Raw genomic sequence first — 57,671 nt, 5'->3', positions numbered from 1 at the left:
AGCACTTCACTGCCGCTGCGTTCCTGACCGAACTGGGCACGGCGCAACAGGGCTTTGATCCGGGCTTGCAGTTCGCGGGGGCTGAAGGGTTTGCCGAGGTAGTCGTCGGCGCCCAGTTCCAGACCGATCACCCGATCGGCCTCGTCGGAACTGGCAGTAAGCATGATGATCGGCACCTGAGCCTGACGCGGATGCTGGCGCACCCAGCGGCACAGGCTGAAGCCGTCTTCATCGGGCAGCATCACATCAAGAATCACCAGATCGCTCGGCGCCTCGTTCAGCGCCTGGCGGAAGCTGGCGCCGTCGGCCGTGGCCCGTACCTGAAAACCCGCGCGGGTCAGGTAGGTTTCCAGCAACTCGCGTATCTCCTGGTCGTCATCGACCAACAAAATCGACTTGTTGACTGAACTCACTTCGAAGGCATCCTTGTTGTTGGAATTGGGCGGATTATGCCTGATGTGCTGATGGTTCCCACGCTCGGCGTGGGAATGATCATTGACCGGATTGTTCGAGCGCGACTCCTGCACCGACGAGACCCGAGTACGGCGCCGTCACCAGCCACACCGGAATCCCCTTGAAGTAATCGCTCATGCAGCCCTTGTCGGCGAAGCTGCGGGCAAAACCGCTTTCGAGGAAGAAATCGGCAAAGCGCGGAATCACGCCGCCAACGATGTACACCCCGCCTCGGCCGCCGGTGGTCAGCACGTTGTTGCCGGCCACGCGACCGAGCCAGCAGCAGAACTGCTCCAGCACTTCCAGGGCAATCGGGTCGCCCGCAAGACCGGCGGCGGTGATCGCTTCCGGCGTGTCGAGTTTGGGTTCATGGCCATCCACCGCGCAGATCGCCCGGTACACCCGAGGCAAACCGCCGCCGCTCAACGCGGTTTCCGCACTGACGTGACCGATTTCGTTGTGGATGTGCTGCCAGAGCTGGGTTTCACGCGGGCTGCTCAGCGGCAGATCGACGTGGCCGCCCTCCCCCGGCAACGCGGCAAACCGGCCTTCGCCCAGATCGAGCAAGGTGCCGACGCCCAGGCCTGTGCCCGGGCCGATCACCACCGCCGGGCGCAATGGCTCCGGTTCACCTTCGCAGACCACGCGGAATTCGCCGGGCTGCAAACGGGTCATGCCCAGCGCCATCGCCGAGAAATCGTTGATCAGCAACAACTGCTCGACCTGCAACGCCTGACAGAACGCCTTGCGGCTCAGGCGCCAGTGGTTGTTGGTGAACTTGAATTCATCGCCGCTCACCGGCCCCGCCACCGACAGGCACACCGAACCGATGGCGCCCGGCGCCAGGCCGAGCCCGCTCAGGTAGAGGCTGATCGCCTCTTCCGGGCTGGCATGGTCGGCCGTGGCCAGCACCTGAACCGATTCGAGCTGCTGATCTTTCCACAACGCGAACCGCGCGTTGGTGCCTCCGATGTCACCGACCAAAGCCAGTTTCAATTAAGCGTCTCCAGGGCAGAAGTGAAGGCGCTGGCGCCCTGCTCTGCCGAGCTGAAGGCCAAACGCATGAAGCCAAACAGTTCGCGGCCGCTGCCGATGTTGTTGCCCAACAGGCCTTTGGCGGGTTCGCGCGCTGCAAATTCGGCGGCGTCCACCTTGAGTTCCAAGGTGCCTTTGACGCCATCGACGCGGATGATATCGCCCTCTTGCACGCGAGCCAAAGCGCCGCCGACATAAGCTTCGGGGCTGACGTGGATCGCCGCCGGGATTTTCCCCGACGCGCCGGACATGCGCCCGTCAGTCACCAGTGCAACCTTGAAGCCGCGATCCTGCAGCACGCCGAGGAACGGCGTCATCTTGTGCAGTTCCGGCATGCCGTTGGAACGCGGCCCCTGGAAGCGCATCACTGCGACGAAATCTTTTTCAAGCAAACCGGCCTTGAAGGCGTCCGCCAGATCCTGTTGATCCTGGAACACCATGGCCGGCGCTTCGACGATCTGGTTTTCCAGCGCCACGGCGGACACCTTCATCACGCCACGACCGAGGTTGCCTTCCATCACCCGCAAACCACCCTCTGCCGAGAACGCACGAGCCACCGGACGCAGGATGTTTTCGTCGAGGCTTTCGGTCGGGCCTTCGCGCCACACCAGTTTGCCGTTATCGAGGAACGGCTCCTTGGTGTACTGGCTCAAGCCGTGGCCGAGCACGGTGTTGACGTCTTCGTGCAGCAGGCCGGCTTCGAGCAGTTCGCGGATCAGGAACGACATGCCGCCCGCGGCCTGGAAGTGGTTGATGTCAGCCTTGCCGTTCGGATAGACGTGGCTCAGGGTCGGCACGACTTCGGAGAGGTCGGCCATGTCCTGCCAGGTCAGCTGGATGCCCGCCGCCATGGCGATGGCCGGCATGTGCAGGGTGTGGTTGGTCGAACCGCCGGTGGCGTGCAGCGCGACGATCGAGTTGACCAACGCCTTCTCGTCGACGATTTCGCCGATCGGCATGAAGTTGCCGTTCTGTTTGGTCAGGCGCGTGACCTGATGCGCGGCTTCGCGGGTCAGGGCATCACGCAGCGGCGTGTTCGGGTTGACGAAGGATGCGCCCGGCAAGTGCAGGCCCATGACTTCCATCAGCAACTGGTTGGTGTTGGCGGTGCCGTAGAACGTGCAGGTGCCCGGGCTGTGGTAGGACTTCATTTCCGATTCCAGCAGCTCTTCGCGGGTCGCCTTGCCTTCGGCGTACTTCTGCCGCACGTCGGCTTTTTCCTTGTTGGAAATCCCCGAGACCATCGGCCCGCCCGGTACGAAAATCGTCGGCAGGTGACCGAAACGCAGGGAGCCCATCATCAGGCCCGGCACGATCTTGTCGCAGATGCCGAGCATCAGTGCGCCGTCGAACATGTTGTGGGACAGCGCCACCGCCGTCGACATCGCGATCACTTCGCGACTCGGCAGGCTCAGCTCCATGCCCGGTTCGCCCTGGGTCACGCCGTCGCACATGGCAGGCGTGCCGCCGGCGAACTGGCCGACCGAGCCGATTTCGCGCAGGGCGTTCTTGATCTGTTCCGGGAAGACTTCGTACGGCTGGTGCGCCGAGAGCATGTCGTTATACGACGAAACAATGGCGATGTTCGCCGAGTTCATCATCCGCAGGCTGTGCTTGTCTTCGCTGCCGCATCCGGCCACGCCGTGGGCGAAGTTGGCGCATTGCAGCTTGCCGCGCATCGGCCCGTCAGTGGCAGCGCCGCGAATCAGCGCAAGGTAAGCCTGACGCGTGGCGCGGCTGCGGGCGATAAGCCGTTCGGTGACCTCAAGAACGCGGGGATGCATGTGTAGAACTCCAGGCTAACGGATGTGGCGACCTGATTGTCTATGCTGATCAAAAGCCCGTTCGCGTGGGATGACGAGCGGTTTTCTTGATCATTCGGACCAGTTGATTCAGGTCACTCGTTGTAGATAAAACAAAATATTGCCACTAAAAAGGCTTGTTTTCTATTTTTATGCGAATAATCTTGTAATTCCAACAACAAAACGACGGCGGCGCTGTTCAATGACTCTTCGAATCGCAATCAATGGTTTTGGCCGCATCGGCCGTAATGTCCTGCGCGCACTGTATACCCAAGGCTATCGTCAGGATTTGCAGATCGTCGCCATCAACGATCTGGGCGACAGCGCGATGAATGCGCACTTGCTCAAATACGATACCGTTCACGGCACGTTCGATGCTGAAGTTGCGCATGACAACGAGAGTCTGACCGTCAACGGTGACCGCATTTCGGTCAGCGCCATCCGCAACCCTGCCGAACTGCCGTGGGCTGCGGAAAAGATTGATGTGGTATTCGAATGCACCGGTCTGTTCACCGACCGGGCCAAAGCCGCCGCGCATATTACTGCCGGTGCGCGCAAAGTCATCATCTCGGCCCCGGCCAAAGGCGCCGATGCCACCGTTGTTTATGGTGTGAACCACGACATCCTGCGCCAGTCGCACCAGATCATTTCCAACGCATCGTGCACCACCAACTGCCTGGCCCCGGTGGCCCAGGTGCTGCACCGCGAACTGGGCATCGAAAGCGGTCTGATGACCACGATTCACGCCTACACCAACGACCAGAACCTCACCGACGTCTATCACACCGACCCGTACCGCGCCCGTTCCGCCACCCAGAACATGATCCCGAGCAAGACCGGTGCTGCCGAAGCTGTGGGCCTGGTGTTGCCGGAACTGGCAGGCAAGCTGACCGGCATGGCCGTGCGCGTGCCGGTGATCAATGTGTCGCTGGTTGACCTGACCGTACAATTGAAGCGCGAAGCCTCGGCCGATGAAGTGAACGCACTGATGAAAGCCGCGAGCCAGCATTCGAAAATCCTCGGCTACAACACCCTGCCGCTGGTATCGAGCGACTTCAACCACAACCCGCTGTCGTCGATCTTCGACGCCAACCACACCAAATCCAGCGGCAAACTGCTGAAAGTGCTGGCCTGGTACGACAACGAGTGGGGCTTCTCCAACCGCATGCTCGATAACTGCCTGGCGCTGTGCAACGCGGAATAAAACCGCTGCCGCCGATTTGAGAGCGGGTAATAGCTTTACCAACCTTTGACAAATCAACACTTGACCACTCGGGCGGATGATAAGCATTATCATTCGCTCGAAATGGATCAGGTCCTCCCGTGAGTCAGTCGCAGTTCAATCACGTTTTCCTCGCCCAGCGCACTTCACTGCTGCGAACGCTGGAACGAATGGTCAACAACCACAGCACCGCCGAAGACCTGTTGCAGGAAACCTACCTGCGCGTCACCCGGGCGCTGAGCGAACGGGCCATCGATCACCTTGAACCCTTTGTCTTCCAGACCGCGCGCAACCTGGCGCTGGACCATTTGCGTGCGCGCAAGATTCATTCACGCACCATGGTCGACGACGTACCGCAGGACGTGGTGCACAGCGTCGCCGCCCCCGCCAGCAGCGCCGAAGACGCCGCCCACGCCGAACAATTGCTGGAGCGCCTGAACGTGAGCCTCGGTGAACTCAGCCCCCGTCAGCAGCAAATCTTCATCCTCAGCCGCTTGCACGGGCACAGCTATCAGGAGATCGCCGAAGAACTCAGCGTGTCCCTCAGCACGGTGCAGAAAGAACTCAAACTGATCATGACCATTTGCATCGGTGTCGCCGAGCGCCTGAACGGCGACTGACCAGGCCTTGTCCGTATTCGACAGGATCGACTGCACTGATCATCGGGCTTTGTTACCCTTGCCCGACTTTTACGCTTCACTAAAAAAACAGCCGTGCACAGACACTGCCGAGGAAACACCGTGACGGACACCCACCGCCCTCCTTCGCCCGATAAGGCGCAGGACGCCGCCAACGCAATGGACCAGGCTCTGGACTGGCTCATCGTGCTCGGCAGTCCGGACGAGGAGCAGACCCGGCAGTTTCATGCCTGGCTGGCGGCCGATCCGTTGAACGGCCAGGCGTTCGCCAAGGCCCAGGCGATCTGGGACGGCCCGCAGATCGCCCAGTGCGCGCAGAACCTCGCGGCCAAACCGAAGAAAGTCACCGTCCTCACACGTCTGCGTCCGCACTGGAAACCGCTGGCCACCGCCGCCGTGCTGGTGCTCGGTCTGTTCAGTTTCAGCAACCTGCCGATGCGTTTGCAGGCCGATCACCTGACCGTGGTCGGCGAGCGTCAACGCCTGCAGCTTGAGGACGGTTCGAAAGTCCTGCTCAACACCAATTCCGCCTTCTCCAGCACGATCAACGATCGGCAGCGGGTGGCGCGCCTGTATCAAGGCGAAGCGTTTTTCGAGGTCCCGGCCAACCGTGGTCAGCCGCTGGAAATCGACGCGGGGCCGGTGAAGGCCAGCGTGCGCGACACCGCGTTCGCCGTGCGTTATCTGGACGGCGTGGCACAGGTGCGGGTGCAGCGCGGCGATGTCGATCTGCGTGCCACCCGTGACGATGCCCGGGTGCGGCTGTCCGCCGGGGAAAGCATCCGCATCGGCCCGAATGGTTTCGACCGCCCGGCCAAGGTCGATGCCGCCACCGATCTGGCGTGGGTGCAGGGTCGGCTGATCTTCGAGAACTGCCCGCTGAACCAGGTGCTGGCGGAACTGCGCCGCTACTACCCGGGCTTCATCATCAACACCAACGAGCAGTTGGCCGACGTCGCCGTCACCGGCAATTACCGTCTCGACCAACCGCTGGACGTAGTGCGTTCGCTCGCTCACATCACCTCGGCCAAGCTTCAGGAATTCCCGGCGCTGGTGATTTTGAACTAAATGAGAATTATTTTTACTCGATAGTCAAAGCTCGTTCGTCTCGTTATAGCCAATGCAATTGATTCGCATCTCGCGATACCAATCAGCACCTATAAAGATTCGTGCGACACGGAGCGCTATCGATGTCCTCACGCCTTACCCGCCAGACTTCTTCCCCTTCCCGCGTACTGTCGCTGCTGACCGCTGCCATCCTGATGGCCGGCACCGCGCCGCTGATGGCTGCCACCGAGCAACCGGCACGCAACATGGGCGATTACTCGTTCGCCATCGGCCAGCAACCGCTGGTGTCGGCGCTCAACGCGTTCACCGCCGTCACGGGCTGGCAGGTCGGCTTGCCGGCGGAACTGGGTCAAGGCGTGTCGTCGCCGGGCGTGCGCGGTTCGCTGCCACCGGAAAAAGCCCTGGAGCGCCTGTTGGTGGGGACCAACCTGAGCTTCCGCAAACTGAGCAACAACAACGTCGTGCTGGAAAAGCGCAACAACAGCGGCGCACTCAACCTCGATCAGGTGACCATCAGCGCCACCCGTCAGGAACAGTCGGTGAGCAGCGTGCCGGCCACCGTCACCGTGCAGACCCGTCAGGACCTGGACCGCAACAACGTCAACACCATCAAGGATCTGGTGCGCTACGAGCCGGGCGTCTCCGTCGGCGGCGCCGGCCAGCGCGGCGGGATCAGCGGTTACAACATTCGCGGCATCGACGGTGACCGCATCCTGACTCAGGTCGACGGTGTCGAAGTACCCGACGGCTTCTTCAACGGCCCGTACGCCAAGACCCAGCGCAACTACGTCGACCCGGAAATCGTCAAACGCGTCGAAATCCTCCGCGGCCCGGCTTCGGTGCTCTACGGCAGCAACGCCATCGGCGGCGCCGTCAGCTACTACACCCTCGACCCGGACGACATCATCAAGCCCGGCAAAGACGTCGGCGCCCGCCTGAAAACCGGCTACAGCTCCGCCGACGACAGCTGGCTGAAATCCGCCACCGTCGCCGGTCGCGCCGACCAGTTCGACGGCTTGCTGCACTACAGTCAGCGCGACGGTCATGAAACCGATTCCTACGGCAGCAACAACGGCACCGGTCTTGAGCGCACTGCCGCCAACCCGGAGGACGTGAAAGCCACCAACGTACTGGCCAAGATCGGCTGGAACTACAGCGAAGGTTCACGCCTGGGCCTGACCTACGAAAAGTACAAGGATGATCGCGACACCGATCAGAAAAGTGCCTACGGCGGCCCGTTCTTCAATGGTGCTCCGACGATCCCCAACAGCATGCTGCCCGGCGGCATGTACCAGTGGCGTACCGGCAACGACACCGTCACCCGCGAGCGTTTCGGCCTGGAGCACAGCTTCGCCCTCGACAGCCTGCTGGCCGATAACGTGAAGTGGAGCCTCAACCACCAGGTCGCCAAGACCGACCAGAGCACCGAAGAGTTCTACTACCCGATGACCCGTAAGGTGCTGCGTACCCGCGACACGATCTACGAGGAAAAACAATGGGTGTTCGATGCGCAACTGGACAAGGCATTCGCCATCGGTGACACCGATCACGTGCTGACCTACGGCACCACGATCAAACAGCAGAAAGTCACCGGTTCGCGCAGCGGCGACGGCAAGTGCCTGGCAGTCGGTCGCGGCTGCACCGCCATCGGCGCCACCAGTGCGGCCGACGTGCTGAAGAAGTCCAGCGACTTCCCGGATCCGACCATCAACACCTACAGCCTGTTCGCCCAGGATCAGATCAGCTGGAACAACTGGACCTTCCTGCCAGGCCTGCGCTACGACTACACCCAGCTCAAGCCGCACATCACCCAGGAATTCCTCAACACCGTGGCTGCCGACGGCAAAGGCACGGTCAGCGACGAGAACAAGACCTGGCATAAAGTCTCGCCGAAATTCGGCCTGACCTACGCCCTGACCGAAAACTACACCTGGTACGGTCAGTACGCCGAAGGCTTCCGCACCCCGACCGCGAAAGCGCTGTACGGCCGCTTCGAGAACAGCACCACCGGCTACAACGTGGCACCGAACCCGAACCTGGAACCGGAAAAAAGCAAAAGCTATGAAACCGGTCTGCGCGGCAACTTCGAGCAAGGCTCGTTCGACGTGGCGGTGTTCTATAACAAGTACCGCGACTTCATCAACGAAGACGCCGTCACCCCGGGCTACAGCGAGCTGACCTTCCAGTCCAGCAACATCAAGCACGCCACCATCAAGGGTGCCGAAGTCAAAGGTCGTCTGAACCTGGATTCCTTCGGCGCGCCGCAAGGCCTGTATACCCAGGGTTCGATCTCCTACGCCTACGGACGCAACAACGACAACGGCGAGCCGTTGAACAGCGTCAATCCGCTGACCGGCGTATTCGGTCTGGGTTATGACCAGGACAACTACGGCGGCCTGCTGAGCTGGACCGTGGTGAAGAAAAAGGATCGCGTCGACGACAGCAACTTCAAGTCGCCGGACGGTGTCAGCAGCCAGTTCAAGTCGCCGGGCTTCGGCATTCTCGATCTGGCCGGTTATTACAAGGTCACCGACGACGTCACCGTCAGCGGCGGCATCTACAACCTGACCGACAAGAAGTACTGGTTGTGGGATGACGTGCGCGGTTACGACAGCGTCGGCGAAGCTTCGGTGACACAACCGGCCAACCTTGATCGCCTGACCCAGCCGGGTCGCAACTTCGCGATCAACCTGGTCTGGGATATCTGATCCGGCCAATCTCACGGCGCGTGTGCATTGCCGCGCCGTGAGGTTTTTTTACTGTCCGGCGCTTGCCCGTACGTCTCGTTATCAAGCGCCTCTTCTTTTCAAGGACATCTCATGAGCACCCCGGAAAAAGCCCTGCGTTCGCAACGCCTGAACCAGATCACCCACGAGCCGCACAGCAAGCTCGATGCGCTGGTCAAGGCGCACGCGCCGTTCGAGACCCGTGCCAATTTCGCCCGCTTCGTGGTTGCGCAGTACCTGTTCCAGTCGGAACTGGTCTCGCTGTACAACGATGCCGAACTGACCGCCATCGTCCCTGACCTGCCGGCCCGCTGCCGCGCCGAAGCGGCCAAGGCCGACCTCGCCGATCTCGACACCGAAGTGCCTGCCCCGGTGGCCGGCGCGGTGAAGAACCCGAGCAAGGCCCGCGCCCTGGGCTGGATCTTCGTGTCCGAAGGTTCCAAGCTCGGCGCTGCGTTCCTGATCAAACGCGCCGTTGCGCTGGAGCTGAGCGAAACCTTCGGCGCCCGTCACCTGGGCGAGCCTGAAGGCGGTCGCGCCGAAGGCTGGAAGAGCTTCGTGCGCACCCTCGACGCGCTGCAATTCAGTGCCGAAGAAGAAGCCGAAGTGGAGCAAGGCGCGATCGACGCGTTCAACCGCTTCACCGTGCTGCTGGAACAGGCTTACGCCACAGAAGCCGAGCTGGCCTGATCCCAAGCCCGACACAAAACCCTGGGGGAGCTGGCCAACCAGCTTCCACATGGGAATGGCGCCAGCCTGTAGAATCCCCGTTTCGCCTCACGCACCTCGAGCCCATGCCCCAACCCGCCTCCTCCCGACTCGCCCGCCTGCTGTTCGGCCTGCTCGCCTATGTCAGCCTCGGCATCGGTCTGATCGCCATCGTCGTGCCCGGCCTGCCGACCACCGAGTTCATCTTGCTCGCCGCCTGGGCTGCCACCCGCAGTTCGCCGCGCCTGAGCGCCTGGCTGGAAAACCATCGGCTGTTCGGCCCGATCCTGAGCAACTGGCGCAACGGCAAGATCATCGCCCGCAAGGCCAAGGTCAGCGCCACCGTCAGCATGCTGTTGTGCGCGACCCTGATGTTGGTGATGCTCGATCACGGCTGGCCGGTGTATCTGGCGATTGCCGGCATGACCATGGGCAATCTGTGGATCTGGTCTCGACCGGAAGCGTTGCCGAAGATTTCCTGATTTTTCCCTTCTTTTCAGGGCATTTGCCCGCGCAAACGTTTAGCCGTGACCGTTCGTCGGCTTGCACCTCATGCACCCTCGCCCCGCGCCGATGAGCATTGAATGGCGCTGAATGGATTTGGCGAACCGGGCAACTCCGTGCCCCGTAGCCAACCGTTCATTCATTCGCGAGAACATCCCATGTTCGACTCTCTGTCCATTCGCCTGAAAATCGTCCTGCTGTCCGGCCTGTGCCTGCTCGGCGTGGTTGCGCTGATCGTCGGCATCAACCTCTACCAGACCAACCAGAACGACGAACTGGTCAGCGAGTCGAGCAGCAAGATGCTCACCGCCAGCGTGCAGAACCTGTTGCAGGCCAAGGCTGCCGAACAGGCAGTACAAGTGCAGAAAACCTTCGGTGAGAGTCTGCTGGTGATTACAGCACTGGCCGACCAGATCAAGGACATGCGCGTCATGGCTGCCAAGCGTTCGCTGGACGCCGGGGCGTTGCGCGAAGAGTTGAACCTGAGCCTGAAAACCGCGTTCGAGCGCAACAGCAAGGTGCTCGGCATCTGGCTGGCCTTCGAACCCAACGGCCTGGACGGCAAGGACAGCGAGTTCGTCAACGACGCGGCGCGCCAGTCCAACGAAGCCGGGCGCTTCGCCACCTACTGGAGCCGTGCCGCCGGTTCTGCGCTGAACACGATCATGGTCGAAGAAGACATGACCAAGACCACCCTCAGCGTCAGCGGCACGCCCTACAACAGTTGGTACACCTGCCCTCGCGACAATAAGCGCACCTGCCTGCTCGACCCGTACGCCGACACCGTGGGCGGCAAGGAAATGCTCATGACCACCATTTCAGTGCCGCTGCTGGTGGACGGCAAGGCCATTGGCGTGGTCGGCATCGACATCGCCCTCGACGCCCTGCAAGCAGCGTCCGTGGGTTCCCAGCGCGAACTGTTCAACGGTGCCGGGCACATGCTGATCGTCTCCGGCAGCGGCGTGCTCGGCGCCTACAGCACCGACGCCACCAAGGTCGGCAAAGGCATCGCCGAAACCCTTGGCGCCGAAGGCAAGGACATCCTGCAACTGCTGAGCGCCGGCACACCGAAGATTCTCGAACAGGGCGACCTGATCCGCGCCGTGTACCCGGTCGATCCGATCGGCAATTCCCGGGCCTGGGGCGTGGTCATCGACCTGCCGAAACAAGTGCTCCTGGCCGACTCGGTCAAGCTGCAAGCGGTGCTCGACGACGCTCAGCAAACCGGCATGATTACCGCGCTGTCGGTGGCCGTGATCGCAGGTCTGATCGGTCTGCTGCTGATCTGGCTCACCGCCTCCGGTGTGACCCGTCCGATCAACAGCGTCGCCGAAATGCTGAAGAACATCGCCAGCGGTGAAGGCGACCTGACCCAGCGTTTGAACTACACCAAGAAAGATGAACTGGGCGAACTGGTGAACTGGTTCAACCGCTTCCTCGACAAGCTGCAACCGACCATCGCCCAGATCAAACAGAGCATCACCGAAGCCCGTGGCACCGCCGATCAATCGTCGGAAATCGCCCGCCAGACCAGCGAAGGCATGCAGGTGCAGTTCCGCGAGATCGATCAGGTGGCCACCGCCTCCAACGAAATGAGCGCCACCGCCCATGACGTGGCCAACAGCGCCTCGAACGCTGCCAATGCCGCCAAGGGCGCCGATCAGTCGGCCAAGGACGGGATGTCGATCATCGAACGCAGCACCCGCGACATCAATCAACTGGCCGACGAAGTCAGTAAAGCAGTGACCGAAGTCGAGGAGCTGGCGGTCAACAGTGAGCAGATCGGCTCTGTGCTGGAAGTGATCCGCAGCATCGCCGAACAGACCAACCTGCTGGCGCTGAACGCTGCGATCGAAGCGGCCCGTGCCGGTGAAAGCGGCCGTGGATTCGCGGTGGTTGCCGACGAAGTGCGCAACCTGGCCAAGCGCACTCAGGACTCGGTGGAAGAAATCCGCGTGGTGATCGAACGCATCCAGACCGGCACCCGTGGCGTGGTCGCGACCATGCATTCGAGCCAGACCCAGGCCCACAACAACGCCGGGCAGATCCGCCAGGCCGTGGACGCCCTCGGCAAGATCAGCGATGCGGTGACCGTGATCAGCGACATGAACCTGCAAATCGCCAGCGCCGCCGAACAGCAAAGCGCCGTGGCCGAAGAGGTCAACCGCAACGTGTCGGCGATCCGCACTGTCACCGAGACCCTGACCGAACAGGCCACCGAATCGGCGGCGATCAGCAGCCAGTTGAATGCCCTGGCCAGTCAGCAGATGAAATTGATGGATCAGTTCCGCGTCTGACCTCCCTTCCCTGATCGTTCCCACGCTCCGCGTGGGAATGCAGCCCAGGACGCTCCGCGTCCCGCTCCTGAATTGGAACGCAGAGCATGGGAACGATCTCGTCATCTGTTCTATGATCAGGCCCTCTTCCGGAGGGCCTTCGATGACTGATCTGCTCACGTCCATTCAAGCCGCGCTTGGCTTGTCCCGCACGCCGATTCCGTTCACCGCGGAGGGCGCCCTGCCCTCCGCGTTTGCCGTCACTGACCTTGCCTGCGCAAGCATTGCCGCTGCCGGGCAGGCAGTCGCGGAACTGCTCCAGCAGCAAACCGGCGACTTGCCCGGTATTGAAGTCGATCGACGCCTCGCCTCGTTCTGGTTTGCCACTTCGCTACGGCCGATCGGCTGGGAAGTGCCGCCGCTGTGGGATCCGGTCGCCGGCGACTACGCAACGAAGGACGGCTGGATCCGCCTGCACACCAACGCCCCGCATCACCGCGCCGCCGCCGAAAGCGTGCTGGGTGCCTGCGCCGACCGCACGGCGATGGCGGCGAAAGTCGCGCAATGGGCCAGTGCCGATCTGGAGCAAGCGGTGGTCGATGCCAAGGGCTGCGCCGCCGAAATGCGCAGTTGGGCGCAGTGGCAGAAGCATCCGCAAGGGCTGGCGGTGAATGCCGAGCCGCTGGTGCATTTCAGTGATGGGAAAGACGAAAGCCATCAACCCTGGCAAGGCTCGGTGGCGCAGCCATTGGCCGGGCTCAAGGTGCTCGATCTGACTCGCGTACTGGCCGGCCCCACCGCCAGCCGCTTTCTCGCAGGGCTCGGCGCCAATGTCCTGCGCATCGACCCGCCGACCTGGAACGAGCCCGGCGTAGTGCCGGAAGTGACCCTCGGTAAACGCTGTGCGCGTCTGGATCTGCATGAGCCGGCAGATCGCGCGGTGTTTGAAAGCCTGCTCAAGGACGCTGACATTCTGCTGCACGGCTATCGCGCCGATGCGCTTGAGCATCTCGGTTTTGGCGCCGAACGTCGCCGGCAACTGGCGCCGGGGCTGATCGACGTCTGCCTCAATGCCTACGGCTGGAGCGGCCCGTGGCAGAACCGCCGGGGCTTCGACAGTCTGGTGCAGATGAGCAGCGGCATCGCAGAGGCCGGACAGCGCTGGAAGCAGGCTGACAAACCGACACCGCTGCCGGTGCAGGCACTGGATCATGCGACGGGGTATCTGATGGCGGCGAGTGCGATCCGGTTACTGGCTGAAAGGCTGCGCAGTGGTCGAGGTGGATCGGCGCGATTGTCGCTGGCGCGCACGGCGAAACTGTTGATTGAACATGGGCCGGGGACGGACGAAGCGCTGCGTCCGGAAGATGAGCAGGATCAGCGCTTGCGGGTGGAACAGACGCCGTGGGGCCCCGCGCATCGGCTTGAAGCCCCGCTGAAGATCAGCGGGACGCCTCTGCAGTGGGCTTTGCCGGCCACTGAGTTGGGATCGCATCAACCGCAGTGGCTCTGAGATTCGTGCATGGTTTGAGATCGCTGCCCTCACCCCAGCCCTCTCCCGGGGGGAGAGGGAGCCGACCGAGTTGTCTGGCGCCATGCATCGACCTGAGAGATCGAGTCGATTTTGGATTCGATGCAGAACGTTCAAGTCGGTGTACTTCTCAAATATCCCCCAATCGGCTCCCTCTCCCTCCGGGAGAGGGCTGGGGTGAGGGCAGCGATCTCAAGCCGTACACCAAAACCTCAGTCGAATCGGCTCAAAGACGCCCACAAAACCTGCGCCGCATACCCCCGAAACGGCCGCCAGGCCTCTGCCCGAACAGACAACTCCCGCGCCGTCATCCGTTCCCCTTCCAGCACCTCCAACGCCCGCAGCAACCCCACATCGCCGGTCGGAAACCCGTCCATGTCCCGCAACTGCCGCAGGGCAATGTACTGCGCCGTCCAGTCGCCAATCCCGTGCAGCGCCAGCAACCGCGCGGTCCCGGAGGCAAACAGCAACGGATCATCCAGCAACGCCTGCGCGACCCCGGACAAAGTGCGTCCGCGACTTTTCGGCATACCCAGCGTCGCCAGATCCGCGTTCGCCAAGACCGCTGCGTCGGGAAACACATGGGTCAGCCCCGACACCGAAGAACGCAACGGCTCGCCATACTGCGCCACCATTTTCCCCGCCAGCCGGATCGCCCCGACCACCGTAATCTGCTGCCCCAGCACTGCCCTAAACGCCAGCTCCAGTCCGTCCCACGCGCCCGGCACCCGCAACCCCGGGCGTTCGGCAATCAATGGCGCCAGCAGCGGATCCGCCGCCAGATGGCGCTGCATCGTCGGCAGATCCGCGTCCAGATCGAACAGCCGACGCAAGCGCGTGATGATCTCGGGCACCGCCGTCGCATCCGGAAAATCCAGCTCGACCTCCAGTGCATCGCCGTCACCGGGCCAGACCGAAACCGTGCCATGCACACCGTTCAAACCGATGCTGCGCGAATACACGCCATCGACCACGGTCTCCATCCCGACCACCGCCCGCGCCGCGAGAAACCCGAGCATCGCCGGCCAGTCGTAGGGCGCCAGGTATTCGAGCCGCAGCCTCACAACGACAGCACACCGCTGTACAACCCGTAGGCCGCAAGCCCGGCACCGGCGATGACACAGGTGAAAATCCCCTTCTCGATCGTGGTGAACAGCGGCTCGCCCTGCTCATGCTTGGCCTTGGCGAACAGAATCACCCCCGGCGCATACAACAGCGCTGACAGCAGCAAATATTTCACCCCGCCGGCGTACAGCAACCACACCGCGTAGCACAGGGCGATGCCGCCGATCAGCAGATCCTTGGTGCGTTCGGCCGAGGCATGTTCATAGGTTTCTCCCCGCCCGCTCAACAGCACCGCATAGGCCGCCGACCACAGGTACGGCACCAGAATCATCGACGACGCGAGGTAGATCAGACTGGTGTAGGTGCCGGCGGAAAACAGCGTGATCAGCAGGAAAATCTGGATCATCACGTTGGTCAGCCACAGCGCGTTGACCGGCACATGGTTGGCGTTTTCCTTTTTCAGGAACGCCGGCATGGTCTTGTCCTTGGCGGTGGCGAAGAGGATTTCGGCGCACAACAGCGCCCAGGACAACAACGCACCGAGCAATGAAATCGCCAGGCCGATGCTGATCGCCAGCGCGCCCCACGGCCCGACGATGTGTTCCAGCACCGCCGCCAGCGAAGGGTTCTGCAGGGTCGCCAGTTCCGGCTGGCTCATGATCCCCAGCGACAGCACGTTGACCAGCACCAGCAGCGCCAGCACGCCAATGAAACCGATCACCGTGGCCCGACCGACGTCCGCGCGTTTCTCGGCCCGCGCCGAATACACGCTGGCGCCTTCGATGCCGATGAACACGAACACCGTCACCAGCATCATGTTGCGCACCTGATCCATCACCCCGCCGAAGTTCGGGTTGCTGTGGCCCCAGATGTCACGGGTAAAGATATCGGCCTTGAACGCCACGGCAGCGATGACGATGAACATGATCAGCGGCACGATCTTGGCCACGGTCGTCAGCTGGTTGATGAACGCCGCCTCCTTGATCCCGCGCATCACCAGAAAATGCACGGCCCACAGCAACACCGAAGCGCAACCAATTGCGATCGGCGTGTTGCCCTGACCGAACACCGGAAAGAAGTAGCCGAGGGTGCTGAACAGCAACACGAAATACCCGACGTTGCCCAGCCAGGCGCTGATCCAGTAGCCCCACGCCGACGAGAACCCCATGTAGTCGCCAAACCCGGCCTTGGCGTAGGCGTAGACGCCGGAGTCCAGTTCCGGTTTGCGGTTGGCCAGGGTCTGGAACACGAACGCCAGGGTGAGCATGCCGATGGCCGTGATCCCCCAGCCGATCAGGATTGCCCCGGCGTCGGCGCGAGCCGCCATGTTCTGCGGCAAAGAGAAAATCCCCCCGCCAATCATCGACCCCACCACCAGGGCGATCAGCGCGCCAAGGCGCAGCTTTTGCGTCGGTTGCGACATTCAAATCTCCTTGAAAGATGGGTGAGGTTTTTATTTGTAACAACTATTAACTAAACGGATAAAACTGACTGACGTTTATCAGGTAATGCCGATAAACGTCCGGTTATATATAGCCGATGACGCTAACGCCTAGCACGTTAAGACAGTTTTGTGCGCTGATCCTAATAAATCAATTCTGTACTGAAAACAGATGTGAAAAATTTGCCAAAAGTGGAAAAGCAACTAGCGTGATAACTCGAAAGTAATAGGATCCATTCCCAACCACATCGACCAAAGGCCTCTGGGACGGGCCTTCCAGACAATAGCTTTATGCCTGCAGTGGTTTCATAAGTCATTCATTAACAATGGAATGTGAGCATGCACTGATCTAAGTCAGCTGTTTGAAAAGCCAACAGAACTACGCTGTGAACTCTTCTCTCCTGCAATGGAGTCATGCAATGTCTGAAGCTCCCGGAAAACTACGGCTAGGTGCACTGGTTGCCCTGGTAGTCGGATCAATGATCGGTGGCGGGATATTCTCTTTGCCACAAAACATGGCAGCCAGCGCCGACGTCGGTGCCGTGCTGATCGGTTGGGCCATCACCGCTGTCGGTATGCTCACTCTCGCTTTTGTCTTCCAGACCCTCGCCAATCGCAAACCTGACCTGGACGGCGGTGTCTACGCCTACGCCAAGGCCGGTTTCGGCGACTACATGGGTTTTTCTTCGGCCTGGGGCTACTGGATCAGTGCCTGGCTGGGCAACGTCGGTTACTTCGTTCTGCTGTTCAGCACCCTCGGTTACTTCTTTCCGATTTTCGGTGAAGGCAACACCGTTGCTGCGGTGATCGGTGCGTCGGTTTTGCTGTGGGCGGTGCACTTCCTGGTGCTGCGCGGGATCAAGGAAGCGGCGTTCATCAACCTGGTGACCACCGTCGCCAAGGTCGTGCCGTTGCTGCTGTTCGTCCTGATCGCGATCTTCGCCTTCAAACTGGACATCTTCACCGCCGACATCTGGGGCGTGAAAAACCCGGATCTGGGCAGCGTGATGAACCAGGTGCGCAACATGATGCTGGTCACCGTGTGGGTGTTCATCGGCATCGAGGGCGCGAGCATCTTCTCGGCCCGGGCGGAAAAACGTTCGGACGTCGGCAAGGCCACCGTGATCGGTTTCATCACCGTGCTGCTGTTCCTGGTGCTGGTGAACGTGCTGTCGCTGGGCATCATGACCCAGCCGGAACTGGCCAAACTGCAGAACCCGTCGATGGCCGCCGTGCTGGAGCACGTGGTCGGTCACTGGGGCGCGGTGCTGATCAGCGTCGGCCTGATCATCTCGCTGCTGGGGGCGCTGCTGTCGTGGGTGTTGCTGTGCGCGGAGATCATGTTCGCCGCCGCCAAGGACCACACCATGCCGGAGTTCCTGCGCAAGGAGAACGCCAACCACGTGCCGGTCAACGCCCTGTGGCTGACCAACGCGATGGTGCAGCTGTTCCTGATCATCACCCTGTTCTCGGCCAGCACTTACCTGTCGCTGATCTACCTCGCCACTTCGATGATTCTGGTGCCGTACCTGTGGTCGGCGGCCTACGCCCTGCTGCTGGCGGTGCGCGGTGAAAGCTACGAAGGCTTCGCGGCCGAACGCCGCAAGGACCTGATCATCGGCGCCATCGCCCTGATCTATGCGGTCTGGCTGCTCTACGCCGGTGGCGTGAAGTACCTGCTGCTGTCAGCCCTGCTCTATGCGCCCGGCGCGATCCTGTTCGCCAAGGCCAAGCTGGAACTCAAACAACCGGTTTTCACCAACGTCGAGAAGCTGATTTTCGCCGCGGTGGTCGTGGGTGCCCTGGTGGCAGCCTACGGTCTCTACGACGGCTTCCTGACTCTGTAACCCCTGACTGATTTGTTATCTGGAGGATCACTGAAATGACCACGGAAAAAGTTAAGTACGGCGTCCATTCCGAAGCCGGCAAACTGCGCAAAGTCATGGTTTGCTCCCCAGGTCTGGCCCATCAGCGGCTGACCCCGAACAACTGCGATGAACTGCTGTTCGACGACGTCATCTGGGTCAACCAGGCCAAGCGCGACCACTTCGACTTCGTGACCAAGATGCGCGAACGCGGGATCGAAGTGCTGGAAATGCACAACCTGCTGACCGACATCGTTTCCAACCCCGAAGCGCTGAAATGGATTCTGGACCGCAAGATCACCCCCGACACCGTCGGCGTCGGCCTGACCAACGAAGTGCGCAGCTGGCTCGAAGGCCTGGAGCCACGCAAGCTCGCCGAGTTCCTGATTGGCGGCGTGGCCGGTGAAGACCTGCCGGAAAGCGAAGGCTCCAGCGTGATCAAGATGTACCGCGATTACCTGGGCCACTCCAGCTTCCTGCTGCCACCGCTGCCCAACACCCAGTTCACCCGCGACACCACTTGCTGGATCTACGGCGGTGTGACGCTCAACCCGATGTACTGGCCGGCCCGTCGTCAGGAAACCCTGCTGACCACCGCCATCTACAAATTCCACCCCGAGTTCACCAACGCCGACTTCGAAGTCTGGTACGGCGACCCGGACAAGGATCACGGCCAGGCCACCCTTGAGGGCGGTGACGTCATGCCGATCGGCAATGGCGTGGTGTTGATCGGCATGGGCGAGCGCACTTCGCGTCAGGCCATCGGCCAACTGGCGCAATCGTTGTTCGCCAAAGGCGCCGTGGAAAAAGTCGTGGTCGCCGGCCTGCCGAAATCCCGCGCGGCGATGCACCTGGACACCGTGTTCAGCTTCTGCGACCGCGACCTGGTCACGGTCTTCCCGGAAGTGGTCAAGGAAATCGTGCCGTTCATCATCCGCCCCGACAGCAGCAAGCCTTATGGGCTGGACGTGCGCCGAGAGAACAAGTCGTTCATCCAGGTGGTGGCCGACGTATTGGGCCTCAAGGAACTGCGCGTCGTCGAAACCGGCGGCAACAGCTTCGCCGCCGAACGCGAGCAATGGGATGACGGCAACAACGTGGTGGCCGTGGAACCGGGCGTGGTCATCGGCTACGACCGCAACACCTACACCAACACCCTGCTGCGCAAGGCCGGGGTCGAGGTCATCACTATCAGCGCCGGCGAACTGGGCCGTGGCCGTGGCGGCGGCCACTGCATGACTTGCCCGATCGTCCGCGACCCAATCGACTACTAACTTTTTGACTTAAAACGACCCGGCGCTGTGAAAGCGTAGCGAGCGAAGGAAAGACAAGGCAAAAACAGGCGAGGAAGCGGAGTTTACTGGCTGTAAATGAGCATTCCGAGCCTGTTTTTAACGCAGTATTTCCGAGCGCAGTAGCTTTCACAGTGTCGGGCAAGGAGATCAATCATGGCTTTCAACATCCACAACCGTAACCTGCTCAGCCTGGAACACCACACCCCACGTGAGCTGCGTTACCTGCTCGACCTGTCCCGCGACCTCAAGCGCGCCAAGTACACCGGCACCGAGCAACAACACCTGAAGGGCAACAACATCGCCCTGATCTTCGAAAAAACCTCGACCCGCACCCGTTGCGCGTTCGAAGTCGCCGCGTATGACCAGGGCGCCAACGTCACCTACATCGACCCGAATTCCTCGCAGATCGGCCACAAGGAAAGCATGAAGGACACAGCCCGCGTGCTGGGTCGCATGTACGACGCCATCGAGTACCGTGGCTTCAAGCAGGAAATCGTCGAAGAGCTGGCCAAGTTCGCCGGCGTGCCGGTGTTCAACGGCCTGACCGATGAATATCACCCAACGCAAATGATCGCCGACGTGCTGACCATGCGTGAGCACGCCGACAAGCCGATCCATGAAATCAGCTACGCCTACCTGGGCGACGCCCGCAACAACATGGGCAACTCGCTGCTGCTGGTCGGCGCCAAACTGGGCATGGACGTGCGCATCTGCGCGCCGAAAGCCCTGTGGCCCCACGACGATCTGGTCGATCGCTGCAAGAAATACGCAGAGGAAAGCGGTGCCCGCATCACCCTGACTGACGACCCGAAAGCCGCCGTCAAAGGCGTGGACTTCATCCACACCGACGTCTGGGTATCGATGGGCGAACCGGTTGAAGCCTGGGCCGAGCGTATCCAGCAACTGCTGCCATATCAGGTCAACAAAGAGCTGATGAAAGCCACCGGCAACCCACGCACCAAGTTCATGCATTGCCTGCCGGCGTTCCACAACAGCGATACCAAGGTCGGCAAACAGATCGCCGAGCAGTATCCGCACCTGGCCAACGGCATCGAAGTGACCGACGACGTGTTCGAGTCGCCTGCCTGCATCGCCTTCGAGCAAGCGGAAAACCGCATGCACACCATCAAGGCGATTCTGGTGTCGACCCTGGCTGATCTGTAAGCGTTGACCTTTGACCTGCGGGCGCCGCCGAAGGCTGCACCCGCAGGCTCACCGAATTCTGAAAGGACTGCATTATGCGTATCGTCGTAGCTCTGGGCGGTAACGCCCTGCTCCGCCGTGGTGAGCCGATGACCGCTGACAACCAGCGCGCCAACATCCGCATCGCCACCGAGCAAATCGCCAAGATTCATCCCGGCAACCAACTGGTCATCGCCCACGGCAATGGCCCGCAAGTCGGCCTGCTGTCGTTGCAGGCAGCCGCCTACACCTCCGTCACCCCTTACCCGCTGGACGTGCTCGGTGCCGAAACCGAAGGCATGATCGGCTACATCATCGAACAGGAACTGGGCAACCTGCTGGACTTCGAAGTCCCGTTCGCCACCCTGCTCACCCAGGTCGAAGTCGACGCCAACGACCCGGCCTTCAAGAACCCGACCAAACCGATCGGCCCGGTCTACGACAAGGCTGAAGCAGAAAAACTCGCCGCCGAAAAAGGCTGGGCGATTGCCCCGGACGGCGACAAGTTCCGTCGTGTGGTGGCCAGCCCGCGGCCGAAACGCATCTTCGAAATCCGCCCGATCAAGTGGCTGCTGGACAAGGGCAGCATCGTGATCTGCGCCGGCGGCGGCGGCATCCCGACCATGTATGACGAGAAGCGCAACCTCAAAGGTATTGAGGCGGTGATCGACAAAGACCTGTGCTCGTCGCTGCTCGCCGAACAACTGGAAGCCGACTTGCTGGTGATCGCCACCGACGTCAACGCGGCGTACATCGACTTCAAAAAACCGACCGAGAAAGCCATCGCCCAGGCTCACCCGGACGAACTCGAACGCCTGGGCTTCGCTGCCGGCTCCATGGGGCCGAAGGTGCAGGCAGCCTGTGAATTTGCGCGCCATACTGGCAAGGTTGCGGTGATCGGTTCGCTGGCGGACATCGAAGCCATCGTCCAGGGCACCGCCGGTACGCGGGTCAGCACCGCCGCGCCAGGCATCACCTACCGATAACCAGAAATACCGGGGGCAGACCCAGGGTCTGCCCTTCTCCCATGCCTTGAAAGGAGAGAACACCATGGCCCAGTTCGAACCCGGTCACTTGCACATCGAACGGCACGCGTTGACCCAGGATGACGTCAACTACAACATCCGCCTCGAATACGAGGTGTCGCAGGATCCGCAAAAAGGCAAAGGGATACAGTTCCGGCTGGTTGGAACCATCCAGGGCAAAGAGGTCAACGAACCGTTCTTCCTGCCCAAGGAAGAGGCCTACAACTTCGCTCGCAACGTGACGCAGATTGCCGAAAAGTACGGCATCCCCAAGAGCCACAGCCAGATCGGCTCGGTTCACAAGCATTACGATTTGATGTTTGAAGACATCCGTGTGCAGTTGAATATGAAATCCGGGGATCCGGTCAATCCCGAGCATTTCGAGTAACCCCGCACACCACAGATCCATTGTGGGAGCGAACTCGCTCCCACAGGAGATGCATACCTGCCGCAAGTTCACGTCGGATTTCACCTGAAGCCCCGCCCCAAGGCATACTTGCCCCCCTCCGTACTCCAGAACACTGAACCACCCCATGCGTATCCACGTCAGCTTCATCGACCGCGTCGGCATCACCCAGGAAGTCCTGGCGATACTCGGTGGGCGCAACCTCAATCTGGATGCGGTGGAAATGGTCCCGCCGAACGTCTACATCGACGCCCCGACCCTCAGCCCGCAAGTGCTCGAAGAACTCAAGGATGCGTTGTTCCGGGTGCGCGGCGTGGAGGCCGTGGTGGTGGTCGACATCCTCCCCGGTCAGCGTCGGCACTTGCAGCTCGACGCGTTGCTCGCGGCGATGACCGACCCGGTGCTGGCGCTGGACAGCGCCGGCAAAGTGCTGCTGGCCAACCCGGCGCTGATCGCCTTGTACGGTCGCGAGCCGGCCGGTGAAAGCGTCTCGGAACTGTTCAACGATCCCGGCCTGCTCGAAACCTTGCTGGAACAAGGCTTCCGCTTGCCACTGCGGGAAATCACCGTCAACGGCCAGACCCTGTTGCTGGACGCCACGCCGATCACCGACGCCGGCGCCCTGCTGACCCTGTATCAACCGAACCGCATCGGCGAACAACTCTCGGCGCTGCACCATGACCATGCCGAAGGTTTCGATGCGCTGCTCGGCGAATCCCCGGCGATCCGCACGCTCAAGGCCCGCGCGCAACGGGTGGCAGCCCTCGATGCGCCACTGCTGATTCAGGGCGAAACCGGCACCGGCAAGGAATTGGTAGCCCGCGCCTGCCACGCCATCAGCACCCGCCATAGCGCGCCATTTCTGGCGCTGAACTGCGCGGCCCTGCCGGAGAACCTCGCCGAGAGCGAACTGTTCGGCTACGCCCCCGGCGCCTTCACCGGCGCACAACGGGGCGGCAAACCGGGGCTGATGGAACTGGCCAACCAGGGCACGGTGTTTCTCGACGAGATCGGCGAAATGTCGCCGTACTTGCAGGCCAAGCTGCTGCGCTTTCTCAACGATGGCAGCTTCCGCCGGGTGGGCGGTGATCGCGAAGTGAAGGTCAACGTGCGCATCCTCAGCGCGACCCACCGCGACCTGGAAAAAATGGTCAGCGAAGGCCTGTTCCGCGAAGACCTGTTCTATCGCCTCAACGTGCTCAACGTCGAAGTGCCGCCGTTGCGCGAACGCGGTCAGGACATTCTGCTGTTGGCGCGTTACTTCATGCAGCAGGCCTGCGCGCAGATCCAGCGCCCGGTCTGCCGCCTCGCCCCGGGAACTTACCCGGCACTGCTCGGCAACCGCTGGCCGGGCAACGTGCGGCAATTGCAGAACGTGATCTTCCGCGCCGCCGCCATCTGCGAAAGCAGTCTGGTGGACATCGGCGACCTCGACATCGCCGGCACCTCGGTGGCACGCCAGACCGATACCGACGTCGACAGCCTGGAAGAAGCCGTGGAGGCGTTCGAGAAATCGCTGCTGGAAAAACTCTACGTCAGCTACCCCTCGACCCGCCAACTGGCCAGCCGCCTGCAGACCTCACACACGGCGATTGCCCATCGGCTGCGCAAATACGGGATTCCGGGAAAAGCCTGAATCCCGCCAAAAGCGACCTCCATCTGTACTGAAAGCGCTACAGCGGAACGATATCGCTACACCCTCCTTCGGCCACCGCCGTGCAAGGCTTTGATCCGCTTCAGCTTTTTTCTTCGCTCCAAGCTGTAGCGATTTCGCTACAGCGTGCTCGATCACAACCGCCAACAAATCAATCAACTAATTGATTTATAACGATATTTTTACGTTGGCCGCGTTCTTGCTAAGTAACCGCTCATAAAATCAGGGCATTGCCGCCCGAGTATTCCACCGCGTCCACCAGACGAGTCTGGCCCTTAGGAGATTCCATGAGCGAGTTGCGTTTTACTGAAGATCACGAATGGCTGCGCGCCGAAGCCGATGGCTCTGTCACCGTTGGCATCACCGCTTTCGCGCAGAACGCTTTGGGCGACGTGGTGTTCGTGCAACTGCCTGAACTGCAGGCGTACGAGAAAGGCGCCGAAGCCGCCACCGTGGAATCGGTAAAAGCCGCCAGCGGCGTTTACATGCCACTGGACGGTGAAGTCCTGGCCACCAACCCGGCCCTGGAAGACAGCCCTGAGCTGGTCAACGAAGATCCGCTGGGCGAAGGCTGGTTCTTCCGCTTCAAGCCAGCCGACGCTTCGGCCGTCGCCAAGTTGCTGGATCAGGACGCCTACGACCGTCTGATCAAAGCCCAAGCCGAAGCCTGAGGAACCTGACATGACCCAAGTAAATCTCGGCACCGCCAATGAATTCATCGCCCGTCACATCGGCCCGCGCGCCGGTGACGAGCAGGCCATGCTCAACAGCCTCGGCTTCGACTCGCTGGAAGCCCTGAGCGCCAGCGTCATCCCGGAAAGCATCAAGGGCACCAGCGTGCTCGGCCTCGATGACGGCCTGAGCGAAGCCGATGCCCTGGCGATGATCAAAGGCATCGCCGGCAAGAACCAACTGTTCAAGACCTACATCGGCCAGGGCTACTACAACTGCCACACACCGTCGCCGATCCTGCGCAACCTGCTGGAAAACCCGGCCTGGTACACCGCTTACACCCCGTACCAGCCAGAAATTTCCCAGGGCCGTCTCGAAGCGCTGCTGAACTTCCAGACCCTGATCAGCGACCTCACCGGCCTGCCGATCGCCAACGCCTCGCTGCTCGATGAAGCCACCGCCGCTGCCGAAGCCATGACCTTCTGCAAACGCCTGAGCAAGAACAAGGGCAGCCATCAGTTCTTCGCCTCGATCCACAGCCACCCGCAAACCCTCGACGTACTGCGCACCCGTGCCGAGCCTCTGGGCATTGAAGTGGTGGTCGGCGACGAGCGTGAACTGACCGACGTGACGCCGTTCTTCGGCGCACTGCTGCAATACCCGGCGAGCAACGGTGATGTGTTCGACTACCGCGAACTGACCGAACGCTTCCACGCCGCCAACGCACTGGTCGCCGTGGCCGCTGACCTGCTGGCCCTGACCCTGCTGACCCCGCCGGGCGAGTTCGGCGCCGACGTGGCCATCGGCAGCGCCCAACGTTTCGGCGTACCGCTGGGCTTCGGTGGCCCGCACGCGGCTTACTTCTCCACCAAAGATGCGTTCAAGCGCGACATGCCGGGCCGTCTGGTCGGTGTGTCGGTTGACCGCTTCGGCAAACCGGCCCTGCGTCTGGCGATGCAGACCCGCGAGCAACACATCCGCCGCGAGAAAGCCACGTCGAACATCTGCACCGCGCAAGTGCTGCTGGCCAACATCGCCAGCATGTACGCCGTGTACCACGGCCCGAAAGGCCTGACCCAGATCGCCAACCGCGTGCATCACCTGACCGCGATCCTGGCCAAGGGCCTGAGCGCACTGGGCGTGACCGTCGAGCAAAGCAGCTTCTTCGACACCCTGACCCTGGCCACCGGCGCGCAAACTGCCGCGCTGCACGACAAGGCTCGTGCCCAACAGATCAACCTGCGGGTGATCGACGCCCAGCGTCTGGGCCTGTCGGTCGACGAAACCACCACCCAGGCCGACATCGAAACCCTGTGGGGCCTGTTCGCCGACGGCAAGACCCTGCCGGATTTCGCTGCTCTCGCCGCTTCGGCTGCAAGCACTATTCCAGCCGCACTGGTTCGCCAGTCGCCGATCCTCAGCCACCCGGTGTTCAACCGTTATCACTCGGAAACCGAGCTGATGCGCTACCTGCGCAAACTGGCGGACAAGGACCTGGCACTGGATCGCACCATGATCCCGCTGGGCTCATGCACCATGAAACTCAACGCCGCCAGCGAAATGATCCCGGTGACCTGGGCCGAATTCGGCGCCCTGCACCCGTTCGCCCCGGCCGAGCAAAGCGCCGGTTACCAGCAACTGACTGACGAACTGGAAGCGATGCTCTGCGCCGCCACCGGTTACGACTCGATCTCCCTGCAACCGAACGCCGGTTCCCAGGGTGAATACGCCGGTCTGCTGGCAATCCGTGCCTATCACCAGAGCCGTGGCGAAGACCGTCGCGACATCTGCCTGATCCCGTCGTCCGCCCACGGCACCAACCCGGCGACCGCCAACATGGCCGGCATGCGCGTGGTCGTGACCGCCTGCGACGCCCGTGGCAACGTGGACATCGAAGACCTGCGCGCCAAGGCCATCGAGCACCGCGAACACCTCGCGGCGCTGATGATCACTTACCCGTCGACCCACGGCGTGTTCGAAGAAGGCATCCGCGAAATCTGCGGCATCATTCATGACAACGGCGGCCAGGTGTACATCGACGGCGCCAACATGAACGCGATGGTCGGCCTCTGCGCACCGGGCAAATTCGGCGGCGACGTCTCGCACCTGAACCTGCACAAGACCTTCTGCATCCCCCACGGCGGTGGCGGCCCGGGCGTCGGCCCTATCGGCGTGAAATCGCACCTGACCCCGTTCCTGCCGGGCCATGGCCACATGGAACGCAAGGAAGGCGCGGTCTGCGCAGCACCGTTCGGCAGCGCGAGCATTCTGCCGATCACCTGGATGTACATTCGTATGATGGGTGGCGCAGGTCTGAAGCGCGCTTCGCAACTGGCGATCCTCAATGCCAACTACATTTCCCGTCGCCTGGAAGAGCACTATCCAGTGCTGTACACCGGCAGCAACGGTCTGGTGGCGCACGAGTGCATCCTCGACCTGCGTCCGCTGAAAGACAGCAGCGGCATCAGCGTCGATGACGTGGCCAAGCGTCTGATCGACTTCGGCTTCCACGCCCCGACCATGTCGTTCCCGGTGGCCGGCACGCTGATGATCGAGCCGACCGAAAGTGAATCCAAGGAAGAGCTGGACCGCTTCTGCGACGCCATGATCCGCATCCGCGAAGAAATCCGCGCAGTGGAAAACGGCACGCTGGACAAGGACGACAACCCGCTGAAGAACGCACCGCACACCGCTGCAGAGCTGGTTGGCGAGTGGACTCACCCGTACAGCCGCGAGCAAGCGGTGTACCCGGTGGCGTCATTGATCGAAGGCAAGTACTGGCCGCCGGTCGGTCGCGTCGACAACGTGTTCGGCGACCGCAACCTGGTCTGCGCCTGCCCGTCGATCGAAAGCTACGCTTGACCTGTGAGGGGGCGGGTTCGCCCGCCCCTTTCATGCGTGCCTGATGTGCCTATAACAAGAAACCGGAGAACAACCATGTCGTTAAGCGTGTTCGACCTGTTCAAGATTGGCATCGGCCCCTCCAGCTCCCACACCGTCGGCCCGATGCGCGCAGCCGCGCGCTTCGTCGAAGGCCTGCGCCGGGAAAACCTGTTGTCGGCCACCACCAGCGTCAGGGTCGAGTTGTACGGATCCCTCGGCGCCACCGGCAAGGGTCACGGCAGCGACAAGGCTGTGTTGCTGGGCCTGGAAGGTGAACACCCGGATACCGTGGATACCGAAACCGTCGCCGCACGTCTCGCACAGATTCGCGGCAGCGGGCGTTTGAACCTGCTCGGTGAACACAGCATCGCGTTCAACGAAAAAGAACATCTGGCAATGATCCGCAAGCCGTTGGCCTATCACCCCAACGGCATGATCTTCCGTGCCTTCGATGCGGCGGGATTGCAGATCCGCAGCCGCGAGTACTACTCGGTCGGCGGTGGTTTTGTGGTCGACGAAGATGCGGCCGGAGCCGACCGTATCGTCGAAGACGCCACACCGCTGACCTTCCCGTTCAAAAGTGCCAAGGACTTGCTCGGTCACTGCGCCACCTACGGTCTGTCGATCAGTCAGGTGATGCTGACCAACGAAAGCGCCTGGCGCCCGGAAGCGGAAACCCGCGCCGGCCTGCTGAAAATCTGGCAAGTGATGCAGGACTGCGTGGCCGCCGGCTGTCGCAACGAAGGCATTCTGCCGGGTGGCCTGAAGGTCAAGCGGCGGGCGGCGGCGTTGCACCGGCAACTGTGCAAGAACCCGGAATCGTCGCTGCGCGACCCGTTGTCGGTGCTGGACTGGGTCAACCTCTACGCCCTCGCCGTCAACGAAGAAAACGCCAATGGCGGGCGCGTGGTTACGGCGCCGACCAACGGCGCGGCAGGGATTATTCCCGCCGTATTGCATTACTACATGCGCTTCATTCCCGGCGCCAACGATGACGGCGTGGTGCGTTTCCTGCTGACCGCGGCGGCCATCGGCATTCTGTACAAGGAGAACGCCTCGATTTCCGGCGCCGAAGTCGGCTGTCAGGGCGAGGTCGGCGTGGCCTGCTCGATGGCGGCCGGCGCGTTGTGCGAAGTCCTCGGCGGCAGCGTGCAGCAAGTGGAAAACGCCGCTGAAATCGGCATGGAACACAACCTCGGCCTGACCTGCGACCCGATTGGCGGGCTGGTGCAGGTGCCGTGTATCGAGCGCAACGCCATGGGCTCGGTCAAGGCGATCAACGCCGTGCGCATGGCCATGCGCGGAGACGGGCAGCACTTCGTCTCCCTCGACAAGGTCATCCGCACCATGCGCCAGACCGGCGCCGACATGAAAAGCAAATACAAGGAGACCGCCCGCGGCGGTCTGGCGGTCAACATTATCGAGTGTTAATTAGCCCCCTCTCCCTCCGGGAGAGGGTTGGTGTGAATCAAGGAGTCCCGCATGTCCACCGAACAACTGTCGAAAACCCCGCTGCACGCTCTGCACATCGAACTCGGCGCCCGCATGGTGCCGTTCGCCGGCTACGACATGCCGGTGCAATACCCGCTGGGCGTGATGAAAGAACACCAGCACACCCGTGAGCAGGCCGGGCTGTTCGATGTCTCGCACATGGGTCAGATCCGCCTGACCGGCGCCAATGCCACCAAAGCCCTGGAAACCCTGGTGCCGGTGGACATCATCGACCTGCCGGTGGGCATGCAGCGCTATGCGATGTTCACCAACGAAACCGGTGGCATCCTTGATGACCTGATGGTCGCCAACCTGGGCAACGACGAACTGTTCCTGGTGGTCAACGCCGCGTGCAAGGACCAGGACCTGGCCCATCTGCAGAAGCACATCGGCGATCAATGCAAGATCGAGCCATTGTTCGAAGAACGCGCCCTGCTCGCCCTGCAAGGCCCGGCCGCCGTGACCGTGCTGGCGCGCCTGGCACCGGAAGTGGCGAAGATGACCTTCATGCAGTTCGCCCGCGTGAAACTGCTGGGCGTCGATTGCTTCGTCAGCCGTTCGGGCTACACCGGTGAAGACGGTTTCGAAATCTCCGTACCGGCAGCCGAAGCGGAAAAACTCGCCCGCGCCCTGCTCGCCGAACCGGAAGTGGCCGCCATCGGCCTCGGTGCCCGTGACTCGCTGCGTCTGGAAGCCGGCCTGTGCCTGTACGGCCACGACATGAACACCGACACCACGCCGATCGAAGCGAGCCTGCTGTGGGCCATCTCCAAGCCACGCCGCGCTGATGGCGCACGTGCCGGTGGTTTCCCGGGTGCAGAACAGGTTTTCAGCCAGCAACAGAACGGTGTCGCGCGCAAACGCGTCGGCCTGTTGCCGCAGGAGCGCACGCCGGTCCGTGAAGGGGCAGAAATCGTCAACGAAGCCGGCGAGATCATCGGCAGCGTGTGCAGCGGCGGTTTCGGTCCGACTCTGGGTGGGCCATTGGCGATGGGTTACCTCGACAGCGCCTATGTCGCACTCGACACGCCAGTCTGGGCCATCGTTCGTGGGAAAAAGGTGCAAATGCTTGTAAGCAAAATGCCATTCGTTCCACAACGCTACTATCGTGGTTGATTGACTGTTTCTATAAGTAACGCGATTGCGTTATGCGTGCACTAATGTGTAACGCAATCGCCATAAAACAGTGCACTTTCTTTACATTCGATTCGAATATGAACTTGGCTTATAACGTTCGAAAACAATTGAACAAGCTAATCGTATAAGCCCGACTAATGGACTGACTAACTGCCAGCAAGCACAGGAAAACCGGGGCCCTCACGGGGCTTGTTTTTCCTCCTGTAGTTGGCGTAGAGTTTGTCCACTGTGTTTGCATGGGTCAGCTTGGAATCGTGACCTGGGCAGTAGCCTACAAGTTAGCTACATCCCGTTCGACGTCTTCTTACTCTCCTGCAACCAGCCCCAGTACTCTTTCATGAGGAAGAGACTGTCATCAATTTTTGCGTCAAAGGAAATAAGAAATGTCCCAACGTCAGAGCGGTACCGTCAAGTGGTTTAACGACGAGAAAGGTTTTGGTTTTATCACTCCAGAAAGCGGTCCGGATCTGTTCGTGCATTTCCGCGCTATTCAGGGCAACGGCTTCAAGAGCCTGAAAGAAGGCCAGAAAGTGACTTTCGTGGCTGTGCAGGGCCAGAAAGGCATGCAGGCTGACGAAGTACAAGCCGAAGGCTGATCTTCTGTTACGAAAAAGCCCCTGATATTGATATCAGGGGCTTTTTTGTGCGCGCGAATCCGTAAAATGGCGCTTCACTTTCCGTCCAGAGGCTGCCATGTCGAAACACCTGCTCATCCCCCAGGGCGATTTTCCCGCCGTTGGCCTGGGTCGTCGTCTGGCAGCGATGTTCTATGACTTCTTGCTGTGTACCGCCCTGCTGATCGTCACCGGCGGAATCTACAAGATGATCCAGGCCGCGATCATCGGTGAGGAGCGCCTGCGGGTACTGACCGACGCCGGCAAGCTGGACGGCGACCCGCTCTACTCCACCGTGTTGCTGCTGGTGCTGTTTGGCTTCTTCGCCAAGTTCTGGACTCACGCTGGCCAGACACTGGGCATGCAGGTGTGGGGCATCCGCGTACAGAATGCCGATGGCACCGCGATCAGCCTGTGGCAGGCGCTGCTGCGGTTCATGGTATCGATTGCGTCGTGGCTGTGCCTGGGCGTGGGATTCTTCTGGTCGCTGTTCGACAAACGCAAGCGTGCCTGGCATGACATCTATTCGGACACGCAACTGGTGCGGATCCCGAAGAAAGCCAAATAATCCTGCAGATGCAAAAACGCCCCGATCAAATCGGGGCGTTTTGGTTTGTGGCTCAAGGTCAGGCGTTGCCGGCCAGCTTCAACCGCGCAGCCTGAGTGAAATCGAGCATGCGCTTGAGTGGGCGAATCGCCTGGGGAATCAGCGCCGGGTCGACGAAGATCTCGTTCGAGCCCTCCTTCAGGCACTTCAGCGTGCGCTCAAGGGTGTTCATGGCCATCCACGGGCAATGTGCGCAACTGCGGCATGCCGCGCCGTTACCGGCCGTTGGCGCCTCGATGAAGACCTTGTCCGGGCACAGCTGCTGCATCTTGTAGAAGATGCCGCGGTCGGTAGCGACGATCAGGGTCTTGTTCGGCAGCGTTTGTGCGGCAGCGATCAACTGGCTGGTGGAACCGACGGCGTCCGCCAGTTCGATCACCGACGTCGGCGACTCCGGGTGCACCAGAATGGCCGCGTCCGGGTACAACGCTTTCATGTCTTCCAGCTGCTTGGATTTGAACTCTTCATGGACGATGCACGCACCGTCCCAGAGCAGCATGTCGGCGCCGGTCTGACGCTGAATGTAGGTGCCCAGGTGCTTGTCCGGGCCCCAGATGATGGTCTCGCCGTTGTCCATCAGGCTTTCGACGATCTCCAGCGCGCAGCTCGATGTCACCACCCAGTCGGCCCTGGCTTTGACCGCCGCCGACGTGTTGGCATACACCACGACCGTGCGCTCGGGATGCTGATCGCAGAACGCCGAGAACTCATCCACCGGGCAACCCAGGTCCAGCGAGCAGGTCGCCTCCAGGGTGGGCATCAGTACACGTTTTTCCGGGTTGAGAATCTTCGCGGTTTCGCCCATGAACTTCACGCCGGCGACCACCACGGTCTTGGCCGGGTGGGCGTTGCCGAAGCGGGCCATTTCCAGCGAGTCGGAAACGCAACCGCCGGTTTCTTCGGCGAGGGCCTGGATGATCGGATCGCAATAAAAGTGGGCAACCAGCACCGCGTCCTGAGCCTTGAGCTCGGCGGCGATGGCGGAACGGTAATAAGCCTCTTCCTCGGCCGTCAGCGGCTTCGGCTGCTTGGCATCGAGGTGGGCTTGTACCAGAAGGCGTTCGGAAATCTGCGTCATGTTCGCAAGACCTGCAGGCGCATTCGCGCGAAAGTCGAGTATACACCCGGCTCCGGACCGCTTGAGGGTACCGCCGGGAGAGTGAGTTTTATCAGGCACGGACAGCGTTGAAGCTGCGCAAGGCTACAGAATATCCCGGTGATGCAAAAGATGATTCTGACCTGTGTCAGCGCAGCGGCGCCGAAAGGAGACATGCCCGAATCGCAGGCAAAAAAAAACCCGGAAATCCTCACTTTCGTGGGCCTTCCGGATTTTCTAAACCGCCAAATATGGTGGGTCGTGTGGGATTCGAACCTACGACCAATTGGTTAAAAGCCAACTGCTCTACCAACTGAGCTAACGACCCGCTGTGTGGTGGCGCGTATAATACTGATTTTTAAGGACTATTCAACACCTAATTTGAAAATAATCAAAAATAAGGTGTCGGATCGCTGATTCCGGCCGCTGCGAAGCCTTCTGCACGCAGTCGGCAGCTGTCGCATTTGCCGCAGGCACGGCCATTATCGTCCGCCTGATAGCAGGAAACAGTCAGCCCGTAGTCAACACCAAGCTTCACGCCGGCCTCGACGATCTGCGCCTTGCTCAGGTTCTGCAACGGGGCCTGGATGCGGAAACCATTGCCTTCTACACCGGCCTTGGTCGCCAGGTTGGCCATGCGCTCGAACGACTCGATGAACTCGGGACGGCAATCCGGGTAGCCGGAGTAGTCCACTGCGTTGACACCAATAAAGATGTCACGAGCGCCCAATACTTCAGCCCAACCCAACGCTAGAGAAAGGAACACCGTGTTGCGCGCCGGCACATAAGTCACCGGAATGCCTTCACCCAGTTCCTCCGGGATATCGATGCTGCTGTCGGTCAGGGCCGAACCGCCCATGCCGTTCAGGTTCAGACCGATCACCTTGTGCTCGACCACGCCCAGATCGCGAGCGACGCGTGCGGCGGCGTGCAGTTCGGCGTGTGAACGCTGGCCGTAATCGAAGCTCATGGTGTAGCAGCGATAGCCTTCGGCGCGGGCCATCGCCACGACCGTGGCCGAGTCCAGGCCGCCGGACAGCAAAATGACCGCACGCTTTTCAGTAGTGTTCAGTTGTTCAGTCATCTCAGCGCCCCGGCTCGTCATTCCACAGATATTTGTGCAGTTGCAATTGCAGGCGTACCGGCAAATTGTCCGCCACCACCCAATCCGCCAGATCCCGAGCATTCAGGTCATGATGGCTCGGGGAAAACAGCACTTCGCCGGCACGCCGCTCAAGACCGTACTGGATCAGCTTGGATACCGCCCAGTCATAGTCTTCCCGCGAGCAGATGACAAACTTCACCTGATCGTTGGGCGTCAGCAACTCGATGTTCTCGTAACGATTGCGATGGGCTTCTTTGGAATCGGGGGTCTTCAGGTCGACAACCCGACTGACCCGCGGATCGACCGCGGAAATATCGAGGGCGCCGCTGGTTTCCAGCGAGACTTCGTAGCCGGCATCACACAACTGCTTGAGCAAAGGAATGGCATTGGGCTGTGCCAGCGGCTCACCGCCGGTGACACAGACGTAGCGCGGGCGAAACCCGGCTACCTGCTCGAGGATGTCGTCGAGTGTACGAATGGTGCCGCCGCTGAACGCGTAGGCACTGTCGCAGTATTGGCAACGCAATGGGCAACCGGTCAGGCGCACAAAAACAGTGGGCAGCCCGGCAGTCCGCGTTTCCCCCTGCAACGAGTAGAAAACTTCGGTGATTCTCAATGTGTCTTGCATAGTCGCCACGGGCGTAACAGCTAAACAGGCTGTCCGCCTCCGTCAGGCACTTCAGGCAACCCCGCCATCGCGTAGATCACCAGAAGCGTGTTTCATAAAAGGGCGTGAATTCTAACGAAAAAACCCGCGACAAGCGCGGGTTTCTTCTAAACGGGTCAAACAGTATTACATGCGCTGCAGATCGCGCTGGGCCAACTGAGCAGCGGAGGTACCCGGATACTGGGACACCACCTGTTGCAGAATGCCTTTGACCTTGTCGGTGTGACCGAGGCGGCGCTCTACGTCAGCCAGCTTGTACAGCGAATCCGGCACTTTGGCATGCTTGGGATAGAGCTGCGAAACCTTGGCAAAAGCCTGACCTGCACCTTGCAGATCGCCTTTGGCCAGGTTCACTTCACCCAACCAGTACTGGGCATTGCCCGCGTATTGGCTGTTCGGGTATTTACGCAGGAAGGCGGCGAAAGCCTGGCTGGCCTTGTCGAAATCCTTGGCCTTGATCAGGTCGAAGGCTGCATCGTAATACAGCTTTTCCTTGGCCGGATCAGCCGGTTCGCCACCCGCGGCAGGTGCCTGGGCGGCCGCAGCGGCCCCGGCTCCAGCGGCGGCACCGGCAGCAGCACTTGCATCGCCACCGGCAGAAGAATTCTCAGGAGTCGCGGCAGGTGCAGCACCGGATCCTATGCGCCGATCAAGATCCTGGTATCGCTCCAGGGATTCTTGCTTCATGCGCGCAACCTGATTCTGCAGTTCTTCGATCACGCCTTGCTGGCGCGATATCTGATCCTGCATTTGTTGCAGTTGGTTGAACAGCATGCCTTGTGCCGAGGCAGGGGCCGAAGCCGCTCCCCCGGCATAGGCGCCGTTCGTACCGTAACCTGCAGGCGGATAACTGCTCCCGCTATTGTTATAACCGGAGTTGTCATCGACCACAGGAACCGCAGCCCACGCCGCAAGCGGCGCGAGGCTGAGAGCCAGAACAGTTACAGCACGACGGCACGTTCGCATATCGAATTACTTACGCAGTTCGACGCGACGGTTTTGAGCCCAGGACTGCTCGTCGTTGCCGGTAGCAACTGGACGCTCTTCGCCGTAGGAAACCAGTTCCAGCTGAGCTGGGGAAACACCTTGCAGTACCAGGTAGCGCTGAACGGCTTTCGCACGACGCTCGCCCAGTGCCATGTTGTACTCACGAGTACCACGTTCGTCGGTGTTGCCTTCCAGAACAACGCGAGCGCCGTTTGCTTTCAGGTCTTTGGCGTGAACGTCCAGAGCGCGCATGGCTTCTGGCTTCAGGTCCGAGCTGTCGTATTCGAAGTAGAAGGTGGTGATTGCGCGCAGAGCAGCTTCTTCGCTCAGGGAACCGTCAACGGCACCAGTGTTTGCGCCGTAACCAGCGTTTGGATCAACAGCGCCTTCACCGGCGTTGTCGCCGCCTTTGGACGAGCAACCTACAGCTACAGCCATGGCCAGAGCCAGCGCAGCAAATTTACCAAACTTCAGCATTTCCATCGTGAAACTCCTAATGAACCCCAGTGTGTTAAGTAAAACGTGTAGCGCCCGCTCACTTCAGGTAAGGGGACCAGGACGGTTCTCTGACTTCGCCTTGAGCGGTAGGAAGCGGGAGCCTAACGCGTCCATTAATGGACACGAGCATCAAGACTCCCCGGCCCTGTTGGCGGGTGGCGTAGATTACCATGGTGCCGTTGGGCGCAACAGTAGGCGACTCGTCCAGAGTGCTATCAGTGAGGATTTTTACACTTCCCCGCTGCAAATCCTGGGCTGCCACCTTGAAATTGGTGAAACCGTCCTGGCGATGGATCATTACCAGGGTCTTTTCATCAGCCGAAAGCTTCGGGTTGGCGTTGTAGTTACCGATAAAGGTCACTCGCTCCGCACCGCCGCCACTTGCACTGGTTTTGTAGATCTGTGGTTTGCCGCCACGGTCCGAGGTGAAGTAGATGGTCGAACCATCCTTGCCCCAGTACGGTTCGGTGTTGATGCCAGGACCTGCGGTCACGCGAGTGATCTGACGCGAAGCCAGGTTCATCACGTAGATGTCCGGGTTGCCGTCTTTCGACAATACGAACGCCAGGCGATCACCATTCGGCGACCAGGCAGGAGCACCGTTCAGGCCTTCGAAGTTGGTGATCTGCTCACGGCGACCGGTGTCGATGTTCTGCATGAAGATGCGTGGACGCTTCTGCTCGAACGACACGTAGGCAATACGCTTGCCGTCCGGTGCGAAACGCGGCGACAGGATTGGCTCGCGCGATTGCAGCAGGGTTACGGCGCGGGCACCGTCATAGTCCGAACGTTGCAGCGTGTAACGGGTGTTCTTCTCGGAGAAGCGTTCAGCCGTCACGTACAGCAGGCGAGTCGAGAACGCACCGTCGATACCGGTGAGTTTCTGGAACGACTGGTCAGAGATGAAGTGCGCCATGTCGCGCAGTTGCTCGGTCGTGCCGGAAACACTGCCGTCCGCCACTTTCTGCTCGGTAGCGACGTTGAACAGAGCCCACTGCACTTGCAAGCGGCCACCGGCCGGCACGATGTTGCCGACCATGATGAACTGAGCACCTACCGCCTTCCAGTCACGGAAGATGATTTCGCTCGGCTGGCTTGGCTGACTGATCATGTTCTGCTTTGGAATCGGAGCGTAGTAGCCCGAGTTGCGCAGATCGTTACCAACGATTTCAGCAATGTCGTCCGGCAGGACGGCACCGCCCTGGAAGCCGAACGGCACGACGGCAATTGGCGTTGCCTGGGAGCTGCCACTGCTGACCAGGATATTTTTTTCATCTGCCGAAGCCAGTCCTGCAAAGCAGAACATGACTACAAGCAGTCCTCGAAGAAGGTTTCTCACAAGGCTAGATCCTCAGGTGTGAATGTCATCTTGAATGAACGATAGGGTGCGAAATCCGCTGGTTTCAGACCCTGCATTTCGGTCAATCGACCAATATTTTTTACAGCCGCGACGGCAGAGCTGTCGAACGGCGCGTCACCGCTGGAATGAGCAACCGAAACACCGGAGATCGTTCCGTCAGGGAGCATGTTGATTTGCAGTACCACCTTCATGCCTTTACGGGCCGACGGAGGCTGCGCCCAACCTTCAGATGCTCGCGAACGAATCAGATCATCGAAGTTGCCGGCGGTTTCATCACCCACTTCATCTGCCAAAGCCTGCTGACGCTCGGTCTTGTCGGACAGCAGGTCGGCCAGAGCCTGAGCCTTCTTGTCCTCGACCGATTTGCGTGCCGCGTCCTGCGCTTTCTTCTTCGCAGCATCGGCAGCAGCTTTCTTCTTGGCGTCTTCGGCGACTTTCTTCTTCGCCTCTTCAGCTTCGGATTTCTTCTTGGCGTCTTCGGCGGCTTTCTTCTTCGCGTCTTCGACGATTTTCTTCTTGGCTTCTTCAGCGGCCTCTTTCTTGGCCTCTTCTTCAGCAGCCTTCTTGGCCTCTTCTTCGGCTTTCTTCTTGGCTATATCAGCCAATTGTTTCTCTTCTGCCTTCTTGGCGTCGGCGGCTTTCTTCGCGTCTTCGGTTTTCTTGGCTTCGTCAGCCTTCTTCGCCTGTTCCGCTTTCTTCGCCTCGTCGGCCTTCTTGGCTTCCTCGGCCTTTTGAGCCGCTTCTTCTTTCTTTTGTTCCGCAGCCTTCACCGCTTCCTGCTCGACCTTTTTCTGCTCCATCTGCTCGACTTCGGTCTGACGCGCGGCGGATTTCTTCGCCTCACCCGCAATCTTCTGATTGGTCTGGGTGGTCGCCTGACTTTTCGATTTCAGCTGGTACAGGGTCGCCTGGACAATCGGCTTGGCCACCGGCAGCTCAGGCGTCAGGGCAAAACTGACGAACAGCATGCCGAACACCAGCACGTGCAAGCCAATCGCCCAGACACTAGGCCAGAAGTAGCTTTCCGAGGCGGACGGCTCTCGCTGTTGCTGCATCAGGGGGCCTCGGTAATCAAGCCAACATTACCGACCCCGGCTTTCTGCAACCCGCCCATGGCGCCCATGACGGAGCCATAATCGACGGACTTGTCGCCACGGATGAAGACCTGGGTACGCTTGCCGCCTTCAGTGCCGGCGCGAATGATCTTGGTCACCGCATCGGTCATCTGCGGCAGGGTCATGGCCCTGTCCTGTTGCTTTTCAGTATCGACTTCGCTGCCAAGGTTCCAGTAGTAGGTCTTGTCAGCCTTGATCGAAATGGTCAGCACCTGGGTGTTGTTGTCCTGCGGCAAGGCTTCGCTGGAAACCTTGGGCAGATCCACTTTCACGCCCTGATTGAGCATCGGCGCAGTCACCATGAAGATGACCAGCAGCACCAGCATCACGTCGATGTAAGGCACTACGTTCATCTCGGCGACCGGCTTGCGCTTGTGTCGGGCTCGAGTGATTAAAGCCATCGGGAAATACCTGCTTATTCTTCGCTGGTGTGCACTTTGCGGTGCAGGATCGCCTGGAATTCATCGGCGAAGGTGTAGTAGCGGCTCAGCAAGGTTTCGCTGCGGGCAGAGAAACGGTTGTAAGCGATAACGGCCGGGATCGCGGCGAACAGGCCGATCGCGGTGGCGATCAGGGCTTCGGCGATGCCTGGAGCCACAGTGGCCAGAGTGGCCTGTTGTGCGCTGGCCAGGCCGCGGAAGGAGTTCATGATCCCCCAGACGGTACCGAACAGACCGATGTACGGGCTGACCGAACCTACGGTGGCGAGGAATGGCAGGCTCTGCTCGAGTTTTTCTTCCTCGCGGGAGATGGCAACACGCATGGCACGGGCCACGCCTTCCATCACCGCTTCAGGATCGACACCCGGCTGCTGGCGCAGGCGCGAGAACTCTTTGAAGCCGGCACGGAAGATCTGCTCGACGCCCGAATCCGGATCCGGGTTGCTGCCGGCCTGACGATAGAGCTTGGACAGGTCGATACCCGACCAGAAGCGCTCCTCGAAGCTCTCCAGGGCACGTCGACCGGCGCGTATCAGATTGCTGCGCTGAAAGATCATGATCCATGAGGTCACCGATGCGGCCACCAGAGTCAACATTACCAACTGCACCACGATGCTGGCATTGCTGACCAGGCTCCACATGGAGGAATGGTCGACGACGTTAGCTTCCACGCTTTATCTCCTGCTTTAAGTGTGTACCCGTGCCGACCGCGTCGGCGAAAGCCGCACGCAAGTCTTCGGGAAGGGCCCGGGGTTTCAAACTGTTAGTGCGCACACAGGCCACCAGAAACTGCCCCTCACAGAGCAGCACATTATCCGTTGCCCGCCTGACCTGCTGTCTGAAGCGCAGGCTGGCACGGTTCAATTCGATTACATCAGCGCTTACCAGCAACTCGTCGTCCAGTCGCGCCGGCGCGTGGTAACGCGCTTCGCTGGAGTGCACGACGAACAACAGGTCCTCCCCTGCCAGCGCCGACTGGGCAAAGCCCAGCTCCCGGAGCCGCTCGGTTCGAGCCCGTTCCATAAACTTGAGGTAATTAACGTAATACACGATGCCGCCCGCATCGGTGTCCTCGTAATAAACGCGACAACGATGTGCGAACGACTCAAGCCCGTTTTGCGCGCGCATACTCTAGTGCTTACTCCTCGGGTTGCCAATCCAGCCAGGCAACTGTTTTTCATTGTTCGAAGGCTTTACCGCAAAAGTACCGTCCTGAGACAGTACAAACGCTGAATAAATCGACAATAAATGTGTATTAATCGTCCACGGCATCGAGAAACTCGTCTACCACAGGCATCTCGCCCATTCGTGACGGAATGTTTAAACCAAAATGCAGGTATGCGTGCCGGGTCACCACCCTGCCCCGCGGCGTACGCATGATGTAGCCCTGCTGAATCAGATACGGCTCCAGCACATCTTCGATGGTGTGGCGTTCTTCGCTGATCGCCGCCGCCAGGCTGTCGATACCGACCGGGCCGCCATCGAACTTCTCGATCATGGTCAACAGCAAACGCCGGTCCTGATGATCGAAGCCGTGCTCGTCGACATCCAGCAGGTTCAGCGCCAGGTCGGCGACGGACTTGGTGATGTGACCCTTGGCCCGAACTTCGGCGAAATCCCGCACCCGGCGCAACAACCGGTTAGCGATCCGCGGCGTACCCCGAGCACGACGGGCAATCTCGAAGGCACCTTCCGGGTCCAGCGGCAGACCGAGGATGTTCGCCGAACGGCTGACGATCGTCGCCAGGTCGGCGGTGCTGTAGAACTCAAGACGCTGGACGATACCGAAACGGTCACGCAACGGGTTGGTCAGCATCCCCGCCCGCGTCGTCGCGCCAACGAGGGTGAACGGCGGCAGATCAAGCTTGATCGAACGCGCCGCCGGTCCCTCACCGATCATGATGTCGAGCTGGAAATCTTCCATCGCCGGATACAGCACTTCTTCGACGATTGGCGACAGACGATGAATTTCATCGATGAACAGCACGTCGTGCGGCTCAAGATTGGTCAGCAGCGCCGCCAGATCTCCCGGCCGTTCGAGCACCGGGCCCGAAGTACTTTTGATCGACACGCCCATTTCCTGGGCAATGATGTTCGCCAGCGTGGTCTTGCCCAAACCCGGCGGGCCGAAGATCAGGGTGTGGTCGAGGGATTCGCTACGGCCACGGGCGGCCTGGATAAACAGTTCCATCTGCTCGCGAACGGTCGGCTGGCCGATGTATTCGGCCAGGCTGACGGGACGTATCGCCCGATCCTGGACTTCTTCGCGCTCACGCGGACTGTGCGTGGCGGCGATCAGACGATCAGCTTCAATCACTTAAATCATTCCCTTCAGGGCGCGTCGGATCATGTCTTCGCTGCTCAAGCCTTTCTCTTTGATCGCGGAAATCGCCTTGCTTGCTTCCTGCGGCTTATAGCCCAGGGAAATCAGCGCGCTGACCGCGTCGTTCTCGGCGGTGTTGACCGGCGCCGGGCCGTCCGGCTGGTTCGGCACCAGCGCAAACATGGCCGGCGAGGTTTCCCACGCCTTGAAGCGATCCTTGAGCTCCACCAGCAGACGCTCGGCGGTTTTCTTGCCCACACCCGGCACCTTGGTCAGCGCCGAGGTGTCCTGGGACTGCACGCAACGGATCAGTTCATCAACTTCCAGGCTCGACATCAAGGCCAGGGCCAGTTTCGGCCCCACACCATTGAGACGGATCAACTCGCGAAAAAAGTCTCGCTCACGCTTGCCGGCAAAACCATAGAGTAACTGCGCGTCTTCGCGCACGACCAGATGGGTGTGCAGGGTCAGCGGTTCACCGACCGACGGCAGGCGATACAAGGTGGTCATGGGCACTTCCAGCTCATACCCGAGGCCGTTTACATCCAGAATCAGGTGCGGCGGCTGTTTTTCAGCGAGGGTGCCGCGCAAGCGTCCAATCACGTTTCAGATCCTTGAGCGTTGGCCAGCCGTGGGCTGGCGACAATCAGAACGAAGGACTCCGGCCGACAGCACAGGCGCGCAAGTCCACATTCCGTAAATTTGATGCTGATGCTATCAGAGACGCAGGCGCCCGCCACGACTGCGTGCGGTTCCCAGACCGTGCGGCAGCAGACTGGAGCGAGTGTGCGCATGGCAAATGGCAATCGCCAGGGCGTCCGAGGCGTCGATCTGCGGCTTGCTGGTCAGTTTGAGCATGTGCATGACCATCATCTGCACCTGCTCTTTATTGGCGGCGCCGGTGCCGACCACGGCCTGCTTGACCTGGGTGGCCGTGTACTCGGCGATCTCCAGGCTCTCTTCGGCGCCTGCAACGATAGCGGCCCCACGGGCCTGCCCAAGCTTCAGCGCCGAATCGGCGTTTTTCGCCATGAACACTTTTTCGATGCCCATGGTCACCGGGCCATAGGTCTGGATAATCTCGCGTACGCCGCGATAGACGATTTGCAGGCGCTCGTGCAGCTCACCGGCGCCAGTTCGGATGCAGCCCGAGGCGACATAGATGCAACCGCCGCGTCCGGTATCACGAACAATGCCGTAACCGGTAATGCGCGAACCGGGGTCGATACCAAGAATTAAAGTCATAAGCCTGCAGATTCGAAAAAACACAAAAACAAATGTGGGAGCTGGCTTGCCCGCGATCACACAGGCAAGTCCGCTCCCACATTGAATCCTAGTCGCTCTTAACCGAGCTGAGCAGCCACGTCTTCCGGAATGTCCGCGTTGGAATAGACGTTTTGCACGTCGTCCAGGTCTTCCAGCATGTCGATCAACTTGAGCACCTTCTCCGCCCCTTCCAGATCCAGTTCGGCGCTGGTGGTCGGTTGCATGACGATTTCCGCGTCGTCACCCTTGAAACCGGCCGCTTCCAGCGCGTTTCGCACGGCGTAGAAGCTGGTGAACGAGGTGAACACGTCAATCGAGCCGTCTTCATGAGTGACCACGTCATCGGCGTCGGCTTCCAGCGCCGCTTCCGTCAGCGCGTCTTCGTCGACACCCGGCGCAAAGCTGATCTGGCCCTTGCGCTCGAACAGATACGCCACCGAGCCGTCAGTACCGAGGTTGCCGCCACACTTGCTGAACGCATGACGCACGGCCGCAGCGGTACGGTTGCGGTTGTCGGTCATGCACTCGACCATCACCGCCACGCCACCCGGGCCGTAACCTTCGTAGGTCAGTTCTTCAACGTTGTCCGCCTCGGTCGCACCGGCGCCACGGGCCACCGCACGATCGATGATGTCGCGGCTCATGTTGGCGCCCAGCGCCTTGTCCAGGGCCAGACGCAGACGCGGGTTGGAACCCGGATCGCCACCGCCCTGACGGGCCGCAACGGTCAGTTCACGGATCCACTTGGTGAAGATCTTGCCTCGTTTGGCATCCTGACGTTCTTTGCGGTGCTTGATGTTCGCCCACTTGGAATGACCTGCCATATCTCGCTCCGAATTCTCTTTGAAACGTTGCCCGCCATGCTCGCGCATCGGCCGGCAAACACAAAATTGCGACCTGCTTTCATGGGGTACAGAAAGAAAAAAGGCGCATCCGAAGATGCGCCTTCAGGCCCGTCTTACTCAGCCTTTGGCGTTTCGCGCAAACGAATGTGCAATTCGCGCAATGCCTTGGCATCCACAACACCCGGCGCCTGCGTCATCACGTCGGCAGCACTCTGGGTTTTCGGGAAGGCGATCACTTCACGGATCGACTGGGCGCCGGTCATCAGCATCACCAGACGGTCCAGACCGAAAGCCAGACCACCGTGCGGCGGCGCACCGTATTTCAGGGCGTCGAGCAGGAAGCCGAACTTCTCTTCCTGTTCCACTTCGTTGATGCCCAACAGGCGGAATACCGCTTGCTGCATCTCTTTACGGTGGATACGGATCGAACCGCCACCCAGCTCGGTGCCGTTCAGCACCATGTCGTAGGCACGGGACAGAGCGCCCGCCGGGTTGGCTTCGAGCTCTTCCGGGGTGCACTTCGGCGCGGTGAACGGGTGGTGCAGAGCAGAGAAGCTGCCGTCATCGTTCTCTTCGAACATCGGGAAGTCGACGACCCACATCGGCGCCCACTTGCAGGTCAGCAGGTTCAGGTCGTGACCGAGCTTGATACGCAGCGCGCCCAGGGCTTCGCTGACGATCTTGGCCTTGTCGGCGCCGAAGAACACGATATCGCCATCAACTGCACCGACGCGATCGAGGATCACGTTCAGGTTGGCTTCCGGGATGTTTTTCACGATCGGCGATTGCAGACCTTCAACACCGGCAGCACGCTCGTTGACCTTGATGTACGCCAGGCCCTTGGCACCGTAGATGCCGACGAACTTGGTGTAGTCGTCGATCTGCTTGCGCGGCATGCTCGCGCCGCCTGGAACGCGCAGTGCGGCGATACGGCATTTCGGGTCGTTGGCCGGGCCGCTGAACACCTTGAAATCGACTTCTTTCAGTTGATCGGCAACGTCGACCAGTTCCAGCGGGATACGCAGGTCTGGCTTGTCGGAACCGTAACGGCGCATGGCTTCTTCGAAAGTCATGTGCGGGAACTCGCCGAATTCCAGATCCAGCACTTCCTTGAACAGGTTGCGGATCATTTGCTCGGTCAGGCCCATGATCTCTTTTTCATCGAGGAAGCTGGTCTCGATGTCGATCTGGGTGAATTCCGGCTGACGGTCGGCGCGCAGGTCTTCGTCACGGAAGCACTTGGCGATCTGGTAGTAACGGTCGAAGCCGGCGACCATCAGCAGTTGCTTGAACAGCTGTGGCGATTGCGGCAGCGCGAAGAACGAACCGGCGTGAGTACGGCTCGGTACCAGGTAGTCGCGCGCGCCTTCCGGCGTTGCACGGGTCAGGATCGGCGTTTCAACGTCGAGGAAGCCGTTTTCGTCCAGGAAGCGACGGATGCTGGTGGTCATGCGCGAACGCAGACGCAGCTTCTCGGCCATTTCCGGACGACGCAGGTCGAGGAAGCGATAGCGCAGACGGGTTTCTTCGCCAACGTCGGAGAACTCGTTCAGCGGGAACGGCGGGGTTTCCGACTCGTTCAGCACTTCCAGTTCGTAGCCCAGGACTTCGATCATGCCCGACGCCATGTTGGCGTTGGTGGCACCGGCCGGACGCAGACGCACCTTGCCGGTGATCTTCACGACGTATTCGCTGCGCACGCGGTCGGCGGCGGCGAAGCTCTCGGCGCGATCCGGGTCGAACACCACCTGGGCCAGACCATCACGATCACGGATATCGAGGAAAATCACCCCGCCGTGGTCGCGGCGACGGTGAACCCATCCGCAAAGGGTAATTTCCTGGCCTTCCAGGCTTTCGTTCAGTTGGCCGCAATAATGGCTGCGCATCATGGTAGTGGTTTCGCTTCTCGTAATTCGAAATTCGGTGGAGATCCATCGCACTCAAGCTATGTGCGACCGGTGGATACTCGCGCGTGTCGTTCGACCTGGGTCTGAACCCTAGTCAGATTTGTCGCCACCGGCCAGATTCTTCTTCGCGCCGGTCTTGAAATCGGTTTCGTACCAACCGCTGCCGCTGAGGCGAAAGCCTGGCATGGACAGCTGTTTCTTGAGCTCTGGTGCCTGACAGGCAGGGCAATCGATCAGCGGTGCATCACTGATCTTTTGAATGGCTTCCAACTGATGACCACAGGAAGCACATTGGTAATCGTACATCGGCATGGCGTTGTCTCGGCGATCAGATTGCCAGCTCCCGCAGGGCGGTGTGGCGAAAGAGCGGGATTATATCCATTAAATGCGGCCTGTGCAGCCGGAAGACTGCACAGGCCGCCCAGTCATTGACAACCCCCGGTGGTCACCGGGGCATCGCGCAAGCCATGTACGACACACACCACCCGTACCAGACCGCTGAAGTTCTTCACGCCACCATGACGCAAGTGCACTTCGCGGTCGACACGGGATAACAACGTGCCGACCGAACAGCAATTCTCCTCGGCCATGCGACCCAGAATATTCCAGTAGACCTGTTCCAGCCGCATGCAGGTCGCAAACCCGTTCAAACGCACCGACCGGGCCAATGGCCGGATCAATGCCATGTCGAATTCGTCAAGAAACGGCGCCGCGGCTCGGTCCTGCTGTGAGCCGATGGCGATTTCACTTCGCCTGTCTCCACCTTCCATATCGTTGACACTCCTTTGCCATCGCTGCTTGTTTTCAAGGCAACATCCTGTGACCTCATTAAAAGCGCAGGGGCAAAGGTATATCCAGACGACTTTTTGACCGTCGACGTAGGATAAGCCAACACAACAGGGAGGATCACGGACCAGCGAAGTGCTTACTTCGCTTCCTACAATAGCGAACGCTTTTTCCCGGCCAAAACGGGCGCACGACCCACAAACGGTGTCCGTGCGCCTCGGGCGATCAGGCTTCGAGCAGTGCCCTGAGCATCCACGCGGTTTTCTCGTGGACTTGCATGCGTTGGGTCAGAAGATCAGCCGTCGGCTCGTCACTGACTTTATCCAGCAGCGGGAAAATCCCCCGCGCAGTGCGAGTGACCGCTTCCTGGCCTTCGACCAGTTGTTTGATCATGTCCTCGGCACTCGGCACGCCCACTTCTTCTTTAATAGAGGAAAGACGCGCGTAAGTCGCATAGGCGCCCGGTGCAGGGAAACCCAGGGCGCGGATGCGCTCGGCGATCGAGTCCACGGCCAGGGCCAGTTCGTTGTATTGCTCTTCGAACATCAGGTGCAGGGTCCGGAACATCGGCCCGGTGACATTCCAGTGGAAGTTGTGGGTTTTCAGATACAGCACATAGGTGTCCGACAGCAGACGCGAAAGCCCTTCGACGATGGATTTGCGGTCTTCTTCACTGATACCGATATCGATTGCCATGCTTACCCCCTAACGGCGATTGAATTCATCCAGCAGGTGTCGGTTCACTGTAGCAAGGCCTCCCCCCCATGGCAGCCCCCGTATCGACCCGATAGAGGCGACAAATCGCCCCACGCCCTGCCGCTGGCCGGCGTTATTTGAGTAGCTGCAGGCTTTACTGTTAAATAGGCAGTGTGTCGCTACGCCCTGTTTTCCGGGTGTTGCGCATAGGCTGATGCCGGGCACGTGTCCAACGCCTCTTATTGTTCCGAAGCGAACCGTGCGCCTTCAGCTCTTCCTTGTGAGCCGTCATAACGTGAGTCATTAAAAATGTTGAAAATCGTCCACCTGCTAATGGGCGCAGCAGCCTTGCTGCTGTCCTTCATACCTAGCTTGAGATCCGAAGCCGTACCTTACCTGCAACAACCCGATGCACTTTACCTGGCCTTTTTCGGCCTGCTGAACCTGGTTCTCGCTCCAGTGATCCCGTACTGGAACAAAGGCCCGCGCCAGCATCTGCAAAATCTGGTCAGCGCATTGCTGGTACTGACCGTCGTCCTGCAAACCCTGACCCTGATCGCGCCGATGCCTGTCATCGCCGGCCAGCCAGCTGTGCTGTTCAGCCTGGTCATTGCTCTGGTTGCCGTGGCCGTGCACCTGGCCGTCAGCTTCTATAAATCCTCACCGGCCGCCGCCGCGCAAAGCTACGACATGAGCAACCGCGATACCGGCACCGTCAAGTGGTTCAACACCTCCAAGGGCTTCGGCTTTATCTCCCGGGATTCCGGCGATGATATTTTCGTGCACTTTCGCGCCATCCGTGGCGAAGGCCACCGCGTTCTGGTCGAAGGCCAGCGCGTGGAGTTCTCGGTGATGAACCGTGACAAAGGCCTGCAAGCTGAAGACGTGATCGCCGCCCTGCCGCGTCGCTGATCTGAAACGAAAAAACCGCGAACAGCCTGGCTGTTCGCGGTTTTCTTTTTTTACAGGATCATGCCCACACAAAATGCAGAAGCTCAGTAGTGCGGCGGCGGCGCGTCTTCTTCGAAGGACCCGAACTGGCCGACCATTTCTTCCTGCCGCTTCAGCAGCGCGGCCATCTGTAACTGCAGACGCTCCACCACCCTCTGTTGCGCCACCAGCACGTCGTTCAACGCCTGAATGGTGTCGTCCTGAAACGCCAGACGGCTTTCCAGATCGTTGACGCGTTCTTCCAGGCTCATGATCAAACCTCCAGAAACTTGAAATCGTCGTCCAGCACCAGGCGCAGGCGCTCGCGGATCGCGGCTACCTGATCGGCGCTGTAAGGTTTGGCGGGGTGCTTGCCCCAGACCGGCGCCGGCCATGCGGCATCATCACGTTTGCGCACGATCACATGCATGTGCAGCTGGCTGACAACGTTACCCAAGGTGGCAACGTTCATCTTGTCGGCATCGAACGAGTCCTTGAGCACCTCCGCCAGGGCTGTGGTTTCCTGCCACAGACGCTGCTGGTCGGCGACATCCAATTGAAACAACTCGCTGATATCGTCGCGACGAGGTACCAGGATGAACCAGGGGTAGTTGGCGTCGTTGGACAGCAGCAGCCGGCAGAGCGGGAAGTCGCCGATGATCAGCGTGTCCTGTTGAAGTCGTGAATCTAAAGCAAACACTGGGTGTACTCCCGGCTGATCGACAATATTCAGCTTAGTGGGCCAGCCCGGTGGAGGGCGCACTAAACGACAGGACGGCAGCATACCTTCGAATGCCCTGCCCTTCACGATGAAGCGGCGCCCCGACATGGAACATTTCTGGCGATCGCGCACCAGCACGAGACCCACCGAGCCAGGCAACACGCCGGAATGACCGCGACTCACTACCGCGTTCAGGGTCATGACAGGGTGCAAGTGTTTGAATTCAGTACAGCCAGAAAAAATATTTGCACCAAAACCGTACAGTGCGTCTACGCTCAATGGCTCGGGCATCCGCCAAATACTCACTGACAGGGTGAACCGGTAACGTTTTTGGTTGTCATGCGCAAAAACGCGCGAGGCAATACCAAGCGAGCAAGCGCGTCAACCCTCATCAAAAAGGGGCGCGCGGGCCCGTATTTACAAGGTTTTTACAGCAGCGAGCGGGGCCATGGAAAAATAACCGCATCAATTTTGCGGTTTGTGCACGCTTGTTGCATTCGTACTCATATGGGCTATGAGCACGCCACGGGAAGTGGTTGCTCAAAGCCCGAAAAAAACAGTGGCAGGGTTGCCCGATGGAGATTCAAGTGTTTTGCCAGGGACTCTTTTTTACCGATGCAAAAAGGCCCAGAAACAGCGATAAAGTTGTCAGTCCGGCTGCATTGGTACTGTGAATTTGCGACATCAACCAAGCCATTTGCGACAGCGTCGTAAAGAACATGAAAGGTTGTATGCGCAAGTATCGCCAACATTGTCGGCGTGATATAAGTTTGCGCCGACACAAAAAGAAAGAGCCGCCCAGATAATAAAACAGGTGGGACGGCAGTACTCTTCTAAAACCAAAGGAGCAAATCACGATGCGCGTGATGAAGTGGAGCATGATCGCACTGGCCGTTACAGCAGCCAGTACTCAGTTGGCTACGGCCGCACCGTTTGTTAGTGACCAGTCTGAAGCCAAAGGCTTTGTTGAAGACGCCAAACTGACCGAAACGTTGAAGAACTACTACTTCAACCGTGACAACAAGAACGGCAGCCACGACCAGAAAGACTGGACCCAGGGTTTCCTCGGCAACTTCACTTCCGGTTACACCCAAGGCACCGTAGGCGTCGGTATCGATGCATTCGGTTACCTGGCGGTCAAACTGGACGGCGGTGACGGTACTTCCGGTACCGGTAACATGAGCCGCAGCAATACTGTCAAAGCCAACGGTTATGCCCATGACGTTGATGAGAGCCAAGGCAAAGCCGGCGCAGCCATCAAATTCCGCATCTCCAAAACCGAGCTGAAAATCGGCGACCAGCAGCCAAGCACTGCTCCAGTGTTCGCTGTCGGTGGTTCCCGCGTTCTGCCGCAAACTGCCAGTGGCTTCCAGCTGCAGAGCAGTGAAATCAAAGACCTCGATCTCGAAGCCGGTCACTTCTACTCGGCTACCAGCCAGGACAAAAACGCTCGTGAAGGCGGCCTTTACGCCACCTACGCAGGCGTAGAAGCCAAAAACATCGACTACTTCGGTGGTAAATACGGCATCACTGACAACCTGACTGCATCCCTGTACGGCGCCAAGCTGGAAGACATCTGGAACCAGTACTACGCGAACGTGAACCTCACCACTCCATTCGGTGGTGACACTTCGTTGAACACTGACTTCAACATCTACCGCACCACCGACACCGGTAGCGCCAAAGCGGGCGAAATCAGCAACACCGCCTTCTCGCTGGCAACCGCGCTGTCGTTCCTGAAAGCGCACACCTTCACCCTGGCCTTCCAGAAGGTCAACGGCGACACCCCGTTCGACTACATCGGCGTGGGCAAGAACAACCGTGGTGGCGACTCGATCTTCCTCGCCAACTCCATCCAGTACTCCGACTTTAACGGTGCAGGCGAGAAATCCCTGCAAGCCCGTTACGACCTGAAAATGGCCGAGTATGGCGTTCCTGGTCTGAGCTTCATGGTTCGTTACGTTAAAGGCTGGGATATCGACGGTACCCACACTCCAGCGGGTAGCTCTTACGCCGGTCTCTACGGTGAAGATGGCAAGCACCACGAAACCAACTTTGAAGCCAAATATGTGGTTCAAAGCGGTCCAGCAAAAGACCTGTCCTTCCGTATTCGCCAGGCTTGGCACGTTGCCAACTCTGACGAGAAAGAAGGCGACGTGAAAGAGTTCCGTCTGATCACCGAGTACCCACTGAACATCTTGTAATCGTCAGTGGTTAGTTTGGTAGCATAAAAAAAGGCCCATCTTCGGATGGGCCTTTTTTGTTATCTGTCACTTGTAATAAATGCCTGACCAACAAGTCAGGCAATTAATTAGCAACCTATCATTACACCGCCGATTCCTGAACCACACGAATCACACGCTGTGGAAACGGAATATCGATGCCGGCAGTCTTTAAACGATCACGGGATTGTTCGTTAAACATGAACATCACATCCCAATAATCTGCAGTTTTAACCCAGACCCGCAGGGAAACAGTGATCGAACTATCGCCCAAGGTAGAAATGACAGCCTGCGGCGCCGGATCCTGCAGAACGCGATCATCCTTGGCCAGATCCAGCAGCACCTGACGGGCCTTTTGCAGATCGGCTTCGTAATTGACACCCACATCAAACACAACCTTGCGGGTTGGCTGACGGTTGGTGTTGGTAATGATGCCATTCGACAGATTGCCGTTCGGCACGATGATGGTCTTGTTGTCGCCGGTACGCAGCACGGTGTGGAAAATCTGGATGCTGTCGACAGTACCCGCCACGCCTTGCGCTTCGATCCAGTCACCGATACGGAACGGACGGAACAGCAGAATCAGCACGCCACCGGCAAAGTTCGCCAGGCTGCCCTGCAATGCCAGGCCGATGGCCAGGCCGGCCGCACCGATCGCCGCCACAAACGAAGTGGTCTCGACGCCGATCATCGAGGCCACGCTGACGATCAACAGCACCTTGAGAATGATGTTGGCCAGGCTGCTGATGAAACCTTGCAAAGCCAGGTCGGCATTGCGCAGAGCCAGCAGGCCACCGAGTTTTTGCGTGACCTTGTTGATCAGCCACCAGCCGATCGCCAGGGTAATCACCGCCAACAGCACACGACTGCCGTATTCCATGATCATCGGAATCCACGCCTGGGACGCCTTGACCAGGTTGTCTACCTCAGCATTCAAATCCATCTTTTATCTCCTGATTGCCGGCTTCCCGGGCTGAAAAAATCAGCGGCAGAACGACCGGCCCTGTGGGGGCTCAATCGTTTCTGCCGCTGCTTGGGCCTCGGACGCTGAAAACGCCGAGAGGTTCCCGACTCGGATGGCTCAGTCGCGGAAGTTGTTGAATTGCAGTGGCATGCCGAATTCCTTGGCGCGCAAGGCAGCGATGGCTTCCTGCAGGTCGTCACGCTTCTTGCCGGTCACACGCACCTGCTCGCCCTGAATGGCGGCCTGCACCTTGAGCTTGGCTTCCTTGATGTGGCCGACGATCTTCTTCGCCAGTTCCTTGTCGATGCCTTCCTTCAGCACGGCGTCCTGCTTCATCAGTTTGCCCGATGCGAAGGAGTCTTTGACTTCGAGGCACTGTACGTCAATCTTGCGTTTGACCAGGGCCAGCTTGAGGATCTCGATCATCGCTTCCAGCTGGAAATCGGCTTCAGCGGTCAGGTGGACGGTCAGGTCCTTTTCCTTGAATTCGAAGCTGCCCTTGCCTTTCAGGTCATAACGACGATCGAGTTCCTTCACGGCGTTCTCGACCGCGTTGGTGAGTTCGTGTTTGTCCAGTTCGGATACCACGTCGAACGACGGCATGTAATCTCTCCAATAAAAAGGCGCGCTCGTTCAGGACGCGGCGCGCTTGGCTTGCGGTTAAAATCGGGCTCATTATAACGGGTCTTTTCCCACCGACACGGCGAGCCTTGCATGCCTGTACCTTACCGAGTGAAAAACTGATGTCCACCCCCTGGCATATCCTCGGCGCCGGAAGTCTCGGCACACTCTGGGCCACGCGTCTGGCCCGGGCCGGATTGCCAGTCCGGTTGATCCTGCGCGATATCGATCGTTTGCATGACTATGCGACGGCGGGCGGCCTGACCCTCGTGGAACAAGGCGTGGCCAGCAGCTACGCCATCCCTGGTGAAACACCGGACAGTCCCGAACCGATCCGCCGCCTGCTGGTAGCGTGCAAGGCCTACGACGCCGAAAGCGCCGTGGCCGGCGTCGCTCATCGCCTGGCGCCGGATGCAGAACTGATTCTTTTGCAGAACGGCCTCGGCAGTCAGGAAGCGGTCGCCGCGCAAGTCCCGCAGGCCCGCTGCATCAGCGCCTCCAGCACCGAAGGCGCGTTTCGCGATGGCGACTGGCGCGTGGTCTTTGCCGGCCACGGTTACACCTGGCTCGGCGATGCCGGTCATCCCGTGGCACCGTTCTGGCTGGATGATCTTGAAGCGGCAAAGATTCCTCATGAATGGAGCGCGGACATCCTCACCCGACTGTGGCGAAAACTGGCGCTCAACTGCGCGATCAATCCGCTGACGGTGTTGCACGACTGCCGCAACGGTGGATTGCAGGAGCATCACTGCGAAGTCGCCACGCTGTGCGCCGAACTGACCGAATTGCTGGAGCGTTGCGGCCAGCCAGCAGCGGCGGACAACCTGCAACAGGAAGTCGAACGGGTGATTTCGGCCACCGCAGCCAATTTCTCGTCCATGTATCAGGACGTGGCCAGCAAACGCCGCACCGAGATCAGCTACCTGCTGGGTCATGCCTGCAAGGTTGCGCAGAGGCACCAGCTCAACCTGCCGCATTTGAAGCAATTGCAGCAGCGCCTGACCGTGCATCTGCACAGTCTCGGATTGCCCGTCGACTGAGCAGCGGCTACGCTGCCCACTTGTTCCTTTGCTGCGATAAACCTGATGCCATTGCGCCAGCGCCTCGAAAACCTGCCGGTCGGCCAGAAACTGCTGGCCGCCCTGCTGGTGCTGTTGACCACCGTGTTACTGGTCGCCAACCTGACCTTCATCAGCGCGGCCTATTACATCTCCCAGGAAAGCATGGCGCCCCAGGCGTTGCAGACCATTGGCCGACTGGTATCGAACCCGAGCCTGGTCGCCGAAGCGTTGCAGTCACCGCAAAGCGCCGAGCGCCTGCTCAAGGAACTCGACAGTTACTCGCCGCTGCGCGCTGCCGCCCTGTATGACGGCAAGGGCGACCGCATTGCGCAAGTACAACGCGGCGACAAGCTCAACCTGCCGGAGCGCTTCCGGCATATCGAAGCCTGGCAACTCACCGAGTTTCGCAGCAACCAGCTGATCACCCTGCCCCGCCCCGGCACTGCGCCGGGTCATCTGTTGCTGGTGGCCAGCAGCGAACTGCCGATGGCGTTCTACACCGGCACCCTGACGGCGAGCCTGGGGATCCTGATCTTCAGCGTACTGCTGTGGCTGGTGATTGCCCGGCAGATCAAACGCCTGATCACCCGGCCGATCCATCAACTCGAAGAACTGTCCCGCCAGGTCACCCGCGAGGAGAACTACGCCCTGCGCGCCTCACGCGGCAACCACGACGAAATCGGCAGTCTGGCCGAGGCCTTCAACACCATGCTTTCACGCATCGAGGCCCGGGAGCAGCAGCTCAAGCGCGCCCGCGATGACTCGCAAGCCGCCTACGATCAGGCGCAGGGGCTGGCCGAAGAAACCCGCCACACCAACCGCAAACTGGAGCTGGAAGTCCAGGTGCGGAGCAAGATCGAGAAGAAGCTCACGGGTTTTCAGAACTACCTCAACAGCATCATCGACTCCATGCCCTCGGCGCTGATCGCCCTCGACGAGCAGCTCTATGTCACGCAATGGAACCAGGAGGCCAGCGCCCTCTCCGGCACCCGGCTGGACGAAGCGCTGAATCAGCCGATCTTCCTCGCGTTCGAACCGCTCAAGCCGTTCCTGCCGCAGCTCAAGCAGACCGTCGAACAACACACCGTAGCGAAAATCGAGCGGGTGACCTGGTTCAAGGACGACGAGCCCAAGCATTACGCCCTGACGTTTTATCCACTGATGGGCGGTGCCGGACGCGGCGTGGTGATCCGTATCGACGACATCACCCAGCGCCTCTCGCTGGAGGACATGATGGTGCAGTCGGAAAAAATGCTCTCGGTCGGCGGCCTCGCCGCCGGCATGGCCCACGAGATCAACAATCCGCTGGGTGCGATCCTGCACAACGTGCAGAACATTCGCCGGCGTCTGTCGCCCGACCTGCCGAAAAACCTCGAGCAGGCCGAACAACTGGGCATCGAACTGGATACCGTGAACCGCTACCTGCAAGGCCGGGAAGTCCCGCAATTGCTCGACGGCATTCAGCAGGCCGGTGCCAGGGCGGCAAAAATCGTCACCCACATGCTCAGTTTCAGCCGCCGCAGCACCCGGCAGATGGCCCCTTGCGACCTGCCGGCGCTGATCGATCAAGCGGTGGATATTGCCGGCAACGACTTCGACCTAGCGATCGGCTTCGACTTCAAGGGGCAGGCGATCATCCGTCAGTTCGACCCGGCGCTGGGTCCGGTCCCGGGTACCGCCAACGAGCTTGAACAGGTGCTGCTCAACCTGCTGAAAAACGCTGCACAGGCAATTCACCTGCGCGAAGACGACAGTGAGCCGGGGCGGATCATCCTGCGCACCAAACTCAATCCGCCGTGGGCCGAGATACAGGTCGAGGACAACGGCATCGGCATGAGCGAGAACGTGCGCAAACGTACCTTCGAGCCGTTCTTCACCACCAAGGAAATCGGCCAGGGCACGGGGCTCGGGCTGTCGGTGTCGTATTTCATCATCACCAACAACCACAAAGGGCAGATGGAAGTGCAGTCGGCACCGGGACAAGGCACCTGCTTCACCCTGCGCCTGCCGCTCACGCAACCTGCACCCATCGCCGCAGAAACCAATCAACTACCGAGGTAAACCATGGGCTTTCGCTTGTCGAAGATCTACACCCGCACCGGCGACAAAGGCGAAACCGGCCTCGGCGATGGTCGCCGCGTACCCAAGGATCACCCGCGCATCGAAGCCATTGGCGAGGTCGACACGCTGAACAGTCAGGTCGGCGTGCTGCTGGCCGGGTTGATCGCCGAACGCGAAACCTGTCCAGGGCTGAATGAATTGATCGACGTGTTGGCGCCCTGTCAGCACCGCTTGTTCGACCTCGGTGGCGAGCTGGCGATGCCGGAATATCAGGCGCTGAACACGGCAGAAATCGAACGGCTGGAAGCGGCCATCGATGTCTGGAACGAGGAATTGGGACCGCTGGAAAACTTCATTCTGCCCGGCGGTTCGATGCTGATTGCCCAGGCGCATGTCTGCCGCAGCCTGGCGCGCAGTGCGGAGCGGCGTTGCCAGCATTTGAATGCGATCGAACCGTTGGCCGGGGTGGGCCTGGCTTACATCAATCGCTTGTCGGATCTGTTGTTTGTGGCGGCGAGGCTGATTGCCCGGCGCCAGGGCATTGCTGAAATTCTGTGGCAACCCGCCGCAAAACCCGAAAACTGATCACTCCCACGCCTGGCGCGGGAGTGTTCAGATGTCCAGTCAGGCCTCAGGCCAGAAGGCCCGAATCCCCGCCACACCCTGAGCCCCGGCATTCCACGCTTTCTCGCGCTCGGCCGGGCCGACTCCACCCAACAGGAATACCGGCTTGCTGAAGCCTTCGATCAGCGTCGAAGCCTGCTCCCAGCCCAGCGGCTGCGCATCCGGATGAGTCAGGGTCGGCTGCACTGGCGAAAGAGTGACGAAATCCACGCCCATCTGCTCGGCCAGCGCCAGTTCTTCAGCATTGTGGCAGGACGCTGCCAACCAGCGCTCAGCCGGTAGCGGACGCCCCGCTGCCGCGTACTTGCGCAGTTGCGCCGAGGTAATGTGCCAACCTGCGGACGGGAAATCACCCAGCCACTCGAACGGGCCCTTGATCATCAACTGCGCCTTGCCGGCACACAGGCCGACCGCGTCCACCGCCAGATCGCGGTACTTCGGGTCATAACCATTGGGCGCACGCAGCTGGATCAGCTTGATGCCCCTGGCAATAGCCTTCTGGATACCGCGCAGCAAGGCCGGGGTTTCCAGATCTTCCGGGGTGATCAGGTATTCAGCGGGCAGACGCGCCGCCGCCACGATCGGCTGGTTGGCTGCCGGGAATTCGTAATTTGCCAGTTCCTTGGCCGACACCCAGGCCAATGGCTGACCTTCGGCGCCGTGGGGTTCGCCAGTGAAGCTTGAGACTTCCCAGACATCCAGCAACACCTGCTTGTCGGGGTAATCGTGGCGAACCTTGATCAGCGGGCGAGCAGCGCCGACGACAATGCCCAACTCTTCGTGCAGTTCACGGGCCAGCGCAGTTTCAACCGACTCATCGGCCTCAACCTTGCCACCGGGAAATTCCCACAGACCGCCCTGGTGCTGGGTATCGGCCCGGCGGGCGATGAGGATTTTGCCGCTGTCGTCACGGATGACGGCAGCAGCGACGTGTACGCGTTTCACGACTGCAACTCCTCCAGTCCTGCCTTTTGCCAGGCCTTGAAGGCTGGCCATTGGTAAACGGTTTCAACATAGGCCTGATCCACGGCCGGCAACTGCACCTGATAGGTGCGCAGACGCACGGCAATCGGCGCGAAGAACGCATCCGCCAACGACACGCGACCAAACAGGAACGGCCCCGGCTCGGTAGCCACGGCACGGCATTCAGCCCACAGCGCGAGCATGCGCTCGACATCGACCTTCACTTCCGGCGGTACCGGGTTGAGCGGCGCGTCGTGGCTCAGGTTGAACGGCATATGATTGCGCATGGCGAAGAAACCGCTGTGCATCTGCGCGCAGGCAGAACGCGCCTGAGCGCGGGCCGCGATATCAGTCGGCCAGAGCTGTTCGGAAGGAAACTGTTCGGCCAGGTATTCGGCAATCGCCAGAGAGTCGGCGATGGTGCCCCGTGCGGTGGTCAGCAGCGGCACCTTGCCGGTGGGCGAATGCTTGAGCAGGCGCTCGCGGGTGTCGGGCCTGCCGAGTTTGATCAGCTCTTCGGTGTAGGGCGCGCCGGTCAGTTCAAGCGCCAGTGCCGCGCGCAGGGACCAGGAGGAAAGCAGTTTGTCGCCGATGATCAGGTGAAGGCTCATGTTCGGGTCCTTTCATGGGACAGAAGAAAAGGAGGCCCGCAGACCTCCCTCTTCGGCAGGGATCAGGTGCGGTATTCGGCGTTGATCTTCACGTACTCGTGGGACAGGTCGGTGGTCCAGATGGTTTCGCTGCAATCGCCGCGACCCAGTTCGATACGGATGGTGATCTCTTCCTGCTGCATCACCGCCGAGCCCTGGGCTTCAGTGTAGGTCGCCGCACGGGCGCCACGGCTGGCGATGCACACTTCACCGAGGAACACGTCGATCTTGCTCACGTCCAGATCCGGCACGCCGGCACGGCCGACAGCGGCGAGGATGCGGCCCCAGTTCGGGTCGGAAGCGAACAGTGCAGTCTTGATCAGCGGCGAGTGGGCCACGGTGTAGCCGATGTCCAGGCATTCCTGGTGATTGCCGCCGCCGTTGACTTCAACGGTCACGAACTTGGTCGCGCCTTCGCCGTCACGCACGATGGCCTGAGCCACGTCCATGCACACTTCGAACA

The 57,671-nt window shown here is 60.4% G+C and carries 55 protein-coding genes, 1 tRNA gene and 1 pseudogene (2 of these 57 running past the window's edge); 26 read left to right on the top strand and 31 right to left on the bottom strand.

All coding sequences use genetic code 11. The features are described 5' to 3' along the window. The 3 genes from AC07N4_RS22990 to edd all read right to left on the bottom strand — a co-directional run. A protein-coding gene (locus tag AC07N4_RS22990) for a response regulator (protein WP_025112821.1) crosses the window boundary here: on the bottom strand, nt 1-413 show its 5' portion. The gene continues 319 nt to the left of window position 1, outside the view; the window shows 413 of its 732 coding nt (coding positions 1-413); it begins with the start codon at nt 411-413; its stop codon lies off the left edge, out of view. A 79-nt stretch (nt 414-492) separates the two neighbouring features. Beyond that, nucleotides 493-1,449 (bottom strand): glucokinase, encoded by a 957-nt coding sequence (locus tag AC07N4_RS22985; RefSeq protein WP_493065998.1) that lies wholly within the window; start codon nt 1,447-1,449, stop codon nt 493-495. Further along, nucleotides 1,446-3,272, bottom strand: coding sequence for a phosphogluconate dehydratase (gene edd / locus AC07N4_RS22980; protein ID WP_102621287.1), 1,827 nt, complete (start codon nt 3,270-3,272; stop codon nt 1,446-1,448). The genes AC07N4_RS22985 and edd overlap by 4 nt, the downstream gene beginning before the upstream one ends. 220 nt (nt 3,273-3,492) lie before the next feature. Here edd and gap point away from each other — a divergent pair, with 220 nt between their 5' ends. The 9 genes and pseudogenes from gap (at nt 3,493) to AC07N4_RS22935 (ending at nt 13,945) form a co-directional block, all read left to right on the top strand. Next, entirely contained in the window at nt 3,493-4,494 is a 1,002-nt protein-coding gene (gene gap, locus AC07N4_RS22975; RefSeq protein ID WP_096818258.1) for a type I glyceraldehyde-3-phosphate dehydrogenase, read from the top strand. Between the two features lie 119 nt (nt 4,495-4,613). Further along, entirely contained in the window at nt 4,614-5,132 is a 519-nt protein-coding gene (locus tag AC07N4_RS22970; RefSeq protein WP_085709647.1) for an RNA polymerase sigma factor, read from the top strand. A gap of 120 nt (nt 5,133-5,252) precedes the next feature. Next, on the top strand, nt 5,253-6,218 hold the full coding sequence (locus AC07N4_RS22965) for a FecR family protein (RefSeq protein WP_102621286.1): 966 nt from the start codon (nt 5,253-5,255) through the stop codon (nt 6,216-6,218). A 122-nt stretch (nt 6,219-6,340) separates the two neighbouring features. Beyond that, the gene (locus AC07N4_RS22960) at nt 6,341-8,926 is read left to right on the top strand and encodes a TonB-dependent receptor (protein ID WP_102621285.1); all 2,586 of its coding nucleotides are present in this window, start codon (nt 6,341-6,343) and stop codon (nt 8,924-8,926) included. 111 nt (nt 8,927-9,037) lie between these two features. Next, the gene (locus AC07N4_RS22955; RefSeq protein WP_273538097.1) at nt 9,038-9,634 is read left to right on the top strand and encodes a biliverdin-producing heme oxygenase; all 597 of its coding nucleotides are present in this window, start codon (nt 9,038-9,040) and stop codon (nt 9,632-9,634) included. Nucleotides 9,635-9,738: 104 nt separating this feature from the next. Then, entirely contained in the window at nt 9,739-10,134 is a 396-nt protein-coding gene (locus AC07N4_RS22950; protein ID WP_096818265.1) for a YbaN family protein, read from the top strand. 102 nt (nt 10,135-10,236) lie between these two features. Continuing rightward, nucleotides 10,237-11,595: pseudogene (locus tag AC07N4_RS22945) on the top strand (methyl-accepting chemotaxis protein); the annotation flags it as partial. Nucleotides 11,596-11,697: 102 nt separating this feature from the next. Then, entirely contained in the window at nt 11,698-12,453 is a 756-nt protein-coding gene (locus AC07N4_RS22940; protein WP_371320921.1) for a methyl-accepting chemotaxis protein, read from the top strand. A 142-nt stretch (nt 12,454-12,595) separates the two neighbouring features. Beyond that, on the top strand, nt 12,596-13,945 hold the full coding sequence (locus tag AC07N4_RS22935) for a CoA transferase (protein ID WP_493065999.1): 1,350 nt from the start codon (nt 12,596-12,598) through the stop codon (nt 13,943-13,945). A 230-nt stretch (nt 13,946-14,175) separates the two neighbouring features. Here AC07N4_RS22935 and AC07N4_RS22930 read toward each other — a convergent pair whose 3' ends face one another. Further along, nucleotides 14,176-15,027: a DNA-3-methyladenine glycosylase family protein gene (locus tag AC07N4_RS22930; RefSeq protein WP_493066000.1), complete on the bottom strand. Its 852-nt coding sequence runs from the start codon at nt 15,025-15,027 to the stop codon at nt 14,176-14,178. Next, nucleotides 15,024-16,451, bottom strand: coding sequence for an arginine-ornithine antiporter (gene arcD / locus AC07N4_RS22925; protein WP_102621281.1), 1,428 nt, complete (start codon nt 16,449-16,451; stop codon nt 15,024-15,026). The genes AC07N4_RS22930 and arcD (AC07N4_RS22925) overlap by 4 nt, the downstream gene beginning before the upstream one ends. A 437-nt stretch (nt 16,452-16,888) precedes the next feature. Here arcD (AC07N4_RS22925) and arcD (AC07N4_RS22920) point away from each other — a divergent pair, with 437 nt between their 5' ends. The 12 genes from arcD (AC07N4_RS22920) (at nt 16,889) to AC07N4_RS22865 (ending at nt 31,261) form a co-directional block, all read left to right on the top strand. Continuing rightward, nucleotides 16,889-18,316: an arginine-ornithine antiporter gene (gene arcD, locus AC07N4_RS22920; protein ID WP_064383741.1), complete on the top strand. Its 1,428-nt coding sequence runs from the start codon at nt 16,889-16,891 to the stop codon at nt 18,314-18,316. A gap of 35 nt (nt 18,317-18,351) precedes the next feature. Continuing rightward, on the top strand, nt 18,352-19,608 hold the full coding sequence (gene arcA / locus AC07N4_RS22915; RefSeq protein ID WP_096818274.1) for an arginine deiminase: 1,257 nt from the start codon (nt 18,352-18,354) through the stop codon (nt 19,606-19,608). A gap of 174 nt (nt 19,609-19,782) precedes the next feature. Continuing rightward, complete coding sequence (locus tag AC07N4_RS22910) at nt 19,783-20,793, top strand: ornithine carbamoyltransferase (protein ID WP_096818276.1); 1,011 nt, start codon at nt 19,783-19,785, stop codon at nt 20,791-20,793. Nucleotides 20,794-20,867: 74 nt separating this feature from the next. Then, nucleotides 20,868-21,797, top strand: coding sequence for a carbamate kinase (gene arcC / locus AC07N4_RS22905; RefSeq protein WP_192558828.1), 930 nt, complete (start codon nt 20,868-20,870; stop codon nt 21,795-21,797). A gap of 64 nt (nt 21,798-21,861) precedes the next feature. Continuing rightward, nucleotides 21,862-22,224 carry a DUF5064 family protein gene (locus tag AC07N4_RS22900; RefSeq protein WP_096818279.1) on the top strand — a complete coding sequence of 121 codons (363 nt, stop codon included), beginning with the start codon at nt 21,862-21,864 and terminating at the stop codon, nt 22,222-22,224. Nucleotides 22,225-22,369: 145 nt separating this feature from the next. Continuing rightward, nucleotides 22,370-23,878 carry a transcriptional regulator GcsR gene (gene gcsR, locus AC07N4_RS22895; protein ID WP_085730273.1) on the top strand — a complete coding sequence of 503 codons (1,509 nt, stop codon included), beginning with the start codon at nt 22,370-22,372 and terminating at the stop codon, nt 23,876-23,878. A 305-nt stretch (nt 23,879-24,183) separates the two neighbouring features. Further along, nucleotides 24,184-24,567, top strand: coding sequence for a glycine cleavage system protein GcvH (gene gcvH / locus AC07N4_RS22890; RefSeq protein WP_007951190.1), 384 nt, complete (start codon nt 24,184-24,186; stop codon nt 24,565-24,567). 10 nt (nt 24,568-24,577) lie between these two features. Next, entirely contained in the window at nt 24,578-27,430 is a 2,853-nt protein-coding gene (gcvP, locus tag AC07N4_RS22885) for an aminomethyl-transferring glycine dehydrogenase (RefSeq protein WP_493066001.1), read from the top strand. A 75-nt stretch (nt 27,431-27,505) separates the two neighbouring features. After that, nucleotides 27,506-28,882 (top strand): L-serine ammonia-lyase, encoded by a 1,377-nt coding sequence (locus tag AC07N4_RS22880; RefSeq protein ID WP_493066002.1) that lies wholly within the window; start codon nt 27,506-27,508, stop codon nt 28,880-28,882. Nucleotides 28,883-28,933: 51 nt separating this feature from the next. Continuing rightward, nucleotides 28,934-30,058: a glycine cleavage system aminomethyltransferase GcvT gene (gene gcvT, locus AC07N4_RS22875; protein ID WP_493066003.1), complete on the top strand. Its 1,125-nt coding sequence runs from the start codon at nt 28,934-28,936 to the stop codon at nt 30,056-30,058. A 404-nt stretch (nt 30,059-30,462) separates the two neighbouring features. Further along, nucleotides 30,463-30,675 carry a cold-shock protein gene (locus AC07N4_RS22870; RefSeq protein WP_007934683.1) on the top strand — a complete coding sequence of 71 codons (213 nt, stop codon included), beginning with the start codon at nt 30,463-30,465 and terminating at the stop codon, nt 30,673-30,675. 97 nt (nt 30,676-30,772) lie between these two features. Then, nucleotides 30,773-31,261, top strand: coding sequence for an RDD family protein (locus AC07N4_RS22865; RefSeq protein ID WP_102621276.1), 489 nt, complete (start codon nt 30,773-30,775; stop codon nt 31,259-31,261). 58 nt (nt 31,262-31,319) lie between these two features. Here AC07N4_RS22865 and nadA read toward each other — a convergent pair whose 3' ends face one another. The 19 genes from nadA to AC07N4_RS22770 form a co-directional block, all read right to left on the bottom strand. After that, on the bottom strand, nt 31,320-32,378 hold the full coding sequence (nadA, locus tag AC07N4_RS22860; RefSeq protein ID WP_096818286.1) for a quinolinate synthase NadA: 1,059 nt from the start codon (nt 32,376-32,378) through the stop codon (nt 31,320-31,322). 270 nt (nt 32,379-32,648) lie between these two features. Further along, a tRNA-Lys gene (locus AC07N4_RS22855) sits at nt 32,649-32,724 on the bottom strand. 63 nt (nt 32,725-32,787) lie between these two features. Further along, on the bottom strand, nt 32,788-33,480 hold the full coding sequence (queC, locus tag AC07N4_RS22850) for a 7-cyano-7-deazaguanine synthase QueC (protein WP_493066004.1): 693 nt from the start codon (nt 33,478-33,480) through the stop codon (nt 32,788-32,790). Between the two features lies 1 nt (nt 33,481). After that, on the bottom strand, nt 33,482-34,129 hold the full coding sequence (gene queE, locus AC07N4_RS22845; RefSeq protein WP_007951198.1) for a 7-carboxy-7-deazaguanine synthase QueE: 648 nt from the start codon (nt 34,127-34,129) through the stop codon (nt 33,482-33,484). A 165-nt stretch (nt 34,130-34,294) separates the two neighbouring features. Next, nucleotides 34,295-35,134 carry a tol-pal system protein YbgF gene (ybgF, locus tag AC07N4_RS22840; protein WP_096818288.1) on the bottom strand — a complete coding sequence of 280 codons (840 nt, stop codon included), beginning with the start codon at nt 35,132-35,134 and terminating at the stop codon, nt 34,295-34,297. Between the two features lie 6 nt (nt 35,135-35,140). After that, nucleotides 35,141-35,638, bottom strand: coding sequence for a peptidoglycan-associated lipoprotein Pal (gene pal, locus AC07N4_RS22835; protein ID WP_003178634.1), 498 nt, complete (start codon nt 35,636-35,638; stop codon nt 35,141-35,143). Between the two features lie 52 nt (nt 35,639-35,690). Further along, nucleotides 35,691-36,959 (bottom strand): Tol-Pal system beta propeller repeat protein TolB, encoded by a 1,269-nt coding sequence (tolB, locus tag AC07N4_RS22830; protein WP_217993298.1) that lies wholly within the window; start codon nt 36,957-36,959, stop codon nt 35,691-35,693. Nucleotides 36,960-36,988: 29 nt separating this feature from the next. Continuing rightward, the gene (tolA, locus tag AC07N4_RS22825; RefSeq protein WP_096818292.1) at nt 36,989-38,068 is read right to left on the bottom strand and encodes a cell envelope integrity protein TolA; all 1,080 of its coding nucleotides are present in this window, start codon (nt 38,066-38,068) and stop codon (nt 36,989-36,991) included. Continuing rightward, the gene (tolR, locus tag AC07N4_RS22820; RefSeq protein WP_162803534.1) at nt 38,068-38,520 is read right to left on the bottom strand and encodes a protein TolR; all 453 of its coding nucleotides are present in this window, start codon (nt 38,518-38,520) and stop codon (nt 38,068-38,070) included. The genes tolA and tolR overlap by 1 nt, the downstream gene beginning before the upstream one ends. Nucleotides 38,521-38,543: 23 nt before the next feature. Next, nucleotides 38,544-39,239 (bottom strand): protein TolQ, encoded by a 696-nt coding sequence (gene tolQ / locus AC07N4_RS22815; protein WP_039766018.1) that lies wholly within the window; start codon nt 39,237-39,239, stop codon nt 38,544-38,546. Next, nucleotides 39,229-39,696 (bottom strand): tol-pal system-associated acyl-CoA thioesterase, encoded by a 468-nt coding sequence (ybgC, locus tag AC07N4_RS22810; RefSeq protein WP_096818294.1) that lies wholly within the window; start codon nt 39,694-39,696, stop codon nt 39,229-39,231. Before ybgC ends, tolQ begins: the two co-directional genes overlap by 11 nt. 127 nt (nt 39,697-39,823) lie before the next feature. Further along, nucleotides 39,824-40,885 (bottom strand): Holliday junction branch migration DNA helicase RuvB, encoded by a 1,062-nt coding sequence (gene ruvB / locus AC07N4_RS22805; RefSeq protein WP_096818296.1) that lies wholly within the window; start codon nt 40,883-40,885, stop codon nt 39,824-39,826. Further along, nucleotides 40,886-41,494 (bottom strand): Holliday junction branch migration protein RuvA, encoded by a 609-nt coding sequence (ruvA, locus tag AC07N4_RS22800; RefSeq protein WP_007951205.1) that lies wholly within the window; start codon nt 41,492-41,494, stop codon nt 40,886-40,888. Between the two features lie 114 nt (nt 41,495-41,608). After that, on the bottom strand, nt 41,609-42,136 hold the full coding sequence (gene ruvC / locus AC07N4_RS22795; protein WP_007951206.1) for a crossover junction endodeoxyribonuclease RuvC: 528 nt from the start codon (nt 42,134-42,136) through the stop codon (nt 41,609-41,611). Between the two features lie 98 nt (nt 42,137-42,234). After that, on the bottom strand, nt 42,235-42,981 hold the full coding sequence (locus tag AC07N4_RS22790) for a YebC/PmpR family DNA-binding transcriptional regulator (RefSeq protein WP_085709622.1): 747 nt from the start codon (nt 42,979-42,981) through the stop codon (nt 42,235-42,237). 134 nt (nt 42,982-43,115) lie between these two features. Further along, a complete protein-coding gene (gene aspS, locus AC07N4_RS22785) occupies nt 43,116-44,891 on the bottom strand; it encodes an aspartate--tRNA ligase (protein WP_493066005.1) in 1,776 nt (591 codons plus the stop codon). A gap of 108 nt (nt 44,892-44,999) precedes the next feature. Beyond that, on the bottom strand, nt 45,000-45,221 hold the full coding sequence (locus tag AC07N4_RS22780; RefSeq protein WP_096818299.1) for an FmdB family zinc ribbon protein: 222 nt from the start codon (nt 45,219-45,221) through the stop codon (nt 45,000-45,002). A gap of 113 nt (nt 45,222-45,334) precedes the next feature. After that, nucleotides 45,335-45,679: a ribbon-helix-helix domain-containing protein gene (locus tag AC07N4_RS22775; RefSeq protein WP_102621273.1), complete on the bottom strand. Its 345-nt coding sequence runs from the start codon at nt 45,677-45,679 to the stop codon at nt 45,335-45,337. 241 nt (nt 45,680-45,920) lie between these two features. Then, nucleotides 45,921-46,391, bottom strand: coding sequence for a Dps family protein (locus AC07N4_RS22770; protein WP_039766007.1), 471 nt, complete (start codon nt 46,389-46,391; stop codon nt 45,921-45,923). 309 nt (nt 46,392-46,700) lie between these two features. Between AC07N4_RS22770 and AC07N4_RS22765 the strand changes: the two genes are divergently transcribed. Continuing rightward, complete coding sequence (locus AC07N4_RS22765; RefSeq protein ID WP_096818303.1) at nt 46,701-47,303, top strand: cold-shock protein; 603 nt, start codon at nt 46,701-46,703, stop codon at nt 47,301-47,303. An 83-nt stretch (nt 47,304-47,386) separates the two neighbouring features. Here the strand turns inward: AC07N4_RS22765 and AC07N4_RS22760 are convergent, their stop codons facing one another. Beyond that, on the bottom strand, nt 47,387-47,593 hold the full coding sequence (locus AC07N4_RS22760) for a SlyX family protein (RefSeq protein ID WP_096818305.1): 207 nt from the start codon (nt 47,591-47,593) through the stop codon (nt 47,387-47,389). A gap of 2 nt (nt 47,594-47,595) precedes the next feature. Continuing rightward, on the bottom strand, nt 47,596-48,021 hold the full coding sequence (locus tag AC07N4_RS22755) for an HIT family protein (protein ID WP_102621323.1): 426 nt from the start codon (nt 48,019-48,021) through the stop codon (nt 47,596-47,598). Between the two features lie 878 nt (nt 48,022-48,899). Here AC07N4_RS22755 and AC07N4_RS22750 point away from each other — a divergent pair. Further along, nucleotides 48,900-50,246: an OprD family porin gene (locus tag AC07N4_RS22750; RefSeq protein ID WP_493066006.1), complete on the top strand. Its 1,347-nt coding sequence runs from the start codon at nt 48,900-48,902 to the stop codon at nt 50,244-50,246. A 121-nt stretch (nt 50,247-50,367) separates the two neighbouring features. Here the strand turns inward: AC07N4_RS22750 and AC07N4_RS22745 are convergent, their stop codons facing one another. Together AC07N4_RS22745 and AC07N4_RS22740 are read right to left on the bottom strand one after the other, a co-directional pair. Further along, entirely contained in the window at nt 50,368-51,207 is an 840-nt protein-coding gene (locus AC07N4_RS22745; RefSeq protein ID WP_493066007.1) for a mechanosensitive ion channel family protein, read from the bottom strand. A gap of 138 nt (nt 51,208-51,345) precedes the next feature. Then, nucleotides 51,346-51,831, bottom strand: a complete 486-nt coding sequence (locus AC07N4_RS22740; protein ID WP_007951218.1) for a YajQ family cyclic di-GMP-binding protein — start codon at nt 51,829-51,831, stop codon at nt 51,346-51,348. 140 nt (nt 51,832-51,971) lie between these two features. Here AC07N4_RS22740 and AC07N4_RS22735 point away from each other — a divergent pair, with 140 nt between their 5' ends. Genes AC07N4_RS22735 through AC07N4_RS22725 form a run of 3 tightly spaced genes read left to right on the top strand, consistent with a single transcriptional unit; the run spans nt 51,972 to nt 55,556 of the window. Beyond that, nucleotides 51,972-52,889: a putative 2-dehydropantoate 2-reductase gene (locus tag AC07N4_RS22735; RefSeq protein ID WP_493066008.1), complete on the top strand. Its 918-nt coding sequence runs from the start codon at nt 51,972-51,974 to the stop codon at nt 52,887-52,889. Nucleotides 52,890-52,934: 45 nt separating this feature from the next. Next, on the top strand, nt 52,935-54,971 hold the full coding sequence (locus tag AC07N4_RS22730; RefSeq protein ID WP_102621271.1) for a sensor histidine kinase: 2,037 nt from the start codon (nt 52,935-52,937) through the stop codon (nt 54,969-54,971). Between the two features lie 3 nt (nt 54,972-54,974). After that, nucleotides 54,975-55,556: a cob(I)yrinic acid a,c-diamide adenosyltransferase gene (locus tag AC07N4_RS22725; RefSeq protein ID WP_273538295.1), complete on the top strand. Its 582-nt coding sequence runs from the start codon at nt 54,975-54,977 to the stop codon at nt 55,554-55,556. A 39-nt stretch (nt 55,557-55,595) separates the two neighbouring features. On the opposite strand, the gene AC07N4_RS22720 is transcribed toward AC07N4_RS22725, so the two are convergent. From AC07N4_RS22720 to argJ, 3 genes are all read right to left on the bottom strand, one after another. Further along, complete coding sequence (locus AC07N4_RS22720) at nt 55,596-56,540, bottom strand: Nudix family hydrolase (protein ID WP_493066009.1); 945 nt, start codon at nt 56,538-56,540, stop codon at nt 55,596-55,598. Beyond that, complete coding sequence (locus AC07N4_RS22715) at nt 56,537-57,169, bottom strand: glutathione S-transferase family protein (protein ID WP_493066010.1); 633 nt, start codon at nt 57,167-57,169, stop codon at nt 56,537-56,539. The genes AC07N4_RS22720 and AC07N4_RS22715 overlap by 4 nt, the downstream gene beginning before the upstream one ends. A gap of 62 nt (nt 57,170-57,231) precedes the next feature. Beyond that, nucleotides 57,232-57,671, bottom strand: the final stretch of a protein-coding gene (gene argJ / locus AC07N4_RS22710) for a bifunctional glutamate N-acetyltransferase/amino-acid acetyltransferase ArgJ (RefSeq protein ID WP_493066011.1). 778 nt of this gene lie beyond the right edge of the window; only the last 440 of its 1,218 coding nucleotides appear in the window; its start codon lies off the right edge, out of view — the gene reads right to left on this strand; it ends in the stop codon at nt 57,232-57,234.

It is taken from the genome of Pseudomonas sp. GW821-FHT09E04 (assembly GCF_059416185.1).
This window is presented reverse-complemented; position numbering and strand designations above follow the sequence as displayed.

Bases quoted from the DNA above. Each gene is read 5' to 3' on its own strand.
- queC (WP_493066004.1), bottom strand. From the start codon at position 33,480: ATGACTGAACAACTGAACACTACTGAAAAGCGTGCGGTCATTTTGCTG.
- tolA (WP_096818292.1), bottom strand. From the start codon at position 38,068: ATGCAGCAACAGCGAGAGCCGTCCGCCTCGGAAAGCTACTTCTGGCCT.
- gcvH (WP_007951190.1), top strand. From the start codon at position 24,184: ATGAGCGAGTTGCGTTTTACTGAAGATCACGAATGGCTGCGCGCCGAA.
- AC07N4_RS22790 (WP_085709622.1), bottom strand. From the start codon at position 42,981: ATGGCAGGTCATTCCAAGTGGGCGAACATCAAGCACCGCAAAGAACGT.
- arcD (WP_064383741.1), top strand. From the start codon at position 16,889: ATGTCTGAAGCTCCCGGAAAACTACGGCTAGGTGCACTGGTTGCCCTG.
- AC07N4_RS22775 (WP_102621273.1), bottom strand. From the start codon at position 45,679: ATGGAAGGTGGAGACAGGCGAAGTGAAATCGCCATCGGCTCACAGCAG.
- edd (WP_102621287.1), bottom strand. From the start codon at position 3,272: ATGCATCCCCGCGTTCTTGAGGTCACCGAACGGCTTATCGCCCGCAGC.
- ybgF (WP_096818288.1), bottom strand. From the start codon at position 35,134: ATGCGAACGTGCCGTCGTGCTGTAACTGTTCTGGCTCTCAGCCTCGCG.
- AC07N4_RS22960 (WP_102621285.1), top strand. From the start codon at position 6,341: ATGTCCTCACGCCTTACCCGCCAGACTTCTTCCCCTTCCCGCGTACTG.
- AC07N4_RS22760 (WP_096818305.1), bottom strand. From the start codon at position 47,593: ATGAGCCTGGAAGAACGCGTCAACGATCTGGAAAGCCGTCTGGCGTTT.
- AC07N4_RS22745 (WP_493066007.1), bottom strand. From the start codon at position 51,207: ATGGATTTGAATGCTGAGGTAGACAACCTGGTCAAGGCGTCCCAGGCG.
- queE (WP_007951198.1), bottom strand. From the start codon at position 34,129: ATGCAAGACACATTGAGAATCACCGAAGTTTTCTACTCGTTGCAGGGG.
- AC07N4_RS22765 (WP_096818303.1), top strand. From the start codon at position 46,701: ATGTTGAAAATCGTCCACCTGCTAATGGGCGCAGCAGCCTTGCTGCTG.
- ruvC (WP_007951206.1), bottom strand. From the start codon at position 42,136: ATGACTTTAATTCTTGGTATCGACCCCGGTTCGCGCATTACCGGTTAC.
- arcA (WP_096818274.1), top strand. From the start codon at position 18,352: ATGACCACGGAAAAAGTTAAGTACGGCGTCCATTCCGAAGCCGGCAAA.
- pal (WP_003178634.1), bottom strand. From the start codon at position 35,638: ATGGAAATGCTGAAGTTTGGTAAATTTGCTGCGCTGGCTCTGGCCATG.
- AC07N4_RS22780 (WP_096818299.1), bottom strand. From the start codon at position 45,221: ATGCCGATGTACGATTACCAATGTGCTTCCTGTGGTCATCAGTTGGAA.
- AC07N4_RS22740 (WP_007951218.1), bottom strand. From the start codon at position 51,831: ATGCCGTCGTTCGACGTGGTATCCGAACTGGACAAACACGAACTCACC.
- AC07N4_RS22950 (WP_096818265.1), top strand. From the start codon at position 9,739: ATGCCCCAACCCGCCTCCTCCCGACTCGCCCGCCTGCTGTTCGGCCTG.
- arcD (WP_102621281.1), bottom strand. From the start codon at position 16,451: ATGTCGCAACCGACGCAAAAGCTGCGCCTTGGCGCGCTGATCGCCCTG.
- AC07N4_RS22750 (WP_493066006.1), top strand. From the start codon at position 48,900: ATGCGCGTGATGAAGTGGAGCATGATCGCACTGGCCGTTACAGCAGCC.
- gcvT (WP_493066003.1), top strand. From the start codon at position 28,934: ATGTCCACCGAACAACTGTCGAAAACCCCGCTGCACGCTCTGCACATC.
- AC07N4_RS22715 (WP_493066010.1), bottom strand. From the start codon at position 57,169: ATGAGCCTTCACCTGATCATCGGCGACAAACTGCTTTCCTCCTGGTCC.
- AC07N4_RS22900 (WP_096818279.1), top strand. From the start codon at position 21,862: ATGGCCCAGTTCGAACCCGGTCACTTGCACATCGAACGGCACGCGTTG.
- gcvP (WP_493066001.1), top strand. From the start codon at position 24,578: ATGACCCAAGTAAATCTCGGCACCGCCAATGAATTCATCGCCCGTCAC.
- ybgC (WP_096818294.1), bottom strand. From the start codon at position 39,696: ATGCGCGCGCAAAACGGGCTTGAGTCGTTCGCACATCGTTGTCGCGTT.
- AC07N4_RS22940 (WP_371320921.1), top strand. From the start codon at position 11,698: ATGCAGGTGCAGTTCCGCGAGATCGATCAGGTGGCCACCGCCTCCAAC.
- AC07N4_RS22870 (WP_007934683.1), top strand. From the start codon at position 30,463: ATGTCCCAACGTCAGAGCGGTACCGTCAAGTGGTTTAACGACGAGAAA.
- AC07N4_RS22910 (WP_096818276.1), top strand. From the start codon at position 19,783: ATGGCTTTCAACATCCACAACCGTAACCTGCTCAGCCTGGAACACCAC.
- AC07N4_RS22735 (WP_493066008.1), top strand. From the start codon at position 51,972: ATGTCCACCCCCTGGCATATCCTCGGCGCCGGAAGTCTCGGCACACTC.
- AC07N4_RS22935 (WP_493065999.1), top strand. From the start codon at position 12,596: ATGACTGATCTGCTCACGTCCATTCAAGCCGCGCTTGGCTTGTCCCGC.
- AC07N4_RS22880 (WP_493066002.1), top strand. From the start codon at position 27,506: ATGTCGTTAAGCGTGTTCGACCTGTTCAAGATTGGCATCGGCCCCTCC.
- tolB (WP_217993298.1), bottom strand. From the start codon at position 36,959: ATGTTCTGCTTTGCAGGACTGGCTTCGGCAGATGAAAAAAATATCCTG.
- gap (WP_096818258.1), top strand. From the start codon at position 3,493: ATGACTCTTCGAATCGCAATCAATGGTTTTGGCCGCATCGGCCGTAAT.
- arcC (WP_192558828.1), top strand. From the start codon at position 20,868: ATGCGTATCGTCGTAGCTCTGGGCGGTAACGCCCTGCTCCGCCGTGGT.
- AC07N4_RS22955 (WP_273538097.1), top strand. From the start codon at position 9,038: ATGAGCACCCCGGAAAAAGCCCTGCGTTCGCAACGCCTGAACCAGATC.
- AC07N4_RS22730 (WP_102621271.1), top strand. From the start codon at position 52,935: ATGCCATTGCGCCAGCGCCTCGAAAACCTGCCGGTCGGCCAGAAACTG.
- AC07N4_RS22725 (WP_273538295.1), top strand. From the start codon at position 54,975: ATGGGCTTTCGCTTGTCGAAGATCTACACCCGCACCGGCGACAAAGGC.
- AC07N4_RS22770 (WP_039766007.1), bottom strand. From the start codon at position 46,391: ATGGCAATCGATATCGGTATCAGTGAAGAAGACCGCAAATCCATCGTC.
- gcsR (WP_085730273.1), top strand. From the start codon at position 22,370: ATGCGTATCCACGTCAGCTTCATCGACCGCGTCGGCATCACCCAGGAA.
- nadA (WP_096818286.1), bottom strand. From the start codon at position 32,378: ATGACGCAGATTTCCGAACGCCTTCTGGTACAAGCCCACCTCGATGCC.
- AC07N4_RS22865 (WP_102621276.1), top strand. From the start codon at position 30,773: ATGTCGAAACACCTGCTCATCCCCCAGGGCGATTTTCCCGCCGTTGGC.
- aspS (WP_493066005.1), bottom strand. From the start codon at position 44,891: ATGATGCGCAGCCATTATTGCGGCCAACTGAACGAAAGCCTGGAAGGC.